At 48.1% G+C, this 57,671-nt stretch carries 50 protein-coding genes (2 of these 50 only partly in view); 20 read left to right on the top strand and 30 right to left on the bottom strand.

Annotated features, from left to right (window positions below):
- Together B4E62_RS03775 and B4E62_RS03780 are read right to left on the bottom strand one after the other, a co-directional pair.
- A protein-coding gene (locus tag B4E62_RS03775; RefSeq protein ID WP_331351124.1) for a TonB-dependent receptor crosses the window boundary here: on the bottom strand, positions 1 to 1,957 show its 5' portion. 941 nt of this gene lie to the left of the window's left edge; the window shows 1,957 of its 2,898 coding nt (coding positions 1–1,957); it begins with the start codon at positions 1,955 to 1,957; its stop codon lies beyond the left edge, outside the window.
- A 335-nt stretch (positions 1,958 to 2,292) separates the two neighbouring features.
- Positions 2,293 to 3,327 (bottom strand): LacI family DNA-binding transcriptional regulator, encoded by a 1,035-nt coding sequence (locus B4E62_RS03780; protein WP_331351125.1) that lies wholly within the window; start codon positions 3,325 to 3,327, stop codon positions 2,293 to 2,295.
- Positions 3,328 to 3,569: 242 nt separating this feature from the next.
- Here B4E62_RS03780 and B4E62_RS03785 point away from each other — a divergent pair, with 242 nt between their 5' ends.
- From B4E62_RS03785 to B4E62_RS03805, 5 genes are all read left to right on the top strand, one after another.
- Positions 3,570 to 5,573 carry a glycoside hydrolase family 97 protein gene (locus B4E62_RS03785; RefSeq protein ID WP_331351344.1) on the top strand — a complete coding sequence of 668 codons (2,004 nt, stop codon included), beginning with the start codon at positions 3,570 to 3,572 and terminating at the stop codon, positions 5,571 to 5,573.
- Positions 5,574 to 5,859: 286 nt separating this feature from the next.
- Complete coding sequence (locus B4E62_RS03790; RefSeq protein WP_310072768.1) at positions 5,860 to 6,465, top strand: gluconate 2-dehydrogenase subunit 3 family protein; 606 nt, start codon at positions 5,860 to 5,862, stop codon at positions 6,463 to 6,465.
- A gap of 63 nt (positions 6,466 to 6,528) precedes the next feature.
- Complete coding sequence (locus B4E62_RS03795) at positions 6,529 to 8,262, top strand: GMC family oxidoreductase (RefSeq protein WP_310072770.1); 1,734 nt, start codon at positions 6,529 to 6,531, stop codon at positions 8,260 to 8,262.
- Between the two features lie 180 nt (positions 8,263 to 8,442).
- Positions 8,443 to 9,321, top strand: a complete 879-nt coding sequence (locus B4E62_RS03800; RefSeq protein WP_310072772.1) for a sugar phosphate isomerase/epimerase — start codon at positions 8,443 to 8,445, stop codon at positions 9,319 to 9,321.
- A 79-nt stretch (positions 9,322 to 9,400) separates the two neighbouring features.
- Positions 9,401 to 10,471: an SGNH/GDSL hydrolase family protein gene (locus B4E62_RS03805; RefSeq protein ID WP_331351126.1), complete on the top strand. Its 1,071-nt coding sequence runs from the start codon at positions 9,401 to 9,403 to the stop codon at positions 10,469 to 10,471.
- A 72-nt stretch (positions 10,472 to 10,543) separates the two neighbouring features.
- Here B4E62_RS03805 and B4E62_RS03810 read toward each other — a convergent pair whose 3' ends face one another.
- The 4 genes from B4E62_RS03810 to B4E62_RS03825 form a co-directional block, all read right to left on the bottom strand.
- Entirely contained in the window at positions 10,544 to 12,757 is a 2,214-nt protein-coding gene (locus B4E62_RS03810) for a xanthine dehydrogenase family protein molybdopterin-binding subunit (protein ID WP_331351127.1), read from the bottom strand.
- Positions 12,757 to 13,221, bottom strand: a complete 465-nt coding sequence (locus B4E62_RS03815) for a (2Fe-2S)-binding protein (protein ID WP_331351128.1) — start codon at positions 13,219 to 13,221, stop codon at positions 12,757 to 12,759. The genes B4E62_RS03810 and B4E62_RS03815 overlap by 1 nt, the downstream gene beginning before the upstream one ends.
- A gap of 131 nt (positions 13,222 to 13,352) precedes the next feature.
- Positions 13,353 to 13,979: a nucleotidyltransferase family protein gene (locus tag B4E62_RS03820; protein WP_310072777.1), complete on the bottom strand. Its 627-nt coding sequence runs from the start codon at positions 13,977 to 13,979 to the stop codon at positions 13,353 to 13,355.
- Positions 13,976 to 15,082, bottom strand: a complete 1,107-nt coding sequence (locus tag B4E62_RS03825) for an XdhC family protein (RefSeq protein ID WP_331351129.1) — start codon at positions 15,080 to 15,082, stop codon at positions 13,976 to 13,978. The genes B4E62_RS03820 and B4E62_RS03825 overlap by 4 nt, the downstream gene beginning before the upstream one ends.
- A gap of 200 nt (positions 15,083 to 15,282) precedes the next feature.
- On the opposite strand from B4E62_RS03825, the gene nudK reads away from it, so the two are divergent.
- Positions 15,283 to 15,864: a GDP-mannose pyrophosphatase NudK gene (gene nudK / locus B4E62_RS03830; protein ID WP_331351130.1), complete on the top strand. Its 582-nt coding sequence runs from the start codon at positions 15,283 to 15,285 to the stop codon at positions 15,862 to 15,864.
- Between the two features lie 158 nt (positions 15,865 to 16,022).
- Here the strand turns inward: nudK and B4E62_RS03835 are convergent, their stop codons facing one another.
- Positions 16,023 to 16,901, bottom strand: a complete 879-nt coding sequence (locus tag B4E62_RS03835) for a hypothetical protein (RefSeq protein WP_331351131.1) — start codon at positions 16,899 to 16,901, stop codon at positions 16,023 to 16,025.
- Between the two features lie 207 nt (positions 16,902 to 17,108).
- On the opposite strand from B4E62_RS03835, the gene B4E62_RS03840 reads away from it, so the two are divergent.
- The 3 genes from B4E62_RS03840 (at position 17,109) to B4E62_RS03850 (ending at position 19,365) form a co-directional block, all read left to right on the top strand.
- The gene (locus tag B4E62_RS03840) at positions 17,109 to 18,257 is read left to right on the top strand and encodes a GGDEF domain-containing protein (protein ID WP_331351132.1); all 1,149 of its coding nucleotides are present in this window, start codon (positions 17,109 to 17,111) and stop codon (positions 18,255 to 18,257) included.
- A gap of 176 nt (positions 18,258 to 18,433) precedes the next feature.
- A complete protein-coding gene (locus B4E62_RS03845) occupies positions 18,434 to 18,700 on the top strand; it encodes a hypothetical protein (RefSeq protein ID WP_331351133.1) in 267 nt (88 codons plus the stop codon).
- A 350-nt stretch (positions 18,701 to 19,050) separates the two neighbouring features.
- Complete coding sequence (locus B4E62_RS03850; protein ID WP_310072786.1) at positions 19,051 to 19,365, top strand: hypothetical protein; 315 nt, start codon at positions 19,051 to 19,053, stop codon at positions 19,363 to 19,365.
- A 105-nt stretch (positions 19,366 to 19,470) separates the two neighbouring features.
- Here B4E62_RS03850 and orn read toward each other — a convergent pair whose 3' ends face one another.
- Entirely contained in the window at positions 19,471 to 20,016 is a 546-nt protein-coding gene (orn, locus tag B4E62_RS03855) for an oligoribonuclease (protein WP_151054276.1), read from the bottom strand.
- A 120-nt stretch (positions 20,017 to 20,136) separates the two neighbouring features.
- Between orn and rsgA the strand changes: the two genes are divergently transcribed.
- Positions 20,137 to 21,156, top strand: a complete 1,020-nt coding sequence (gene rsgA / locus B4E62_RS03860; RefSeq protein ID WP_331351134.1) for a small ribosomal subunit biogenesis GTPase RsgA — start codon at positions 20,137 to 20,139, stop codon at positions 21,154 to 21,156.
- A 59-nt stretch (positions 21,157 to 21,215) separates the two neighbouring features.
- Entirely contained in the window at positions 21,216 to 22,025 is an 810-nt protein-coding gene (locus B4E62_RS03865; protein WP_310072790.1) for a sulfurtransferase, read from the top strand.
- Positions 22,026 to 22,141: 116 nt separating this feature from the next.
- Here B4E62_RS03865 and pepN read toward each other — a convergent pair whose 3' ends face one another.
- From pepN to B4E62_RS03910, 9 genes are all read right to left on the bottom strand, one after another.
- Positions 22,142 to 24,817 (bottom strand): aminopeptidase N, encoded by a 2,676-nt coding sequence (gene pepN, locus B4E62_RS03870; protein ID WP_331351135.1) that lies wholly within the window; start codon positions 24,815 to 24,817, stop codon positions 22,142 to 22,144.
- 166 nt (positions 24,818 to 24,983) lie between these two features.
- Positions 24,984 to 25,844, bottom strand: coding sequence for a PEP-CTERM sorting domain-containing protein (locus tag B4E62_RS03875; RefSeq protein WP_331351136.1), 861 nt, complete (start codon positions 25,842 to 25,844; stop codon positions 24,984 to 24,986).
- Between the two features lie 306 nt (positions 25,845 to 26,150).
- Positions 26,151 to 27,140 carry a hypothetical protein gene (locus B4E62_RS03880; protein ID WP_331351137.1) on the bottom strand — a complete coding sequence of 330 codons (990 nt, stop codon included), beginning with the start codon at positions 27,138 to 27,140 and terminating at the stop codon, positions 26,151 to 26,153.
- 4 nt (positions 27,141 to 27,144) lie between these two features.
- On the bottom strand, positions 27,145 to 29,400 hold the full coding sequence (locus tag B4E62_RS03885) for a hypothetical protein (protein ID WP_331351138.1): 2,256 nt from the start codon (positions 29,398 to 29,400) through the stop codon (positions 27,145 to 27,147).
- Between the two features lie 230 nt (positions 29,401 to 29,630).
- The gene (locus B4E62_RS03890) at positions 29,631 to 30,899 is read right to left on the bottom strand and encodes an ATP-binding protein (RefSeq protein ID WP_331351139.1); all 1,269 of its coding nucleotides are present in this window, start codon (positions 30,897 to 30,899) and stop codon (positions 29,631 to 29,633) included.
- Positions 30,900 to 30,901: 2 nt separating this feature from the next.
- Positions 30,902 to 31,618 carry a response regulator gene (locus tag B4E62_RS03895; protein WP_331351140.1) on the bottom strand — a complete coding sequence of 239 codons (717 nt, stop codon included), beginning with the start codon at positions 31,616 to 31,618 and terminating at the stop codon, positions 30,902 to 30,904.
- A 2-nt stretch (positions 31,619 to 31,620) separates the two neighbouring features.
- Positions 31,621 to 32,058, bottom strand: a complete 438-nt coding sequence (locus B4E62_RS03900; protein ID WP_310072801.1) for a DUF3019 domain-containing protein — start codon at positions 32,056 to 32,058, stop codon at positions 31,621 to 31,623.
- A gap of 14 nt (positions 32,059 to 32,072) precedes the next feature.
- A complete protein-coding gene (locus B4E62_RS03905; protein WP_331351141.1) occupies positions 32,073 to 32,930 on the bottom strand; it encodes a MipA/OmpV family protein in 858 nt (285 codons plus the stop codon).
- Positions 32,931 to 32,998: 68 nt separating this feature from the next.
- Positions 32,999 to 35,044 carry a TonB-dependent receptor plug domain-containing protein gene (locus B4E62_RS03910; RefSeq protein ID WP_331351142.1) on the bottom strand — a complete coding sequence of 682 codons (2,046 nt, stop codon included), beginning with the start codon at positions 35,042 to 35,044 and terminating at the stop codon, positions 32,999 to 33,001.
- A gap of 255 nt (positions 35,045 to 35,299) precedes the next feature.
- Between B4E62_RS03910 and B4E62_RS03915 the strand changes: the two genes are divergently transcribed.
- A complete protein-coding gene (locus B4E62_RS03915) occupies positions 35,300 to 36,838 on the top strand; it encodes a DUF3369 domain-containing protein (RefSeq protein WP_331351143.1) in 1,539 nt (512 codons plus the stop codon).
- A gap of 14 nt (positions 36,839 to 36,852) precedes the next feature.
- Positions 36,853 to 38,217: a GAF domain-containing sensor histidine kinase gene (locus B4E62_RS03920; protein WP_331351144.1), complete on the top strand. Its 1,365-nt coding sequence runs from the start codon at positions 36,853 to 36,855 to the stop codon at positions 38,215 to 38,217.
- Positions 38,218 to 38,299: 82 nt separating this feature from the next.
- Here B4E62_RS03920 and B4E62_RS03925 read toward each other — a convergent pair whose 3' ends face one another.
- Positions 38,300 to 39,094 (bottom strand): hypothetical protein, encoded by a 795-nt coding sequence (locus B4E62_RS03925; protein WP_310072812.1) that lies wholly within the window; start codon positions 39,092 to 39,094, stop codon positions 38,300 to 38,302.
- 52 nt (positions 39,095 to 39,146) lie between these two features.
- Positions 39,147 to 39,755 (bottom strand): hypothetical protein, encoded by a 609-nt coding sequence (locus B4E62_RS03930; RefSeq protein ID WP_331351145.1) that lies wholly within the window; start codon positions 39,753 to 39,755, stop codon positions 39,147 to 39,149.
- 321 nt (positions 39,756 to 40,076) lie between these two features.
- Here B4E62_RS03930 and B4E62_RS03935 point away from each other — a divergent pair, with 321 nt between their 5' ends.
- The 7 genes from B4E62_RS03935 (at position 40,077) to B4E62_RS03965 (ending at position 48,518) form a co-directional block, all read left to right on the top strand.
- Complete coding sequence (locus tag B4E62_RS03935) at positions 40,077 to 41,249, top strand: DnaT-like ssDNA-binding domain-containing protein (RefSeq protein ID WP_310072816.1); 1,173 nt, start codon at positions 40,077 to 40,079, stop codon at positions 41,247 to 41,249.
- The gene (locus tag B4E62_RS03940) at positions 41,161 to 41,847 is read left to right on the top strand and encodes a replication protein P (RefSeq protein ID WP_310072818.1); all 687 of its coding nucleotides are present in this window, start codon (positions 41,161 to 41,163) and stop codon (positions 41,845 to 41,847) included. The genes B4E62_RS03935 and B4E62_RS03940 overlap by 89 nt, the downstream gene beginning before the upstream one ends.
- 42 nt (positions 41,848 to 41,889) lie before the next feature.
- Entirely contained in the window at positions 41,890 to 42,684 is a 795-nt protein-coding gene (locus B4E62_RS03945; RefSeq protein ID WP_310072819.1) for a glucosaminidase domain-containing protein, read from the top strand.
- Positions 42,685 to 42,737: 53 nt separating this feature from the next.
- Positions 42,738 to 43,298, top strand: coding sequence for a hypothetical protein (locus tag B4E62_RS03950; protein ID WP_310072820.1), 561 nt, complete (start codon positions 42,738 to 42,740; stop codon positions 43,296 to 43,298).
- The gene (locus B4E62_RS03955) at positions 43,288 to 44,595 is read left to right on the top strand and encodes a hypothetical protein (RefSeq protein ID WP_331351146.1); all 1,308 of its coding nucleotides are present in this window, start codon (positions 43,288 to 43,290) and stop codon (positions 44,593 to 44,595) included. The genes B4E62_RS03950 and B4E62_RS03955 overlap by 11 nt, the downstream gene beginning before the upstream one ends.
- 414 nt (positions 44,596 to 45,009) lie before the next feature.
- A complete protein-coding gene (locus B4E62_RS03960) occupies positions 45,010 to 47,244 on the top strand; it encodes a DUF1592 domain-containing protein (RefSeq protein ID WP_331351147.1) in 2,235 nt (744 codons plus the stop codon).
- 41 nt (positions 47,245 to 47,285) lie between these two features.
- On the top strand, positions 47,286 to 48,518 hold the full coding sequence (locus B4E62_RS03965) for a DUF1552 domain-containing protein (RefSeq protein ID WP_331351148.1): 1,233 nt from the start codon (positions 47,286 to 47,288) through the stop codon (positions 48,516 to 48,518).
- Positions 48,519 to 48,611: 93 nt separating this feature from the next.
- On the opposite strand, the gene B4E62_RS03970 is transcribed toward B4E62_RS03965, so the two are convergent.
- The 11 genes from B4E62_RS03970 to B4E62_RS04020 all read right to left on the bottom strand — a co-directional run.
- Entirely contained in the window at positions 48,612 to 49,682 is a 1,071-nt protein-coding gene (locus tag B4E62_RS03970) for a polysaccharide deacetylase family protein (protein ID WP_331351149.1), read from the bottom strand.
- Positions 49,683 to 49,749: 67 nt separating this feature from the next.
- Positions 49,750 to 50,448 (bottom strand): hypothetical protein, encoded by a 699-nt coding sequence (locus B4E62_RS03975; protein WP_310072831.1) that lies wholly within the window; start codon positions 50,446 to 50,448, stop codon positions 49,750 to 49,752.
- Entirely contained in the window at positions 50,441 to 51,262 is an 822-nt protein-coding gene (locus tag B4E62_RS03980; protein ID WP_331351150.1) for an FTR1 family protein, read from the bottom strand. Before B4E62_RS03980 ends, B4E62_RS03975 begins: the two co-directional genes overlap by 8 nt.
- Before the next feature lies 1 nt (position 51,263).
- Entirely contained in the window at positions 51,264 to 51,566 is a 303-nt protein-coding gene (locus B4E62_RS03985; protein ID WP_310072835.1) for a cupredoxin domain-containing protein, read from the bottom strand.
- A gap of 13 nt (positions 51,567 to 51,579) precedes the next feature.
- Positions 51,580 to 53,007, bottom strand: a complete 1,428-nt coding sequence (locus tag B4E62_RS03990; RefSeq protein WP_331351151.1) for a sensor histidine kinase — start codon at positions 53,005 to 53,007, stop codon at positions 51,580 to 51,582.
- Entirely contained in the window at positions 53,004 to 53,663 is a 660-nt protein-coding gene (locus tag B4E62_RS03995; protein WP_310072838.1) for a response regulator, read from the bottom strand. The genes B4E62_RS03990 and B4E62_RS03995 overlap by 4 nt, the downstream gene beginning before the upstream one ends.
- Before the next feature lie 15 nt (positions 53,664 to 53,678).
- Positions 53,679 to 54,365, bottom strand: a complete 687-nt coding sequence (locus tag B4E62_RS04000) for a tetratricopeptide repeat protein (protein ID WP_310072840.1) — start codon at positions 54,363 to 54,365, stop codon at positions 53,679 to 53,681.
- Positions 54,366 to 54,375: 10 nt separating this feature from the next.
- Complete coding sequence (locus B4E62_RS04005; protein ID WP_310072841.1) at positions 54,376 to 55,221, bottom strand: SDR family oxidoreductase; 846 nt, start codon at positions 55,219 to 55,221, stop codon at positions 54,376 to 54,378.
- 31 nt (positions 55,222 to 55,252) lie between these two features.
- Positions 55,253 to 55,924 (bottom strand): iron-containing redox enzyme family protein, encoded by a 672-nt coding sequence (locus B4E62_RS04010; RefSeq protein ID WP_310072843.1) that lies wholly within the window; start codon positions 55,922 to 55,924, stop codon positions 55,253 to 55,255.
- The gene (locus tag B4E62_RS04015; protein ID WP_331351152.1) at positions 55,911 to 57,452 is read right to left on the bottom strand and encodes an AMP-binding protein; all 1,542 of its coding nucleotides are present in this window, start codon (positions 57,450 to 57,452) and stop codon (positions 55,911 to 55,913) included. Before B4E62_RS04015 ends, B4E62_RS04010 begins: the two co-directional genes overlap by 14 nt.
- Positions 57,442 to 57,671, bottom strand: partial view of a thermostable hemolysin gene (locus B4E62_RS04020; RefSeq protein ID WP_331351153.1) — the 3' end only. 526 nt of this gene lie beyond the right edge of the window; the window shows 230 of its 756 coding nt (coding positions 527–756); its start codon lies beyond the right edge, outside the window; its stop codon occupies positions 57,442 to 57,444. The genes B4E62_RS04015 and B4E62_RS04020 overlap by 11 nt, the downstream gene beginning before the upstream one ends.

Here is a 57,671-nt window from a genome sequence, read left to right on the forward strand (position 1 = left end):
CAGCCACTTCCGCACTCAGGTTCAAGCTGGGCAGCACTTTGGTGTAGCTCGCCCCACCCTCGGCGGTACGTGTTGGATCCACACTGAAGGTTTCATCCACCAGGCCGGTGTAGCCAGTAGAAGCCTGGTCGGTATCCACTACCTGCACCCCGGCATTACCAACCAGATTGATTCCGCTCACTTCGGTATTGATATCCGCTTGCAGGTAGAAGGTAGTCACCTCTTCTGTGACCACATAGGTGTCACCCAAGCGATCCGGCTCGAGTTCGGCCGCCGAGGTTTGGTAGTAATAACCGTCTTTGTAAGGGGCATAACCATCATAGGCAACCACTTTACCCAAGCCCGCCCAGCTCAGATCCGCAAGGCCGAAGCGATATTTCTCGGGAATAACTTCATCCACTTTTCCGGTGCCATTTCCGTAGGGATATGTGGGTGAAGTGGCGAAGAAGCCATCGTTAATTTTGGATTTTTCACGATCACTGAAATAGGCACCAAAAGTCACACCGCTAAGGAAACTCGTATCCAATTCAACGGCAAGCTCGACCTTCACGGTAGTCAGGTCTTCACTGAAACGCCCTGCATTAAGGAAGCCGTCCTGCGCGTTTTCGTAGGTATAAACACCGCCACCGGCTGCCTTTTGCACGTTCGAGGCAAAGACATCAGCCTCGGCGGCCAAGGAGCCACCCCACCCTTGCGGGCCGGTCAGCTTGATACTGTTAAAGTCGCTGAAATCCATGCCCGAAATGCCGGTGAAGTAGACACCGCCCTGACTCATTTCAAAGTTGCGCGAGCCTAATTGCGCATTGGTCAGGGAGCCGGAGCGGCCCAGACCGGCATAGCTTTCGCCACGGGTATCGGTTTTGCTGGATTCACTGTCGGCAGCATCCAAATGGAATGACCAGATTTCGTTGAATTTGTACTTGAGGTTTACGCCCACCGTTTGCAAATCACCGAGGATTTCTTTGGGGTCGGTACGCAATACAGGGTTGGCATTGACCTGAACCCCGGTCGCATCAAATTCGCCCGAACCCGCTGTAATACTGCCGACCGAGAAGGGTTCGATAAATCCGCGAATCACACCGTAATCGCTGTAATCGATGTCCAGGGCATCAATTACTATGTCCAGATCTTCATTGGGGCGGTACTGGAAAATCGCGGAAACGGTATCGCGCTCCAGCACCGATGAAATCGCCATAATGTCGAGGCCCGAGGGCACATAGCGGTCGCTGGCAGCATTTTTGTCATAGCCCCAAACGCCATACTTGCGCTGGTTGGTAGGCGATTCAGTAGAGGCATAGGCCATCGCCAAACCTATAGTGTCATCGGCAAACTTTTGCGAAAAACCTATGGCGTAGCGATTGCCGTTGTCATCAAACTCGGGGTTATCCGAGCCCTGGGAATTCACTTCGTAAGACCCGTTCAGGGTAACCGTGGGCGCAGAGTCCAATGGGCGCGCCGTACGCAAATCCACGGTTCCGCCAATTCCGGTAGTGGTCAATTTGGCTTCGGAAGATTTGTAGATGACTGCACCAGACATAATTTCAGAGGGGTATAAATCGTATTCAGCACCGCGGTTATCGCCAATACCGAGCAGTTCGCGACCATTCAGGGTGGTGCCAACAAAATCCTCTTTAAAGCCGCGCACGGAGATACCGCTCACGCGCCCTCCTTTACGCTCACCCGCCAAACCGGGCAAACGTGCCAAAGATTCTGCGATCGATGAGTCTGGCAGCTTACCAATGTCCTCAGCCGCCAATGCCTCTGATATGGAGGCGTTTTCCATCTTCATTGACTGTGCACGCATCAAGCTTGCGCGGATACCGGTCACCATCACCTCTTCAACGTCCGAGGTGGTTTCATTGTCGGAATTTTGTGCATGGACCAGACCAGTGCTTCCGGCAGCCGTCGCCACGGCTAAAGACAAAATCGCGGGCTTGAATATGGGGTTGTGTTTCATGTCTCTCTCCAGTTGAGCTTTTTAGGCTGTAAGAAAATCTTTGCAACCGGTTGTAATTTAGAACACTCACGGACGAAAGCCAAAAAAAGTTCCATTTTTTTTGCGCTCGCTACCAAAGGTTACATTTTAATCAAATACAGCCACTCAAAATCTGCTACCGACAGAAACAACCGGTTGCAAAACACGCCACTAAATAACATTGGTTACATTAGTTGTCATTTGAGAATAAATCGCATAGCAACTTAAGGCAGGTGTTGCACATGGAAAAAGAGGGGAAAGCAACGAAAAACGGCGCAGTAAAAACTGCGCCGTTTAGTATCTAGGAAGGGGGAAATCTAGCTCAGGGTACTATTGCGAACGATGATATCGGTGGGTAGGAATCCGGAATCCACCCGTTCACCATCAATCATGGCGAGCAACTTTTCCACCATTAACCGGCCACCCTGCTCCCGATCCTGACGGATGGTGGTAATCGAAGGGGTGTAAAAGCGGGCCAGGGAAATATCGTCATAACCAACTACCGCGACATCGGTCGGTACGCGGAGGCCATGCTCGGTAAGCGAGTTAATTGCCGCCATGGCTATGGCATCGCTCAAGCAAAACAATCCATCAAATTTGTGCCCGCTGGCGATGAGACGCTGCGCCGCCTCCCGGTGGCTGTCGCGACCAACCCCTAATGCCACTTCCAGCACCGGGTTGGGGGCCAGACCAGTATTCATCAAGGTTTGGTGGTACCCCTCATAACGCAACCGGCCTTCGGGGGTCGACCAATCGCCGATAATGGCAATTTGCTGGCGGCCTATCTCGAGTAGATGACGAGTGGCCAACGCCCCGCCCAAGTGGTTATCGCCGCCCACAGTGCAGTAGCGCTGATCCGGCAACTTGGCTCCCCAGACCACTACCGGTGTATTGCCATCTGCAATGCGGTTTAGGTCCTCATGGCAATCCGCCTGACCGGCCACAATCAGGCCGTCGCAGTTGATCCGGCGCAAACCATCGTGGCCGCTGGCTACCGCATGCAAGCTCAAGCCAGACAGGAGCATTTCGTGCCCTTGCTCAATCAGGCTAAAAGAGATGGAACCCAATAATTCCAGGAAAAATGGATCGGTAATTTGCCAGCGGGCTTCATCCGCCGAGGGAATAACAACGCCGATAGTGAGGGATTCTTTGAGCCGAAAATTGCGCGCCTGGGTATTCAGGCGATAGTTATGCTCCTTGGCCAGCGCCTGAATTTTCTCGCGGGTCTCCAAATTGACCAGCTCACTGTTTTGCAATGCACGCGAAACAGTTGACTTGGAGACCCCCGCCATTTTCGCCAGATCCACCATTTTCAACGCGGTTTTTTTTATCGTTGTAGTTTCTTTTTTCATCGCCAGCCACTCGTTGAGCAATTCAGCGGAAACCTGCCGCTACACCAAATTGGCATCATAGTTTGTTTTCCGGGCAATCACCATACAACCGGTTGTAAATCGAACCAAAATCCAATCTCAAGCACTTGCCCCAATTTAATAACACTGGTTTAATTAGTTGCTAAAAAACGCTCGTTTTACTTTCCGGCAACTGCGATGCAGTGCAAGGGGCTCCGATGAAACACCTGTATTCCAACCTTGTTATGGGGCTGGCCCTGATCCTTTTGATCTTGCCTGGCAAGGCGGACACTACACAAAGCTACCAGTTGCGGTCACCCGATAACTCCCTTGATGTGCAGCTAGAGGTGCGCCCGGAGGGGGTGTTCTACAGCCTAAACTACCAACACAGATCGGTAGTAAAGCCCTCTCGCTTGGGACTCAATATTAAAGGGCAAGAACCTCTGGCCAGCGCATTTGAGGTCTATAAACACAGCGAGCGCGAGGTGAACCAGCAATGGCAGCAACCTTGGGGAGAACAACAGACCATCAGCGAGCACTATCGTGAGCTTCGTCTGGAACTTAGCGAAACCAGCGCCAAGCCCCGGCGATTACATCTGGTGATACGCGCGTTTAACGATGGTATTGGCCTGCGCTACGAGCTACCTGATCAGCCGCACCTGAAGAATTTCGTGATCGAGGACGAGCTGACTGAATTTGTATTGGCCGAAAATAGCCACACCTGGTGGCTCCCCGCCTATCGCAACTGGGGCCCGGAATATCAATACCTCAAATCCGCACTCAGTTCAGTCGATGTGGCCTTCACCCCAATGACTCTGGAGGCGCGCCACTACGCGCTGGCGATTCACGAGGCGGCGCTGGTCAACTACGCGAGCATGACCCTGCGCCTGCAGGGGGATAACAGCAAAACCCTGAAAGTGGACTTGGTGCCCTGGCCGAACGGCGACAAGGTGCGCACATCTACCCCCATGAAGTCCTCCTGGCGCAGCATTCAAATCGCACCAAAAGCCATAGATCTGTTGAACTCTCACCTGACCTTGAACCTGAATGAAGCACCCACGCCCGAGGCGCTCGCTAATGCCGATCGCTACCTGAAACCCGGGAAGTACATGGGAATCTGGTGGGAAATGCATATCGGCGAAAAGGATTGGAGCCCCGGCCCCAAACAGGGCGCCACCACGGCGCGCGCCAAACAATATATCGACTTCGCCGCGCAACACGACATTAGTGGCCTGCTCATCGAAGGCTGGAATAAAGGATGGGAGGGTGAATGGTGGCAGCGCCCGCCGACATTTATCTTTGATCAACCGGTGGACGGGCTGAATTTGGAAGAGGTGGTGCGCTACGGCAGAGAAAAAGGCGTGGCTGTTATCGGTCACCACGAAACCGCGGCGGGCGTTACCTATTACGAGCAGCAAATGGAGTCAGCCTTTGGTTACTACCAAAAGCTTGGCATTCACAGCGTAAAAATGGGCTACGTGGGTAAGCGTATCGACGGTGACCAGTGGCACCACGGCCAATACATGGTGAACCATTTCCAGCGACTGGTGGATACCGCCGCGCGCCATCAGGTGATGGTTAACGCCCATGAAACCGTCACCGATACTGGCCTGCGCCGTACCTATCCCAACTTGATGACCCGGGAGTGCGTGCGCGGTATGGAGTACAACGGCGGTAGCCCTGACAGCGGCAACCTGCCCGATCACACCACCATCATTCCCTTTACTCGCGGCCTCTCCGGCCCCATTGATTTCACCCCCGGAATCTTCAATTTCGACTACCAAAAATATCGCCCCAATAACCGGGTTCCGTCGACGCTCGCCAACCAGCTGGCGCTCTACGTGGTGATCTACAGCCCATTGCAAATGGTGGCAGACTTGCCGGAAAACTATGCAGGACATCCCGCCTTTCAATTTATCGACGATGTGCCCACTGACTGGCGCGAGAGCCGGGCCTTGCAGGGCGAGATAGGTGAATATCTGGTGGTCGCCCGACAAGATAAAAACAGCGCCGACTGGTACCTGGGCGCTATCACTAACCAAAAAGCGCGCGCGCTCAGCGTAAAACTCGATTTTCTCCAGCCCGATGCTGACTATGAGGCACAGATCTATCGCGACGGCAAAGATGCAGATTGGGAAACCAATCCTGAGTCCTACGAGATTGTCCGCCTGCGCGTGAATGTGAAGACTCAACTCCAACTGGATTTAAAGCCAGGCGGAGGTACCGCTATACGGCTAAAAAAACGCTAGTCGATTAGCGGACAGAATTACTTTCTTTATGCCTAATTTTTCGGGTTAGATTGCACTTGTGAGCAAAGCCTTCTAACCCGTGCAAATAAGCAGAAAATTCGCGTAAAAAGCATCTGCAATCGATTACATATTTACAAATATTGACCCCTCTTAACCGGATCAGCAACTAGACTTCAAAGCACATCTCCCAGCAGGGAAAGCCATACACCCACCCAGGAGAGAACGGGTGAAGCAACCGCCAAGGCCGCGCACAACCCCAAAACAATACAATAAGCACGAGGCTTACATGACCCTACCCGCTCTACCGAATGGCGCAACCGGTGTTTCGCGCCGCGACGCCATTAAACAACTTGCACTCGCCTGTGGCCTGGTACTCTCGGCTAATTCACTCTCAGCGCTGGCCGCTTTTACACCACCAACGGATTTAACGCGCAGCAAAAAGACCCTGCTTAACACCGACCAATTAGCACTGGTGCGCGAACTGGGTGAAATCATTATCCCCACTACTGACACTCCCGGCGCCATCGCCGCTGGCGTACACGATTTTATCAATCACTTTGCCGTTTATTGCGCGAGCAAAGAAGAACAGCAAGGGCTGCTAGCGGGATTGAAACGCATCGATGATTCCGCACAAACGCGCTTCAGCAAACCGTTTATCAGCGCGAACAAAACACAGCAAATCGAACTACTCACCAACATGGAAAAGGCAGCCGATGGTTTCACGGCCGATGACCGCACCTTCTTCAAACAATTAAAAGCGCTGGTGACCTTCGGTTACTACACCTCGGAAATTGGGGCAACGCAAGAATTGGCTTACCTCGCCATCCCCGGCGGCTATAAGGGTAATGTTAAATTCAAAGAAACGGGCAAAGCCTGGGCGCTCCCGTATTAACAGGAATTGCCCCTGATCACCTTTAACCTCGTTGCCCCGTTAATTTCTTAAGAAGTCATCTCCATGGATAAAAATATTTACATCATCAAAAGCACCGAAATTTTTGATGCAATAGTTGTCGGCTCTGGTATTTCCGGTGGCTGGGCCGCTAAAGAACTCACTGAAAAAGGGCTGAAAACATTAATGGTCGAACGCGGCCGCCCGGTAGAACACCGCAAAGATTATGTCGGCGAAGGTGTTAAAGCCTGGCAAATGCCTTTTCGCGGCAAAGTCGAAAAAGCGATTGTCGATGAACAGCATTACGTGCAACAAAAATGCTACGCCTTTAACGATGCCACCAAACATTTTTTTGGCAACGACAAAGACTATCCCTACAGCACGCCCAAAGATAAACCCTTCGATTGGATTCGCGGCAATCAATTAGGTGGAAAATCTCTCTTGTGGCATCGTCAATCCTATCGCTGGAGTGAACATGACTTTACTGCCAACGCGCGCGATGGCCACGGCGTAGACTGGCCGATTCGCTACAAGGATATTGAGAAGTGGTATGACCACGTAGAAATCCATGCGGGCATTAGCGGTTCAGCCGAAAATCTGGAGATATTGCCCGACAGTAAATTTTTACCGCCGTTTGAAATGAACGCGGTCGAAAAAGAAATGAAAGCGCGCATCGAAAAGAAATGGAAAACGCGCAAACTCATTATGGGTCGCACTGCACATTTATCAGTGCCAGCCCCACACCACACCGCACAGGGGCGCATCCAATGCCAGACGCGCAATGAATGCCAAAAAGGCTGTTCCTTCGGCGCCTATTTTTCTACCCAAAGTTCAACCTTGCCATCGGCATTGGCCACCAATAATTTAACTATCGCGACTAACAGTGTTGTGCACAGTGTTATTTACGACCCCAAAACCAATCGCGCAACCGGCGTGCGGGTGATTGATGCAGACACGCTGGAGACGCGCGAATATTTTGCCAAAGTGATTTTCCTGTGCGCATCTACCCTCGGCACAACACAAATCATGCTGAACTCAAAAAGCGAAAGTTTCCCTACCGGTATCGCCAATTCATCCGGCGCACTTGGCCATTATTTGATGGACCATTTGTACGGCGCGGGTGCATCCGGACGCGTGGAAGGTTTTGAAGAAGAATATTATTCCGGCCGTCGCCCCACCGGTTTGGTGATGCCGCGTTTTACCAACTACAGCGAAATGAATCCCAAGTTCCTGCGCGGCTACCAGATCACCGGCAGTGCTATGCGTCAAGGCTGGGACACATTTAGTCAGCAAGACGGTTTTGGTGCAGACTACAAAAAAGCAATCCGCAGTGCAGGCAGTTGGATATTCAATCTGGGCGGCTCAGGCGAAATGCTACCGCGCTATGAAAATCAGGTTTCCCTGCATCCGACGTTGAAAGATAAATGGGGCATTCCACAATTACATATTGAGTGCGACCTGTCAGAAAACGATTGGAAAATGTTTGAAGATATCGCCGACACCTGTGCTGAAATTCTGGAAGGCATTGGAGTGAAAGATATAACGAAAAAAATCGATGCGAAAAAAGATTGGCACCCCGGCCTTGCCATTCATGAAATGGGTACAGCGCGTATGGGTAAAGATCCCAAAACCTCGGTACTCAACGGCTGGAATCAGGCACATGATGTACCTAACTTATTTGTCACCGATGGTTCTTCCATGGCATCCTGCGCTTCGCAAAATCCATCACTGACTTATATGGCGCTCACTGCGCGCGCCGCTGATTATGCAGTGCAGCAATTGAAGCTCGGAAAGATTTAGGAAAATCCTGAAAAATATACTTTCGTCATACCCGCGAACGCGGGTATCCATAAAATCAACATTCTGGATTCCAGCTTTCGCAGGAATGACGAGTTCCTAGTAAAAAAGCACCACCACAAGTACGACGACTACAGCACTATAAAACACATAACCCGTTCGTTATAAAAAAAGGAAACCACTATGAAGCTATCCAAAACAATAATGGCCAACGCAATAAAAGCCATCACTATGGCCGCGATTGCGAGTATCAGTGTAGCGACTTTCGCCGCCGATATTGCGCCCACCTCACCACAGTTGAGCGTGCAGCTCTGGTCAATTAAAGATGATGTCGCCAAAGATTTTGAAGGCACATTGAAAAAACTCAAAGCCATGGGCTTTAACGGTGTGGAATTCGCTGGCAACTTCGGCGCTTATGAAAAAGATCCAAAAGGCTTGAAAGCCTTTTTGGAAAAAACCGGATTGAAAGCCTCAGGCGCACACGTACATTTTGATAAATTGTCGCCCGAAAATTTTGATGCAACGGTTGCCTTCTACAAAGCGATCGATTGCAAATATTTAATTATCCCAATGGACAAACGCGCATTTACCCCAGAAGGTGCCAAAGAAGTTGCCGCCGAACTGGAAGTGATCCAGAAAAAATTAGCGCCCCATGGCATGCACACCGGCTACCACAATCACAAACCAGAAATGCTCGGCGACATGGGTAAAACACCTTGGGATGTGATCGGCAAAGGCACATCGCACGGCGTAATTCTGCAGCAAGATGTGGGTTGGACAGAAGTGGCGGGCAAAAATCCAGTGGATTTTGTTAAGGCTTACCCTGGTCGCACTATTACCACTCACTACAAAGCAGCCGCGCCAGATGAAGGCAATAAAGAAAACCCGATCCTCGGTAAAGACACCACTGACTGGAAGGCATTGCTTGAAGCCAATAAAACCGTCGGTGGCACACTCTGGTTGGTGGTGGAGCAAGAAGTCTATCCAGAAGGTATGACGCCAATGCAAAGCGTAGAAGCGTCACTGAAAGGCTTGCAAAAAATTATCGCCGATACCAAATAATTTTGCCTTTTATTTTATTAAAACGCCGCCATGCGGCGTTTTCTATTTTAGAAACCACAATAAAAAAAGTGGAGCAAACATGAACCTGACACGTTTTTCTATCGCATTAGTTAGCCTTTCTTGGATTAGCCTGAGCGCACACAGCGCCGAACTGCAGCAATTGCCCACCCATACCAGCAGCCGCGTATTGGTGACCAGTGACGAGGCAGGAAATAAAGCCTATGAATATTCATGGCCTGCCATCTATTTTGAAACTGCTTTTAACGGCGATTCACTAACGATAAAATTTGATGATGACCAAAACAATTTTCACCTGATTATTGATAGCCAAACACCGATCGCAATCAAAAAGCCCGGCAAACAGGATTATGTTGTACCTAACTTAACCCCCGGCAAACATCAAGTAAGGCTGGAAAAAATCAGCGAGACGCAATCATCCACTGGTCGCTTCCTCGGCTTCTACAGCGACGACAAAGCCGCAAAACTTCCAGAGCGCAAACGCCAAATTGAATTTATCGGCGATTCATTTACTGTGGGTTACGGCAATACATCCAGCAGCCGTGAATGTACCAATGAAGAACTGTTCAATACCACCAACTCGCAACTCGCTTTCGGCCCACTGACCGCAAAACATTTTAATGCGGACTATCAAATAAATGCCTCGTCGGGCTTTGGCATAGTGCGCAACTACAATGGCCACTCACCCGATAAAAACCTGATTGGTTTCTATCCATTTACATTGCACAACAACAGTTATATCTATGCTGGCAATTGGAAGCCGCAAGTGATCGTTATAGGTTTGGGCACTAACGATTTCTCTACCAAACTCAATGACGGTGAACGCTGGAAAACGCGTGCAGAATTGCAGCAGGATTATGTGAAAAAATACACGCAGTTTGTCAAAACACTGCACACGAAGAATCCGAAAGCGCATTTTATTTTGATGGCATCAGACAAGATGGAAGGAGAATTGGCTGCGCAGGTGGGCAATGTAGTCGCCACGCTTAAAGCCGATGGTTTAAAGAAAGTGGATTCAATTATTTTCAGTGGATTGGATTATCAAGGCTGCCACTGGCACCCCTCGGCAAAAGACGACAAGCTACTCTCTGATTTGTTGATTGATTACTTGAGCAAAAACAAAGCTTGGTAGTTGTGTAAGCAAAAAAATAAAAAACGCCGCGAGCAAAACCAGCGGCGTTTTTTATTTACCCGGTTAAAAGAATTACACTTTATTTCCCAACGGTAATTTCGTCAGCGGCTTCCCTGTGGCGGCAAACAATGCATTCGCCACCGCACCAGCAATTGGTGGTAACCCAGGCTCACCGACGCCCGATGGCATTTCAGCTGAAGGAACTATGTGTACTTCCACTTTCGGCATTGCATCAATACGCAGCAGCGGATAATTATGAAAGTTGGATTGCTCCACTACACCTTTTTTGAGGGTAATGGCTTCGCCCAGTGCTGCGCTTAAGCCCATGCCGATACCGCCCTCCATTTGCGCGCGGATCACATCGGGGTTTACGGCAACACCGCAATCCACTGCGCAGACAACACGCTCGACTTTAAAACTACCATCGTCTTTCACACGCACTTCGGCAACTTGCGCAACCCAAGTACCAAAGGATTTGTGCACCGCAATACCACGCGCTACACCTTCGGGTAATGAATTTCCCCAAGCACTTTTTTCCGCCGCGAGATTTAATACACCCAATGCGCGCGGTGTATCGGCGAGTAACTTTCGGCGAAAAACAACCGGGTCCTTATTTGCTGCCTTAGCGAGCTGATCAATAAAAGTCTCAACAACAAACGCATTGCCCGAGTGCCCCACAGAACGCCACCAGAGCGTGGAAACTTTAATGGGAATCTCGGTGGCCTGCACTTGCAGATTGGGAATTGTGTAATGCATGTCCTCAATACCTTCTGCAACTGTGCCGTCCACCTCACCCTGGATAAATCCTTCAAAGGGTGTGCCGCGCAAAATTGCTTGCGCAACAGCATGATGCTGCCAGGCAACAACCTTACCCCGGGACGAAACTGCCCCGCGGATATGATGAACCGCCATCGGTCTGTAGCGCGCGTTGAGGATTTCATCTTCGCGCGTCCACAGCATTTTTACGGCGCGCCCCGGAATTTGTTTTGCGATATTTGCCGCATCCACCACATAATCACTCGGGCAGGCGCGACGACCAAAACTACCACCAGCATAGAGGGTATTAATTTTTACATGCTCGGGTTTAATGCCCGTAGCCGCCGCCACTTGCTGTTGATCTATCGTGGGCATTTGGCAGGCGAACCAGAGTTCACAGCTATTCTTTTCCACTTTAACAACACAGTTAATCGGTTCTATCGCCGCGTGAGTAACATAGGGCAATTCGTATTTTGCCTCTATGACCTGTTTTGCTTTGGCCAAGGCTGCAATGGCATCCCCCGCATTTTTTACACTGATACCCGTTTTACTCGCTGCATCATGACAGGCTTTAAATAATTCATCGCTGCTACGGGTTTCACAGGCCGATAAATCCCATTCAATTTTTAACAACTCACGCGCTTTTTTTGCCGCCCAAAAATTCTCGGCCACCACCGCAACACCACGCGGAAACTCCACTACGGCAACCACTCCGGGCGATGCTTTGGCTTTTGCTGCATTGACTTTTTTAACCTTGCCAAACACTTGCGGTGGATAAGCAACTAATGCAGTCAGCATACCGGGCAGTTGGATATCCTGTGTATAGATTGCTTTACCGCTGGTTTTTTCATTGCTGTCTTTGCGCGGAATGGTTTTGCCAATTAATTGAAAATCTTTTGGATCTTTAACTGCAGGTTTTTGTGGTACAGGCAAGAGTGATGCTTTCGCAGCGAAAGCGCCGAAGTTACTGCTGCGCGTGCCGTGGGAAATGATTCCATTACTCACACGAATTTCTTCCGCAGGTACTTTCCACTCTGCGGCGGCGGCGGCAACTAACATGGCACGCGCGGCCGCGCCCGCCTCACGCAATTGCATCCAGGAGTTGGCGATTGATGATGAACCGCCAGTACCCTGTGTTGGCCCCCAAAATAAATTGTTGTAGCGGTGATTATCTGCAGGTGCAAATTCCCACTGCATTTGCTCCCAACTTGCATCCAACTCTTCTGCAACCAATGAGGTTAAACCCGTACTCACGCCCTGCCCCATATCCAGATGTTTTACTATCATGGTGACTTTGCTGTCGGGGGTAATTTTTAAAAAGGCGTTAAATACCGGAGCATCCGCTGCTGTTGTCGATGCAGCCGCTATTGATTTATCTGCCGCTGCAACTGATGCACTGCCAATAAGAAAACCGCTGCCAAGTAATAATCCACCACCGGCACTTACCGCTTGTAAAAAAGTGCGGCGCGATAGAGCTGAAGATCTGGAATTTTGTTGCGCTTGGATAGTTTGCCGTTTGAGGAAGTTCATCAGGCTTTACCTCCCAATTTGTCAGCGGCTTGATGGATCGCACCGCGGATTCGGTGATAGGTTGCGCAGCGGCAAAGATTACCACTCATAGCAGTATCGATATCTGCATCGGTGGGGTTTTTATTGGTCTGCAATAGCGCAGTAGCCGACATGATTTGTCCTGACTGGCAATAACCGCATTGCACCACATCCAGCTCGCGCCATGCTTGCTGCACCGCTTGAAACGCGGGTGAATTTATGCCCTCGATGGTTTCAATTTTTGCACCCTCTGCAGCGGAAATGGGCAAGCTGCAGGAGCGTACCGGGCTGCCATTCATGTGCACTGTGCAAGCTCCACAAAGCGCCATGCCGCACCCCAGTTTGGTGCCGGTCATGTGCAATTTGTCGCGCAGCACCCAGAGCAGAGGGGTATTAGGATCCATATCCAATTTGCGTTTTTTACCATTAATCGTAAGCGAAATCATGGGTAACTCCTTTGCAATAAATTCAGTCGGCAAGCAACGGTTACATTTAGCTGCGCTGATCGGCGGCTCCTGCTTTCGCTGGAATGACGATCAATTCAAAAACATCTTGAATAATTACTAAATGGTTTTCGTTAAATCGCTTTTTTCAAATAGGTAGTGAGATCGGCTGGTGTATCTATATCAAACTCAGCAGAGGGCATAGCAACAGGAACAATTTGCTTGGTACAACCCAACAGCAAATTTTTTGCACCGCGATCGCCACGACACTCATACAACCGCGCTTTAAAGCGCGCCGGAAAAATCGCGGGCACGCCCAAGGTATTGGCAAAACTCGCGCAAGCTATCTTGTCCGGGTTTTTACACCAGGTGCGATATAAGTTGCGCAAATCCTGCGCGCTGATTAACGGCTGGTCGCTCAACAATACCAATACCGGATTACTGTTTTGCAAATGTTTAATGCCAAATGCGAGCGAATTTCCCACGCCCAATTTCCACGCGGGAAATTCCAGCAATTCGATCGGGCGATCGGTAAATCTTTTTGATTTTGCCTCCAGCTCTGGCTGCGCTTGTAATAGCTGGGGATAAAAGGCTCCACCTACAACAAAGATACGCTCGGGTTCAAGCGTGCGTGCAGTGGCGATACTGGTGGCCAGCAACGGTCGCCCCTGCCAATCCGCCAACTGTTTGCATCCGCCAAAACGGCTCGCGCTACCGGCCGCTAATATCAGGCAATCGATTGTTATCTTGTCAGCCATCATAAGGATGCCCTCATGTTCGATAAAATAAAGGGCGCATCTGCTTCGCGGGAAACAATAGAATGCATCTGCATTTCGTCTTGAGCCATTTCACTTAAAGGCAACGCATTGCTACCAAAGACTTTTGCATGGCATTCAGCCAATACCGATAGCGCAATACTCTCAGGTAAATCTCCTCCCAGCGCCAAACCCATAGGCCCTGCGATAGCGTAACGCAATTGTGCTTCGTTCAGTCCTGCTGTCGCCAATACTTCTGCCTTACGTTTGGCAGGGCCGAGCAAACCTATGTACGGATTTACCAGCTCGCGCGTTTGTAGCGCCGCAACTGCCGCTGCATCCAATCGCAAATTGTGATGGGCAATCACGACGCCATCGATTTGGTGCAATAAATCGCTTGATAATTCCGCCACCGATTCATTCAGCGCAGTAATGCCTGCTGGAAAATTTTCGCGCTTACTGGAATTTAAACGCTGGTCGGCCAAAGTCACCCGCCACCCCATCACCAGCGCCAAATGGCACAGGGGAATAACATCCACACCACTGCCAAGGATTAATAAATGCGGCAGTGGATTAATTAAGGTGACAAGATTTTTTTCTTCACTGCCAGCGCTATCAAGCACTACTGGAGGGGATTGCAAACTACCGTGTTGACGCTGTGAAAATTTTCGCTGGCACGGCGTAAAACCGGCGTACGCCTGATCAAGTTGCAATGCATAATTGCACGCCTGATGCTGTTGCAAACAAGCGAGCACCGCAGGTAATTGGAGAAAATCATTGCGCGCATGGCAGGGGTGCAACAAAATTTCCGCTGCGCCACCGCAACCTATACCAAGGCGCCAGGCAATATTGCTGTCATCCGCCGCGTCGTAAACCACACGGCGCGACTTACCCAAAGCTACCACCTTGCGCGCTTGCAATAGCAAATCTGATTCTATACAGCCGCCGCTTAATAACCCTAGCTGATGCCCCGCATCGCTGAGCAACATGAGCGCACCGGTTTTGCGATACACCGAACCGCGCGTATGAATCACTGCGCCCAAAACCCAATTGGCCTCATCTTTCAGCGGCAACCAGGAAGCGAGCAGATGGTAAAAATGATTGGACATAAACAGGCATCCGTATTGTTACAGTTATCGGACTACTGAGCCGACAGATAATCCCACCAGCGCGGTGATAATGAAAGCGGGATTAACAAAACTAAACAGCACTATGACAATTGGCATCCACAGAAGTTAACTTTGGGCATAATGGGTGGCTGCCATAAAACCATAATGCCACCTACAACAATCATCCCCGGAAGTCCCCTATGACCGACAAAATCAGAAATATCAGCAAAACCCTTCTTTCAAATAATTGGTACACCTTGAACAAATATTCATTTGAATATCAAAAACCCAATGGCGATTGGGAACAGCAACATCGGGAAGCCTATGACCGGGGCAATGGCTCAACCATACTGCTTTACAACTCCTCCAAAGGCACTGTCATACTGACCCGCCAATTTCGGCTGCCCACCTATGTCAATGGCAATAGAGATGGCATGCTGATTGAAACCTGTGCCGGCTTATTGGATAAGGACAATGCAGAGGACTGCATCAGAAAAGAAGCCGAAGAAGAAACCGGGTACAAAATTAATCAGGTGAAAAAAATATTCCAAGCCTATATGTCGCCCGGTTCGGTGACAGAGATCCTATATTTTTTTATTGCCGAATACAGCGATGATATGAAAGTATCTGATGGGGGAGGATTGGAGCATGAACAAGAAAATATCCAGGTGCTGGAACTCGAGTTTAATGCCGCTTACCGCATGATTGAGTCAGGCGAAATCATGGATGGAAAAACAATTATGCTGCTGCAATATGCAAAATTACATAATCTGTGCTCATAAAATTCGCCAGCTAATGGCGCTCCCATGGATTAGATACAGTAGGATAGATAAATAATCAAAACCTTCATCAAGGTGAAGCCGGAGATTGATTCTACAGAGACAGAAAAAATATTTAGGCTGTAATGATTAGTGGTCACCGCACTATTTTGTAGACAAAATCAGAATTCGCGCAAAAGTGCGTGGTTGGGCGTTCCTAAACTACCGTCGTCATCGGGATTGGATAATTCAATCAGCGTTCGTTCGGATAAACGCAAGCGATGCAACCGCGCACCGAAATGCTCTTTGAAAATCGTATCCATTTTTCCACTTTCTTTTATATAGGTTAAACCCACCGTAAGCCGCTCTGCCAGTGCAGGATATTCCGGGCTAACATAAAAATAAACCGGCAAGGGCATATAGATCAGCAACGTTTGCTCGGGTACCAGATTCTCTACCCGTGCACCTTCAATTTCATAATGGTCATCAATTTCAATCACACTCAGTGGCACAAAAAAATAGCGTTTTCCTGCAAGCATTTTTAACAGCGATGTCATAGTGAGAGGCTCGGCCACTGAAAATCCATTGTGTTTGTACACATGCCCCTCCCAGCCCTTACCAAACCCCATGGGTAATTGGGCTAACTCGGAGAGGGTTTTAATACTGCGAAAGCGCGACTGGTCTTCTTTGCGGATCAATAAAACACGGTAACCCATAAAACCATTGAGCACTGGCACTGGCACACGAATCAAACCCACGCGCGCGCCTTTTTGGGTAGGAAAACCAACCAGCCGATCCACATTCATTTTTTCGCCCGCCACCAATAATTCGTGTTTACGTTCGGAGCTTAGCGGCTCTTGGGTAAACACCAGTTGATAGGCGCCATGACTTGATTCAGTGGCATTAAGTGCAGCCGTAATCAGTGCGAGGTAATAATCCTCACTCACCAGATCAACATTATTGCCCAGGTATTTGACCTGCATGGGCTCCTCGGCCAATGCAGGGCGCATCAGCCAACAAAGAGCGTAAGTTAGCAAAAATACCGCTGTACGGACGTTCATAACGTCCTCCCCCTTTGTGGGTGTAGTTATTAATACTCACTATAAACAATGCTAGCAGTTGCTTATTACGGCGCCACAGTTTTTGTGGGCACTTGCTTTTTTTGTCTTAAAAGAAAAGATTTCATGGCAGGAGGATATAAAACAACAAATGTCAGGCACATTATACTGACCACCTGAGTAGCGCTACCGTCTACACCTGGATTGAACATGTCACTCTTTGAAACAGTCAACATTATCGGCTACACGCTCTACTTCGGTTTTGCCGTGCTGCTGTTATGGCTTAGCCGTATTCCGCGCACCAATGCCGGGGCCGGTTGCTGGGGAGTTGCCATTTTTTTGGGATTTTGCGCGCGCCTGGCGCTGTCTTTTTCCGGCTCGCTCTTTACCATTAATGCCGCCGAACATCTCTATGCGTTTTTTATTAGCCTGGAAAAATGTTTTTTGTTGTTGGGCGCATTCCGCTTTTTTAGTTTGCCACACTACACCCGGCCTTATTTGATCCTTGTTGCGCTGATAATGCTATGGCTTACCAGCAGCTGGCTTGCCGAATTCAGCCGTCTGCTATTTTCTGTGGGGGTTGGACTATTCAATGCAGCAGCGCTGCTATTTTTTGCTGTTATCGCCTACCGTGAGCGCAACACCATTCCGCACAAAGTCATGCTTTGGGTCGCTATTATTTGCGCCTGTTTTGCACTGCACTGGCTTACTTATCCAGTATTGCGCTTTACCGATACTTGGCTCGTGCCCGGTTTCTTACTGGGCACAACCATGGCGGTACTGCTGTATTTAAGTTTAATTTCGGCGGTGTTATTGCAATTTCAGAAACGTTTGCAAGATGCCGAAATTTACGCGCTCGATCTCGCTTATCACGACCCACTCACCGGGCTCAATAACAAACGTTACATGACCACACTGTTTGATCAGGCACTGATACTCGCCACCCGCCCACACCAAATGCTCGCCGTTATTTATATCGATCTGGATAATTTCAAACCCATCAACGATACCGCTGGCCATACAGTGGGCGATGAAGTGTTAAAAATTATTGCCAAGCGCTTGGTCGATAACACACGCAGTACCGATATTTGCGCGCGCATCGGCGGCGATGAGTTTGTTGTTATCGCAACACAATTGGAAAACGCTGAACACGCCAATCAAATTGCCAGTAAAATTTTGCAGCAATGCTGCAGCCCGGTCGAGATAGGACACAGCAATTACCAACTGGGCGCCAGTATCGGTGTAAGTATTTATCCTACCCACAGCAACGACCTACACCAACTACTACAACTAGCCGACACAGCCATGTACGAAGTGAAGAAAAATGGCAAGAGCGGATTTCAGGTGCTGGGGAATTAAACAATTCAACTCTGCAGTGCCCAGACTTTTCCAGCCAGTTGAGGGATAGGTAATGTCGCGTAATTCACCCCACTGCAAGATTTAGTGATAATCTAGGACCGCTCAAACATTGACCGTAGGGCGCACCAAGCGCAGTTACCCGCCGCCTCAGCAGTAGGTGGCAAGGAGTAGTATCAATGCGTAGACCTATCCTGTTATTGATCATCATGGCAATCGCCTATTCACAAAGCGAACTCATGTCGCAAGACATCGTCAAGGGCGTGATGTTTCCCCTGTTATTTTCTGCCGCTTTATTGATATTGCTGATCTGGCTTGTGCGTCGATTCCACAGTACTCGCAGAGGCGATGGTGGCTCGGGGGATTCAGGCGATGTTTTTCACTCCAGTGGAAAAAGCAGTGACAGGGATTTGGGAGATGGTGGTGGGGACGGCGGCGGAGAATAATGGCTCTAGAATAATAAATTTTTCAAAAAAAAATCGTCTAACGAATCAGCCTATTACAAAAAATTACGGTGATAGAACGAGTGATGCATTTAAGAAAATGCAGTTCTAAAGACAGTAACTCCACATTGACCTCTTAATTTTACTTAATACTTATTGCCCAACCAATTTTGGTCTCATCACTCGCCCAAGACACCTCAATCTACATAAAAATATAATTGTTAGCAATTTAAAATCCTTTGAGACAATTGTCATCCAAATTAGCCGACTAATGTGCGGTAACCGGCACTCATCGCGCAAAATTGAATGGTATTCTCCTTTTACAAATAAATTCTGAATGTGAAGGAGGCAACATGAAAATGGGGATAAGTGCATCTGTGGGAAGATGTGGAGTAAATAATCAGGAAGATGTTTTGTTCGTGCAATCAGCGTTAAATGCCTACGCAAAGAAACATGCGAGCAACACTTTTTTATTAAAAATCGATGGGATTTGTGGCGAAAAAACTACACAGGCGATATTTAATTTTCAGAAAAATCATGTGGGCATTGCTATTCCGAGTGCCAGAATCGACCCACAAGGGAGAACTTTGCATTATTTGACAGCGCATCAACCGCACCTTAATGCCTCGCGGTATCAAACGCAGATTAAAAAATCAGAAGCGCGATAATTGCATGATTAATCTCTGACATTAGCGAACATGTCAATACAGTAAAAAATTACGCAAATAAAAAAAGGCGACTAAAAAGTCGCCTGCGTTTTACAAAATTTCTGCTTACTCCATCTTAAAAAACGTAGCCCGATAATGCTGCAGTTCCGCAATCGAATCCTTAATATCATCCAACGCTAAATGTGCGCCGGATTTTTTCACGCCGGCGATTACATCCGGTCTCCAGCGGCGGGCTAATTCTTTTACGGTGCTTACGTCTAAATTGCGGTAGTGGAAATAATCTTCCAATTTGGGCATGCCGCGCACTAAAAAGCGGCGATCCTGGCAGATGGAGTTGCCGCTGATGGGCGATTTGCCTTTGGGTACCCATTGCTCCAGGAATTTAATCGTTTCTGCCTCCGCTTGTTCAATGCTGATTTTGCTCTCGCGCACGCGCTGGGTGAGGCCGGATTTACCGTGTTGGTTGGTGTTCCATTCATCCATATTTAACATGATGCTGTCAGGCTGATGGATAGCGAATACAGGGCCTTCGGCGAGGATGTTGAGGTCGGCATCGGTGACTATGGTGGCGATTTCGATAATCACGTCGGTATCCGGATTGAGGCCAGTCATTTCCAGATCGATCCAGATCAGGTTGTTTTCATTCAGCATAAGTAATTCCTCGACAACATGGGTTTTTACTCCGTAAATAGGGCACAATTGCGCGCAGCTTAAAGTAATTAAACAGTCTAGCCAAACATCACCCACCTCACAGGGCAAGTTCATCAACGCATGACCAAACGCAAATTGACCCGCCGCCAGCAATGGCGCATCGACAAAATTCAGGACGAACGCACCGCCCGCGTGGCGAAACGCGACAAAGTCACCGATGAACAAATGCATGAGAGCGATTTGGGGCCTGAGCAGCTGGGGTTGATCATCACCCACTACGGCACCCAAGTGGTGGTTGAGGCGACTGAAGGTGAGCAAGCGGGGCAACACCAGCGCTGCCATTTCCGCAGCAACCTCGGCTCATTAGTGACGGGCGATAGAGTGGTCTGGCGCACGGGTAACCCGATGGGTGTGGTAGTTGCGGTCATGCCGCGCGACTCTGCCCTGCAACGCCCCGATCCACACGGCGATATGAAAACCGTGGCCGCTAACATTGACCGCATTATGATTGTGGTCGCGCCCTACCCCGAACCCCATGCGAATTTGATTGACCGCTATCTGGTCGCCGCCAATGCCATCGATATCGAACCGGTATTGGTGATCAATAAAATCGACCGTATTGATGACACCACGCGCGAAAAAGTCACTTATCTGGAAACCACTTATCGCAAGCTGGGTTACACGGTATTGATGGTATCCACCAAAACCGAAACCGGGCTGGACGAATTGCGCGAGTACCTTGCCGACTACACCAGCGTATTTGTGGGGCAATCGGGTGTAGGCAAATCCTCACTGGTAAATGCGCTCTTGCCTGAATCGAACTTGCGCGTGGGCGATTTGTCCGAACGACAACAGGGCACTCACACCACCACCAGCGCCACGCTTTTGCACTTCCCAGGCGGTGGCCATTTGATCGATTCGCCCGGAATCCGCGAATTTGGTCTGTGGCATATGGAAGAAGGCGATGTGCTGGAAGGGTTTATCGAATTCAAACCCTTTATCGGCCACTGTAAATTCCGCGACTGCTCCCATCGCCACGAACCTGGCTGCGCCATTTTAAAAGCGCTAGAAGATGGCACAATCAGTGCAACACGTATGGATTCGTACCGTTATATTTTGCGAACGCTCAACGAGACTTAATTAGTAACAAGCAGCATCGGTCTTGATTTTATTTTTAATACTTATAAAGGAGTAACTCCATGGCACTTCCCTTTGTGATTGAGCCCACGCAACTTGCTGCACTTTTAGCACAACCGACGAGCAAGTTATTAATTATTGATATGTGCGCCGAACAAACTTATTTGCAGGGCCATATCGATGGTGCAATTCATGTACCGCCGCATAAAATCCTCAGCGGCCAACCGCCGGTGCCAGGCAAGATCGCTCCGATTGAAACACTCAATCGGGTATTTTCCTTTTTGGGTTTAACACCCGACACTCACGTTGTTGTGTACGACGATGAAGGCGGCGGCTGGGCGGGCAGAATGATCTGGACACTCGACGCCATAGGTCACAAACACTACTCTTATTTGAATGGCGGTTTGCATGCGTGGCTTGCATCCGGCCAATCACTCACCAAAGAAATTCCCGTGCTCACGCCCACAAAAGTTGATTTAAAAATTGACCCGATTGTGGTGATTGAAATTACCGACATTCTCGGCGAATTGGATCGCGCGGATTTTGTCGTATGGGATGCACGAAGTCCGGCAGAATTTACCGGCGAACGCATTACGGCGCAAAAGAATGGCCACATTCCCGGTGCGATTAATTGCGAGTGGACAAATTTAATGGATCGCAATAATGCCTTGCGTATCCGCACTGATGCACGCGAGTATTTGGCATCGCTGGGTTTAACCGCCGACAAAAGAATTGTCACCCACTGCCAAAGCCACCATCGCTCGGGCTTTACTTATTTAGTGGGCAAAGCAGTGGGATTAAATATTCGCGGTTACCACGGCTCCTGGGCTGAGTGGGGCAACCACCCGACCACGCCGGTATCGCAAGCGTAACGCAAAAAAAATTGCTTTTTGATGTGCAAAAAAGCCGCTGATAATAGCGGCTTTTTTTATGCATTCCCCAGCTGGAGCTTGGGAACGAGAAAATTAATCTAATTACAATAAATGCGTTACAACAATTTTTTCATCTCCACGCAACGCTCATCCTCCTGCACTTCCACACGCAGCATACGATAGGTCAGCGGATGTAATTGCAGTGACTGGTCGCGCGTTTGTGTTAGCAGAGCAACCGATGCATCGCTACAACCGCGTAAAAAGATTCCACGGAAAAAACCTGCCATAAAACGCTCATAGCGATTTTTACTCATCTCAGGCAAGGCCGCTAATAATTTAGGCACATAAACACTGCGCAGTTGCGCCTGTGAAAATGGCAAATAATTGGCCATCACCAACCGCATAGTGGCCAGTTTATATTCTTGCTCAGGAGCGATAATGTTGTTCAACCATCGTTCTTTAATACCTGCCTGCGGGCGCACCGCTTCACTCGCCAGTGCCATTTGTACCCCCATGTCCGAACCGTCTTTTTTCTGTTCAGCAGCAGTCAGCGCGAGATAATCCTGGTATTCGTATTGATTCAAGCGTACCAACAGTGCCCAACGACGGTCTTGATCCAATACCAAACCGGGGAGTTTTTTATGTTTATCACCGATTAATTGCACGCGCATCCAAGCCAAAGCGTCGTTACTGGATGCAGAATACACATAGCTATCGAACCACAACTTTTGCACATCGGAACCTGCAGCTGCGGCATTCATATTGGCGAAAACAAATTGCTCCAATTGCTGCTGTGCGCTGGCTAGATTTTTTTCTGGTGTATTCATTAACTGCAGGTAATCGCGCACTAATTTTAATTTGGCGGTGATTGCTGCCACCACTTCCACCTGAGTTTCCTGCACACTGTGCCGCTTCGCTAGTGACAAAAAATCAATCAGTGAAATGCGCGAATCAATCACTTCATCCCACAAATTTTGCCAGAGCATAATGCGCAGGCTCGCGTCAAATAAATGAATTTTTTCACGTACCACTTGCAGGGATTTTTGATCCAGCTCCACCCGCACATAACCCCAATCATCCAGATTAGCAAAAACCAGATCCGGGCATGCGAGGCCTTTTGCTGCATCAACACTAGTCGCTGCACCACTGTAAGTGACTGGCAAGCGCTTCACTAACTGCGCCTTGCCCGCATCGATTTTGTAAAAACCCAACTGCACCCGCTGCTCGCGCAATACGGGCAAATCAACTGGTGAAGATTGTTGGAGCTTCAGCGAAGTAATAGAAGTATTGGTAGAATCGCACTGATATTGCACCTGGATTTTATTTAATCCCGCCTGCGCTAACCAGGTGTAGCTCCAACTGGATAAATCCCTTCCCGATGCACGCGCAATCTCATTGATAAAATCATCTTGCTGCGTATTTTGATACGCGTATTTTTTTAAATAACTGGCGACACCTTGGCGGAAATTTTCTTCACCCACCAACTGTGCCAGTTGTTTTAATACTGATGCACCCTTGCCGTAGGTGATAGCATCAAAATTGGTAAACGCCTCTGCTGTATTCAGCACAGGTAACTCAATCGGATGAGTAATAACTTGTTGGTCCATGGTGTAGGCCAACTGCTTGTAGTTGGAATAAAAAATATCCCACACACTTGCGCCAAATTCACTCGCTTTGGCTTGCTGCAAATAGGCCATATAAGTCGCGAAACTTTCGTTCAACCACAAACCATTCCACCACTCCATAGTGACCAAATTACCAAACCACATATGCGCCATTTCGTGGGCGATCACATTGCCATGGCGCATGCGCTCCACCCGGGTTTTTACACCGCGGCTAATAAAGAATTCATTAAAAGTCACTGCGCCCAGATTTTCCATGGCACTGCTATTAAAATCCGGTACTACCAATTGGTCGTATTTCACAAAGGGATAGGGCTGTTCAAAATATTGATTGAAAAATCCAAAACTTTGTTGCGTAAATAAAAACCATTCCTGCGGATTGACGTACTGTGCCAATTCCTGGCGGGCAAACAAGCGCAGGGGCACGCTGCCGGAATTATCTTCCCACACGCGATAGGGGCCAGCGTGAAGCGGAAAAATGTAGGAGGGAATGCGTGCAGTTTGCGGAAACTCCCATAATTGCTGCGCGCCGTTGCGGGTAATTTTTTGCTCGCGCAAAGCCGAGATAACTTGCCAATCTGCCGGGACATTGACTAGTAATTTATAAGTCGCTTTCATATCCGGCTGATCAAAGTGCGGATACATTTTGTTGGCGTTGTAGGGCTCACAATTACTGTAAAGGTAAACCCTCCCTGTCGCTGGATCTTTAAAGCGATGCAAGCCATCACCCGCTGTCGCGTAGGGGCGCTGGTATTCAATTTCCAATGTATTTTTTCCGGCGCGAAACAGTTCCGGCACAAATTCGATAAACCATTGCTCGTAGCGCCATTCAATAGCTTCGCCATTCAAGCGCACTGATTTAATAGTGCCGCTATTAAAATCGACAGTGACGGGGGCTTTATTGTTATCAACCAACTCAAAATGAATAATCGATTTACCACTGAAGAAGGCATTGGTTTCATCCAGCGTAAATGCCAGCTCGTAGTCGACATGAGTGATTTGTTGTGCGCGCTGCGCGGCATAAGCTTGTTCAAGCGATGCCTGGGGTGCGCGGGCAATAGGCTGCAAAGCTACTGGCGCTAATTGACGCGTTTGGTTACACGCTGCCAATAGCAGGGGGCACAATAGCAGAATTACCGCGCAAGATTTTTTGATACTAGCAGGGTTCATATTATTCAAACGCTCCGTCGCTATACAGCTGGGGGAAGGGAAAACAAAAACAAGCAATGAACCGAATGGATAATAGCGGATTTTATGGCGCCCATAAAAAAACCCGGAAGCCAGTTCCGGGTTTTTAGCACTGAAGTCTCACATTTTGAGCGTTCACACAATCGTTTTACTGACGACTGCGCTTCACTCCCAAACCGATTAAAGCAATACCCAACAATAACAGTGCCGATGGCTCGGGAACGCTGACTGGAGGTGGAGTTAAGCCTCGCACAGCTTGTAAATTACCGGAAATGCCGGCACCCAAAAAGCGCACGCCATCCAGATTCAAACCATCACCCAATTGCATATAGGCATCAGGAGAAATGTAAGTACCTTGCATGGTGCCTGCCGCTACGTTTACGTGGCCGTTATTCAATGCGCCGTGCATATTGAACAATACGTTTTCAGCGCTCAGGCCATCGAGAATAATCGCGGCGCCACCACCCAACATAAAACCAAAATAATCCACGTTGATAATAAACACATCGTCGGCGTCGCCCTTCAAGGTCAGACTATGGCCCGCGCTTAAATTCAAGCCGGTGATACTGAATACCGATAGATCGCCCTGCGAATGAAAAGTTTGGGTGGAGTTAATGTAGCCCGCATGTGCACCGCCAAGAGCTTTGGCAGCCATAGAGGCACTTTTCAGGTTGGTGTACAGGGAATCCCAAAATGCGGAGCCTTGCTGCGTGGCATCACCTTCAATGGAAGAACCCGGGTTTTGGTAGAGGCCGCCAAAATCCGCATCGCCATAAATCACCGCTCCGTGCGCCATATTCAACGTATTGCGCGAACCCACGTTGCCGTGGATATAGGCCTCTGAACCTAACTCCAGATTGCCGTACATGGGGATGCCGTGGTGCACATTGGTGCCGGTAGCCAGAAGGGTGTAGTTGCCTGCATTACCCAAATCCACCGGCAGTGCAAACACAGCGCTGGACGTTAATGCACACGCCATCACCGCTGTTGTAAAAAGTTGTTTAATCACATGATTACCTTTAGTTGATTGTTAGGTCTCATGCCGTATTTATAATATTTGTATGTAAGAGATTTTGTTTTAATAAGTAGCGGCCATTACGGCGACGCTTAAATCAGCAATTTTTGCACCATTTTGGGAAGCTTTAGTAAAAACAGTGATTTAGGTCACATTCGTTGTCGCCAAAATTTGAAGCGTGTAAATAGTATCGACACTGCCTTTGGCAAACAGATACGGGGCAATCGGACACAGGGCAGCCAATTCAGGATGGCTGCCCGGAAGAGCGCGCTAGCGGAGCGTCTTTTATTGCAGAGCCTTTTATTGCAAAGCTTTGGAAACACCGTAAACCATAACGGCGGGGTACCCCAGGGTAACGAGCCAGGTGATAACAATATCGATTTTTTGTGCGAGCGCCTCCATTCCCTTTTTCATCAGCACCACCAGCATCACACTGCTCAGCAGGCCAACGCCAACAATGACAAAGGAGGCCACCTGTATCAGGTCCGACAGGGTAAAGACATCATTGGAGGGCAGTAATAAATCCACCGTGTATTTGTTACCCACACAGGCAAACAAGGCGGTCATGATCAAGCCCACCCGACTTTCAATCAGCTCGCCGCTAAAGAAATACAAAATGCAGATAATGATGTAAGAAACAAAGAAACCTAAAAAGTAGGTCCAGAAAATCCGGTGACCGTAGCGCTCGATCGGAACCACAAACGACATGCGCGGATAGATACCCTTTGCACCGCTTTGGATTCCAAAGGTGGTGGGGTATTTGTAATCAAAGGCGCGGATTTCAATAGGTAATATATTCCAACCGGTTAAGGTCAATTCATCGCCCACCATACTGTTGGTAGTATCCGGCACAAATTCGATTTGTTTTGAATCCAGCTCAATACTTTCTATATGAATCGCGACTTCTTGTTTATCGAACGGAAAGTATTTTACATCCCAGTCCTGATTAATTTCGGCGGTAAACTTGGTCATGGTATGCACGGTGCCATCACTGTTTTTGATCGAGAAATTTTCGTTCTCGATAATCGACCAGGTACGTGCATTGGTGATTTCAATTTTGTTGTAGAACTTGTAATCCTCAGGCATCAAGGCCGGGTCATAGGTTGACCAGATCCAGGCTGAGACGGTAAATTTTTTGGCTGGGATATCCAAGTCATACAAGGAGGTGATGTAAATCCCTACCGGAATTTCAATGCGCTTATCATTCGCATAGGTAACCTCTTCCGCCCTTGTACTGAGCGCAAGAAAAAACATCACAACAAGAATAAATAATCGGCCAATTTGCTGCATGGTGTTATACCAGAATCATTTTTTTATTAATTTCGAGCGCCATGGCTTCCTGCTGCAGCTCATCTTTGAGTAATTTTATAAATTCAATCACTTCATTGGCAAACCGGTTGAGGTCATCTTCTGTGGTGTAAGACACCACCAGATGGACAACCTCGTTGACAATGCCGGAGTCATCGCTGTTCCATACGCCACGCGCTTGCGAAGATGTAGCACCGCCAAATTTTTCCCCCAGAAACACCATGGTTCTATTGACGTAAATGGATGAATCAAACGGCTGGTCAATATTAATCGTGGTGGGAATAAATATACAAATTTGATGCACGCGCTCAATGCGCTCAACAATTTCATTGATGGCTTTTGCCGCAGGTTCAGGGATGCTAAACGCTGCACTGGTAACAGGTGACAAGTCAGCAATATAGGGAATGTCGAAATTTACTTTTACATCAAGTTCAAGATTTTCATTTACGCGATTCAAAATAGTGTAGAGCGTAGTTTGATCCTGACGCACATGGCGCTGGATACTCTTCACCACTGCCGCCGTTTTTTCGCCCGTATTATCGGTATTGGGCACCATCACCACTATGGCTTTGGTATAACGAAATAAGGGCTCTAGATACATATCAATAAAGCGATCAATATCGCCTTTCACCGTTGCATGCATAACGATATTGGCATACTGGTTTAATATCTTGGTCATTAACAATGAAGACTCGGCTTCTTCCGGCACTTCGCCTAGATCAAAGTCATTCCAAATATCAAAACCATTTATATGCTTGTGCACCCGCTCACTTTCATCATAGCCAAATGCTGCACTCATGTGCGAGTTGGCCGGATACTCCATATACACGGTTTTTTTGTCGATGCTGTTTTTCGCCAGGCTGCTGGCAAAATAACTCCCTATATTGGTAGCGCCACAGCCTTCATCCAAACTTACCAAAAGAATAAATTTGGGCATATAGCGCTCAAGGGCGATGTTGAGGTCGGTCAGCTCAGTATTTTTTTGTTTAATTTCATTAATCAGGTTTCTGTTCTGCTGGAAGGTTTCACTGATTTTTGCAAACCACGGCAACCAGGCAGCAGGCACGCGCCGATTAGGTGCCTTGTCGCCTACACCTTGTTTAGAAATATGCCGGACCAAAGACGCCGCAGGGTAGATAAATTCGCGGAAAGTAATTTTTTTAATGAAATAGAGCAAAATGCCTAAGGAGGTTAACAACACCACAAACACAGTCCCGATTGACGAAAATATACGGCTTAAAAAAGACTGGTTTTTTTCAATATACAGAAGCTTCCAGGGCGCATTTTTTAGTTGGATGCAAACCATTTGGTAGCCCTGGTTAAGCTGTACTAATTGCAGATCAGCGCAGGTTGGTGCGACCGCATCGAGATTAACCCCGGCGGGTATTGCGTCTTTAAAAACCGACGTTTCAGTCAGTGGTAGCCTGGTATGGGCGAGTAATTGCCCTCCGGCATTGATAATAGATAACTCACCCAACTCAGGACGAAAAGCTTTGACATAATTACCCAGCTCTTCCAGGGTGAAATCAATCGCGACAGTCCCCAGAAATTCATCGCGGTTATAAACAGGCTTGGCCGCAGTTACCATAACCCCCTTGCCCGCCTCATCCAAATACACGGAAGTCCAAAAAATAGTTTTATCCGGGTTCGCTGCAGGAATACCGAGTGTATAGAATTCTTTTTTATAGAGTTTATCGGTGAATTTAAATTCAGCAGATGGTATCCAAGGGTAGATATTGATAAATCTATTTTTTGAGGTGTAATACACCCAGGCGGCATTGGGCACACTTTTCAAGGTGGATTTGAAATCGCTATTCAGATTGAACGCCATTTCAATTTCGTTTTTTATCGCCGGTGATAATGCAGCCAGGTCACCTTCACCGGTCAAGTTACCTGCATCCACTACTGAATAAGGTGCTGGAATATTGTCCAGCCCATATTCGTTCGTCCCTACATCGGCAAGTCCATTAAAATAAATGCTCGCTGTGGTGCGGGGATTGAGAAAAAAATCTTCCGCATTATTTTGCATTAAGTCCAGTAGAACCGTAACACGCACGATCAGATTATCAATCGCAATCGCTTCGGTTTTGAATTGTTCAATCAACTGCGTATTTTTATTTTTTGCTTCACTGATTGCCTGGATGCTAATGAGCAAGGCTGAAACCAGTAATACTGCCAGAAAGGTGTAAAGCATGATTTTGTTGTAACGGGCCGTAAATTGACGCGCCTCGAACTTTTCCATATTCATCTAACCTATTATTGTATTGAGCTTGTATTGATATTGTATGGGGGCTGCGTCCGCACTGCAGGCGTAATTCTTTATCTATGGGGGGCTGTTTGTGCGGTGCAATTTAGCATGAATCCTTATTACTCGCGATTACACGCGCGGAATTTTTAAAGGCAGTAATAAGGTAGCGGAGACGGCACCATATTGGTGCTAATGATGAAAATAGTTACGTAGATCCGAAAAGTTTATTGTTCACCGGCGAAAATGACACTGACATTCAAGCCACCCAATTCTGCCGATTCGGTCAAGGACAACTCTGCCCCATGCCACTGGGCAATGCGCTCCACAATCGCCAAACCCAAACCGTGACCGCGCCCCTGGTGATGGCTGCCCTCGCTGCGATAAAAAGGCTTGAGCACTTTTTCGCGCTCGGCAGGGGGAATGCCGGAGCCGTTGTCTGCGACTTGCAATTGCAACAGGCCATCCACCAGCAGCACACTGAGCTGCACGCGCCCACGGCCATAGCGCAGCGCATTTTGCACCAGGTTGTGCACCAACATGGCGAGATATTCAGGCTCACCTCGTATATATGCACTCTGCGCTGATACGGCGATAAATAACTCCACCTGCGCGCGATAAAAATCCTCGCACAATTGCGTCACAAATTGTGCGAGCAGGATTGGCTGCGCGGTAAAGCTAATAGTCGCCTGCTCCAGACGCGCATAATTCAGCAATGCTTCCACCAAGGACTCCATCGCTACCAGATCGCGATTTAAATGCGCGAGATTTTTTTGCTGTTCAAGCGTTAACTCGGCCTCCTCCAACACATCAAGACCAAAACGCAAACGCGCAAGGGGTGTGCGCAAATCATGCGACAGGCCGCGCGACAATAATTTATTGTCAGCGACCAACTGCTCAATGCGCTGCGCCATACGATTAAAATCTTGCTCGATAGTTTGGATATAAGAATGTTTGTCGGCGGCGATGCGCACCTGCAAATCGCCCGCACCAAAGGCCTGCGCCGATTTGCGCAAGAGCGCCAGACGGCGTAATAAGGGGTACAACCAGATCAACACCATTGCAATAACACCGCCGTAAAACAGCAGCGTCAACAACCAGCGCAGTGCATTGTTGTTTTCCTGATGCAATTCATCCGGCAGTGCGAACGACAAAACCTGCTGTTGATTATTGAGATAAAAATGCAACGTAAGCTGATCGCCCGTTTCCAGCAGCAGCGGCTCGCCAGTTTCAAATTGTTTTTTTACATCGTCCGGCAGGGGAAAATCGCTGTACGCAGTAAGCTGCGGCTGCAAATGCGAAGCGGTCAACCATTGATTAGTCTGCACACCGGTATCAATCAGCTGCGCTAATTCGCGCCCCAGATTTTTGTAGGCACTGAGTTCGGGATCTTCCACGTCCGCAAATTGCGCGCTGTACCAGCGATCAATACCCCAGCCGAGGCCGACCACCGCGGTGAGCACCACTAACAACAACGACAGGGTTAAACGCTGCACAATTATTCCCAAGCCTCGGGCGAAAATAAATATCCCTTCGCCCAAATGGTTTTGATACGAAAGGGTTGCTCGGTGTTATCGAATAATTTTTTGCGCAGGCGCGAAACGCGGATGTCGATCGAGCGATCAAAACCATCGTATTCAATGCCGCGCAATTGGGTCACCAGAGCCTCGCGACGAATCACTTGCCCAGCCTGGCTCGCCAACAACCAGAGCACATCAAATTCATTGGCAGTGACCGGAATCAATTCGTTGCGATAAAAAACACTTTTGGCATCGCGCAGGATTTTTAATTGCCCAAACTGTAACAGACCTTCCTGTGCCAAAGCGTCTACCGGTTCGACAGCTTCGCGCCGCAGCAACGCTTTAATACGTGCGAGCAAAACGCGCGGGCGCACCGGCTTGGTTAAATAATCATTAGCGCCCAATTCCAAACCGAGAATTTCATCCGTTTCTTCACCGCACGCAGTGAGCATTAAAATAGGCCCGGAATAAAACGCGCGCAATTCGCGGCAGAGATCAAAACCATTTTTGTAGGGCAGCATCACATCCAGAATGATTAATTCCGGCGGCTGTTGTTTAACACTGGCGAGCACCTGGTCACCGCGGTCAATATGTTGTAACTGGTAATTATGGCCACGCAAATACTGCAGTATCCATTCAGCTAACGAGGCGTCATCTTCCACTAATAAAATGCTGGCTTGGGCTTCTGTATTCATAATTAAAAAAGTCGCCAATGGGTTTTGCGGCGGGTATTGGCTTTGTAAACCCAAGCCACCTCCACCAGTGTTTCTGCCACCAAGGTCTTAGTTTGCGCGTTGACTAGCTGCAGTTTAACTGAAGTGTCGCTGGCAAATGCGTAGCTATATTGCCCCGAGGATACGGATTGCCAGCAATGGAGTGGCTGTTCTGCGTGTTGTTGATAGAGGCAGTATTCACTCGCTTGATCAACCTGCCAAGACAACACTACATCCTGATAGCAAACCTGCCCCTGGTGCAAGGCGACGCAGCGGTTGGGTTTGGATTGCAGTTGCGCTTTTTGCGCAGGCGCAGGGTCAGCAGCCCATAGTCGGTTAGACAGCAATAACAAAATCATCAGGCACACACGAAAACAAAAACGCAGTGCAGGTGGGCGTGGGCGAATTGCACAATTATCCATTTGCAACTCCGTCACTAAAACACGTAGCTGATCGCAGTGGCGATCATTTCACTACGATCATCCAGAATCAGCGGACTGTCATTGGCATTTCTGTCCAGATCAATGCGCCGGATAAAACCGCGAAACACCCACTTTTCGCTGAGCGGATAAGTTGCGCCCAATTCGGTCACATATGACATGCCCGCGGGCGCATTGTATTCAGGATATTTTTCCGATGCCTCGCTCGCATCGATGGAATAATAATAATCAGCAATTTCGCGCGAGCGATAGGTCGCGCCGACAATGCCGTGAAAATTCCAGTTGCGATACTGCCAGTGACGCGCAAGCTTTAACGAGTACAGCTCGCCGTAATGGGTGCGGCTAATATCAGTAAGCGCATGCAACTGCACAATATAATTATCGAGATAAGCCGTCGCGCGTGGGCCTGACATAAAATCACCGCGCCGGGTTTTTAAGCCGCGATAATCGTTACTTTCATCCGCGCTCATTTCATCGTGTTCAGCGAGCGCGACCCAATCCAGCGCCCAATTGCCTTCATTATTATAGGCGTTGCTACCATTGAAAAAATTGTAGCCCATAGTGAATTGTTCGAGGCTTTGCGAAAACAATTCCATAAACCAACCGTTGTATTGGTAGCGCGCATTGATATCTAAAAAAATCTCGGTGTGCACTTCACCTTTTTTATTGCCTTCCGGCAACCCCACTATGGGGCTGGTATAAGTGTTAAGGCCAGCCCCCACCTCAACATAACCACCGTTGCCAGAGTCAGGACCAGATGCACCTTTGCGCACATCGCTGGAGAGATCGCCCGCAACACAAGTAATCGCATGGCTTGCAATCACCGCCACACTGCCGATAACAAATCTGCGCAACCTGATCCACATAACTATTTAACAACCTGTACTCAAAAAGATTAAAAACAGAATTTAAAACATAGAATCTAAAACGTAAGCGACATGCCCACTGCCGGAATAATCCCCATGCCCACTTCATCTTCCAACTTAACGTCCTGTGGCGACTGGGTGCGTTTGTAATCCAGGTTGCGGCCAGTGACATTGCGGCGATTAAGGGCGTTGAGGATATCAATATTGTAAGTACCTGAGTAACCCCAAAGTGTCATTTCGCGCTTAAAACGCAGATCCAGACGCGCATAAACCGGTAAGTTTTCTGAATAGGGTTCGCCGTATACCGGCAGTATGCGATTCTCAAACCAGGGATTGGGCTGAATGCCAATGATAGGGGTAATCGCACGGCCAGATTGCGCGGTCAAACGTGTGCCGACTGTCCATAATTCGTTCATTTGGTAATTCATTACCCAGTTCACCACCAATGGTGTATCCAGATAATAGTCGCGTTCGATTCCGGTGAGTTTATTAGTGCGCGTACTGCGCGAGGCGCTAATTGCCAGCCAACCGTACCAGCGATCGGTTAAACCTTTGTTGATAAATAAATCCACGCCGTAAGCTTCACCCTCAATATTGTTGGTGTAAAACGGCTGGGTGTTATCGTTGGTATCGCTGGCAAGCGGTAACTCATCCATGGTTTTGTAATAGGTTGTCACCGACCAACTCCACTCATTGGCCAACTCCTGTTTAATGCCGAGCGTATAGTGATTGGATGTTGGCGACTGCAATTGAGTATTGCCAATTTGCGGAAATGTTTTATCAATGTCCGGCAGGCGATTGTAACTGCCCGCCGATGAGCTGAGCGTCCAGTTGTCGATAAATTCCCATGCAATTGCCATGCGGGGATGGGTAAATGTCTCTTCAGTAAAATCGTTGTAGTGAGTTTGCAGGCCCAGATCCAACGCCAAGGCGTCGGTAATAGCCCAGTGGTCATTGATATAGGCAGAATGCTCTTTAATCGTTACCGCGTCTTCAGCAACAATTAATTCGCCACGGCGTAATTCACAATCAGGATCAAACTCGGTACACACATAATTGATAAAACGGGCATCATAACTGTATTGCGTATTATGGGTTTCTACCCCGAGCGAAATGCTGTGGGTTTTCCCCACCACAACGCTGTAATTAGCCAACGCATAAGTATCTTCCGCAGTGAAATCAAAAAAATATTTTTCCCCACCCCAAAAGGTATCGTCATTTTTTTGGTAGTGACCAATTTGTACACCCAACTCACTGCTGGCACTGGCCGCAAACTGCCAGCGCAGACTTTGGTTGTTAAAGGTGTTTTTGATTTTGGCATCGCCGGCAAAATCCGGCTCTTCCAATACCTCGGTCGAAAATTCGGTGAATTCGGCGGCAGCCAGGTCACTCGCACCATTCGCACTTAGCGTCAACTTGTGATCGTCACCTAAACGGTATTGGTATTTGAATTGATAGTCGGTGTCTTCGGGTGCGTCCTGCACCTTAATACCTTCCTCTTCTTCCAACTCATCGCCATCAAAAAAATACTGCAGCAAACTGCTGCGGCCCGACAAATAAAACGCCGAGTTTTCACTCAGTTCACCTTCAACAAACACACCTGCACGCAACAGGGAAAGATCAACCTTGGTGTACATATCCTGGGCTTTTGGATCGCGCAATTTGATATCAAAAATTCCACCAATCGCATTGCTGTAGCGCGGACCAAATCCGGCCGAAAACAACTCAAAATCCTGAATGATATTTTCATTGAAGATAGACGTAGAAAACGCATGGAAGACATAGGCAGCAGGTGCGCCATCCACCAGATAGCGGTTGTCGCTCGGCGATGAACCGCGCACGGCCGGCGCACCGCCCCCATCACCCTCACTGATCACCCCCGGCAAACTGAATACCGCCATCAGCGGGTCGCCGAGGGAGCCGGGCACATCGATAATTTTTTGTGCATTTTCGGTAATCACCGAGTAATCGCTTTTGCGTCCCTGCACGATCATTTCTTCAACATCAGTGTCAGCGCGCGCGGGCGCAGTATCACTTGCTGCAACAGGCAGGGCGACAAGGGAACAGATCAAGACATAGAGGGTGTTGGGCGAGAAGCGCATGACAGTTTCCTTTTTAACGTATAGCAGCGGCTATTATTGATGGAGAATGAGCGCGCATAGCCTAACGCCGGGTGACAAGCTTGGGTGTAACAGAGCGCATGCGTCTGTATCAGTCTGTAACAAGAACTAAAACGCATATGGAGTTATTGCAAAAGCGCCATTGGTTGTGAAAACGAATTATCAAAACGATCTAAAGAAGCGGCCACTCGAATTCAGGTAGCACCTATACTCTGTAAATAATAGGGAAGGACAACAATGAAATTTCTAAAGCCAGCAAGCCCTTTGGCACCCCATAAAAGCGTACAGATCAAACCCTGGAAAGTCGCGATTATCGATGACGAGCAACAGGTGCATGCAGTGACGCAAATGGTGCTGAAAAATACCCCGGTTGATGAGCAACCGCTAGAGTTCCTCAATGCCTATAGTGCAGAGGAAGGTCTACGCCTGTTTCAGGATCACCCCGATATTGCGCTGGCTTTTATCGATGTAATTATGGAAACCGATAACGCCGGGCTGGAATTAATCCATCAAATTCGTAACGACCTGCAGAACCATGCCACGCGTATTGTGTTGCGCACTGGCCAGCCGGGCACGGCACCTGAAGAGACGGTGATCCGCACCTACGACATCAACGATTACAAAAGCAAAACCGAATTAACCGATACCAAATTAAAAACCTGTGTCTATTCCTCCATTCGCTCCTACCGCGACATAGTGACTATTGAAGCCAGTAAACGCGGCATGCAAAAGGTGATCGCCGCATCGGATTCTGTATTGCGCAGCCAAACGCTGTATCAATTTGGTAACGCCATTCTCAGCCACACAGTGCAACTGCTCGGCATCAAAACTGCAGAAATGTATTTGGTCAGCCAGCACGTGGATTTATTTGGTGATGCCGAATTAATTTTACTTGCTGCTACTGGCGATGAAGTCAAACTCAACACCCAATGGGATACCGATATACTACCCGCCGATGTTAAACAGGCCATTATCGATACGCTAGAGAGCCAGCAACCAACAGTGACAGAAGACGTATTTATTGGTTACTACCACACCGATGAAAATACCCGCAGCGTGCTCTACACCCGCTTTCGCGAAGAACACAATGCCGTGCAAGATGAAATACTGAAACTATTTGCCGCCAATATCACCCTGATTTTCCAAAACCTGCACAGCCGCGAACACATCCAGGAAACCCAAAAAGAATTGCTGCTGGTACTGGGTGATGCCATTGAACAGCGTTCAAAGGAAACCGGCTCCCATGTGCGGCGCGTTGCACTCATGTGTGAACTCATGGCGTTGAAACTGGGGCAAAGCAGTGAATATGCGGAGATGCTGCGCCATGCATCGCCACTGCACGACATTGGTAAAATTGGCATACCCGAAACTATTTTGCACAAACCGGGTAAATTGAATGACACTGAGTGGGAGGTGATGAAAACCCACGCGCAAATTGGTTACGAATTACTAAAAGATTCCACTCGCACTATCGCCAAAATGGGAGCGCGTATTGCGTTGAGCCACCACGAACACTGGGATGGCAATGGCTATCCCTCCGGGTTAAAAGGTGCAGACATTCCATTGGAGGGGCGTATAGTCGCCATTATCGATGTGATTGATGCACTTGGATCGGAGCGTGCTTATAAAAAGCCCTGGCAAGAAAATGCCATCATCCAATATGTGAGCGAACGCAGCGGCAAACAATTTGATCCGGCACTGGTTGAAGCTGCGCTATCACTGTTTGACAACTTCCGCGATATTCGCCACCACTTTCCCGATCACCCCCAGCATTGATACAGCCGTTCACTATGGAAAATACGCTCTACGATATTTTGCTCGATGTATCCAAATCATCAATGATTGACGAAGGCGATTTGCAAACTGCAGGCCTATTGATCCTTTCGGCTGCAACACAGGGTTTGCAAATCAGCCGCGCAGGCATCTGGTTGCTCTCGGAAGACAAACAAGCTATTTGCGGCAAAATGTTGATTGATGGCGACGACTGTAAACTGGATACGGATTTATGCCTCGCCCGCAAGGATTTCCCACACTACTTCAATAGTCTGGACAGTGAGCGCGCCGTGGTTGCCCACGACGCCCAGCACGATGAAAACACCAATGAATTTCGCACGAGTTATTTAATCCCATTCGGGATTACCTCCATGCTCGATGCGCCGATTCGCCACAGAGGTGAAATGCTCGGCATTATCTGCTGCGAACATCAAGGTGAAATGCGTACGTGGAGCAATGAAGAGATCGCCTTCGCCAGTGCCTTGGCCGACACCTATGGCCGCGCAATTAGCGCCGCCCAGCGCAATGATTACGAGCGGCAATTAAAAGAGATTAACGAACAGCTCGAACAAAAAATTAACGACCGCACCAATGTCCTGCAAGATGCACTGCGCAATTTAAACCACACCCAGGCAAAACTGATCGAGAGCGAAAAACTCGCCTCGCTCGGCCGTTTGGTCTCTGGCCTCGCCCATGAAATTAACACTCCGCTCGGTATTGCTGTCACTTCATCGAGCCATTGCGCCAGTGAATTAAAACGCGTGCAAAAACTTTACAAAGATGAAGCGCTCAATGAAGGAGAATTCGCCCAATTTTTAGCAGGGTTAGAAGATGGGTTAGGCTTAATTAATACCAACCTCACCCGCGCCGCAACGCTAGTGCAGAATTTTAAATTATCTGGCTCCATCCACACCGCCAACGAAGAAGAACAATTTGAACTGCGCAGCTGTATCGACCTCACCTTAAAAAGCCTGCAACCCCTACTGAAAAAAAACCACATCAATTGCGTACTCTTGCCAGGCGCAGATATAACGCTCAACAGCTACCCCGGCGCCATTGCCCAAATTGTCACCAACCTGATCACCAACTCCATCCACCACGCCTTCCATCACACCGCCGACAAACAAATTCGCATTGAACTTAACCAAACACCTGAACAGATCACAATTCAATACCGCGACAATGGCTGCGGCATCGCCGATGATATTCGCCCCAAAATTTTCGAGCCCTTTTTTACCACCGCGCGCCGCACTGGCGGCTCGGGCTTGGGCTTGTCGATTGTTTATAATTTAGTGACGCAGAAATTGGGTGGGGACATTGTGATAGATGCGGACCAAAGCCAAGGGGCGGGGTTTAGTATTGGGATTCCCTGCCGCGCCTGATGGCCGCACTTGTGAATCAGTATTAGATTTCCAATAAAAAGGCAGGAAAAAAGCCCGGCAAATTTAGATATCAAAGGAATTTTTATAGAGGCCGGATCATTTCTTCATAAAATTTGATAACCGATTCAGGAACACTGTTATCAAATTCGCCGAGTCCTAATTCATTTCTTTCACGCTGAATGTCAGCATATATTTTTTTTGCATTAGATTGAATTATACTTTTATCATGCTGGGTTAAGTCATGGGAATATCGCGTTAAAAGACTTTGACCTCGCACAATATTGCCCCACCAATCACCTCTCAATTGAGCAGCATCGTAATAAGATAGGGCATCAATAATCATCTGCTTTCTACTTTCAGCACTCATGCTATCCAAATCATCAGCTTCACTAATTGCCCCCATTCGGATGAGAGCTTCTGTGGAACCCCAAACCGACGCTTTATATAACGTGCTTTTAAAATCTTTAATATTTTTCGATCTATCAGCAAGCGTGTGCAATGCCCTTAAATCACCTGCATCACCGAGCTGATTTAAAGTAGCATCATCATATGTTGCATAGTCATTTAATTTTTCATCCCCCATGAAACTAAAGTTACCACGTTGCGCAAACCAGTTTTTAATTTCTGCTGCATCTGCTGCAGATCCCATTGGGTTCCATTTCTCCTGCTCGTTACGCTTAAACGAATTTACATTTTGCACTTCGCTCGATCGAGCCTGATCCGACGACGACCCACTAGGAATAGGCATTTTTTTTACGTCATGGCCTTCGTCGCCCTTAAAGAAAGACTTATAACTATTTACAAATAGTGCCGCAAAAAAAACAACCGGGATGAGCACCATAACAATAGGAATTTTTTTCAGAATCACCTTGCTCATGTTTCATACTCTCATCAAAAGGAGGCGCAATAAAAAATTGTACTTTGAAAATTTAATTCACATCTTGGCAATTTTTAGCGAGCGCATGCCGATATTCATTACCGCTTAACTTACAACTACTACGTGCATACATCATCGCACCCTCAGCGGTTGCCCGGCAATCTGATGGCGACACCCCCATAGATACTGAAACAGTCGCTCGATCTTTTATATTAAAGCTAAAATCATATACACCTGAGGAACACGCAGTTGATAACACCATACTGTATCTGCCAATAGCAGCATTTTCACATCGTTCTACAGCCAACGTAATTTCAGCAGGAAACTCCTTACAAAACTTCACATGCGCCTCTCGCTCAATTTCTTCTACAGTTTTGATTGGTGGGGCTGGTGGTGCTGGCACGGGTGGAGCTGGTGGCGGTGGCGGTGGCGGTGGCGTCGCATCAGGCACCCAATTACATTGCTGTGTTGGTTTACACACTCGCTCCCAATAGTATGTCCTATCAATCATGGCGCAAGATTCACCCATCTTACAAACCCAAGCAGCATTGACAGGCATCACCGTGAGAACAATTGATAAGGGGAGCAAGCACAAAGCGCCTCTTATTAGAAAAAAGACATACTGTCTGTACTTTGGATAAGGCCTAAATTTAACTTCCATTTTCACACTCCATTTGTGTATGTAATCGTTTACCTAACCTAGGCGCAGGCATCCTACCCCCCCCCATTCCATATGGTCAACATGCCTATTTGCTTAATTTATCCTGCTTTTGAAATGCATCACCGAATGGTAATTCAGCGCCGATGTCCTACATAAAAATGGCCACTTGCCACTAGACAGATCAGATACTTGCCCAGTGATGAGCTATGTGGATATAGCACAATAGGGTTGATCGATACGCTAGTTTCACTGGAACACTGCCCCCTATCCGCCTACAATTCCCACCTTTGCCGTTACTTGGTCAACTGCGACCTGAGAGCCATGAGTTCATCGCTGATTCCCGAACGCCCGCTGCTGATTTCCCCTTCCCTCGCCGCCACTATCGGGCTGGAGGAGGCGTGTATGTTGTCGATTTTGGGCGATATGGCGACCTATTTACCGCTTGTAGCGTCCAACGGGCGCGAGTGGCTGGATTTGGATGAAACCTGGGTCAGCCGCGCTATGCCGTTTTGGACGGATTACGATGTGCAGCGAATCAGCCGCAACCTCAAGGATAAGGGCATCATTGTGCTGGCGTCCGCACCCTATGTAGAAAGCCGCCGCCTGACGCTGGCGTTTGATGAAGTAGGCCGAGGCAGCAGCGATGCAGTGGTTGCGACACCCGCGATCAATACCGGTGCTAATTTGATCGCACCCTACTGGCAGCCGGATCAGGAATTGCTGCGGCAGATCGCCCAGCACAATATCCCGGCGGAATTTGTCCGTCAGCAGGTGCCGGAGTTTGTGACTTACTGGCGCGAGCGCGGCGAGACCAGTCACTCATGGGGTGCAAAGTTTTTAAAAGATGTGCTGCACAAATGGCGCAGCCATGAAACACAAATCGCCCGCCAAAAGCGCGAAGAGAGCGAGCGACAAGTGCGCGAACGCGATACGGAATTTTTAAATCGCGATTTGGAAACAGCAATGCACAGCCAGTGGCGGCCGAGCAAAGACGCGCTTGAAGTACTGGTGAAACACGCCAACATCAGCCTCGCGTTTGTGGAGGATTCCATCCCGGAATTTGTGGTCTATTGGCAAGAGCGCGGCGACGTTGGCCGCACCTGGAACAGCAAATTTATCCAGCACGTTAAACGCCAGTGGATGCGCTACAACTCGGCACTGGAGCACGACACCGAACCCAAACGCATTCCCGACAATTGGCAGCCGGGCAAAGATGTTTACGATGTACTCAAGCTCGCCAATATCGATTTAAAATTTGCGCAACAGCAAGTGACCGAATTCGTTTTATTCTGGCGCGATAGCAACCAGGTTTATGCAAGCTGGAATACCAAATTTTTGCAGCATGTGAAATATCACTGGGCCAAACAACACGCATTAACAACCGTCAATTCGCAGCAGGTTAATCATGCAGGACAGCAACTCCCTCATTCAACAGGTCGCACAAGAGATAGCAGCCTCGCAGAACAACTCAACGACCGCAGCTGGGCAAGCTGATTCAACGCAATCACAACGCGAGCAGCCTGCGCCGGGCGAAGGCCATATCGATGCGATCAATCAGGTGTTTGCGTTGTTTCGCATCAACTATCACAACCAGTATTACGCGGCATTTAAAGATAATGAACTGCTCAATCAGGCGCGCCGCCTCTGGTTGAATTCACTCGCGCAATTTGCGCCGGAAACAATTTTGCGCGGTGCGCGCAAAGTGATTGAAGAGTCAGAGTATTTACCCACGTTGCACCGTATGATTCGCGCCTGCCAAGGCGAACCAGGCAAATTCGGTTTGGTCGATGCACATCAAGCTTATGTAGAAGCCTGCCGCGCACCCAGCCCTAAAGCGGCCTATGCATGGAGCCACCCGGCGGTGTATCACGCTGGCTGTGCGAGTGATTGGTATTTTTTAACCACCAACGCCGAAAAAGTCGCCTTCCCGATTTTTGAGCGACACTATTTAAAACTGTGTGAGCAGGTAATGAATGGCGCTACCTTGCCAGCACCGAATGTACCAGCACTGCCTGAGACAATTGAAAGACCGCTCAGCAAAGAAGAAAACGCAAAACGTATGGAAGAGTTGCGCAAACAACTCGATTTGTAACTCACCCGATATTTTATTGTTAATTTTTGGATAACCCGTTTTATGAACAAGAACGCTTCGCAGTGGCTACTGGGCTTTTTACTGGTCGCCTTTCCACTCGCCACTTTGGTCTTGGTACTCGCGCTGGCGAGCATCCCTGCACAACAGCTTTTTATGGATCAGGATGAACTCACCAGCAGCACCCTGCTACCCGACTTCGCCGCGATCGAACAAACACCCGAGCGCAAAGCGCAATTCCTGGACATGCTGCGCCCGATGATCGCGGAAAAAAATGCAAAATTATTAAAATCCCGTGAACGTTTATTAAAAATAAAAGCCGAATGGGATGCGTCGCAAACTATCTCCGGGGTGAATAAACGCAACCTCGAAAAACTGCGTGAGAAATTTCACGTGACTTATGAAACCTACCCGGATGACGCCAAAGCCGTGGAGATTTTATTGCTGCGTGTGGATGTCATTCCACCGGCAATGGTGATGGCGCAGGCGGCGGTAGAATCCGGCTGGGGCACCTCACGCTTTGCTGAAGAGGCGCACAATTTGTTTGGCCACTGGTGCTACAAGCCCGGCTGCGGCATAGTCCCCAGCAAGCGCCCCGCTGGCGCCAAACACGAAGTTAAGAAATTTAACAATGTGGAAGAGTCGATTACGGCATACTTCAACAATATCAACACCCATAACGCCTATCGCCCCTGGCGGCAGCTGCGCGCGCAGTTACGCGATGCACCGCAACAATTTACCGGCAGTGCGATGGTGGCCGAATTGGGTAAGTACTCCGGGCGCGGCAGTGCCTATATTCATGAATTGCGCACCGTTATTCGCAGTAACAATCTGGAATAATGTGCAGCCAAACCGCTAATAATCACTACAACATCACACAGCAAGGAATACTTATGTGTAAACGATTGGCACTAGTTATCAGCGCAATAAGCGGCCTCGCCAGCTTGGGCGCGCAGGCCGATGTCCCAGTGGCATTTCACCTGTCGGGGCAAGGGGTTTATACCCAAGTCAAAGCATCGAGCGAAAAACTTTCGCCCTCATTGTTCCAGCTTAAAGCGGATGTCGAATTTACCGATGGATTGCTGGATGGTATCGGCTTACAAGGCATGGTCGCGGCACCCATGAGTGATGACAAAGCCAATGAGTTAACGCTGGAAATCGCTCAGCAGAGCGGGATCTATCTAACGCTGACCAACCCTGATACACAGCCAGAAGATTTGAAAGTGAGTATTTTGCTCGGTTATGCATCGACCGAGATCGAAACTTACTTGCCGGCTTTAGGGGAAAGCGGGCGTAACAAAGATACCTTTTCTGACTTCAGTTATGGCATCTCCTTGCAGGATCAGGTCATAGAAGGCAAACCTTTCTACTGGACGCTCGATTACCTGCGCTACTACAACGATGACAATTTACGTGTTGATGGCCTCGGCCTGGGAGTTACCTATGCGTTCTAAAGGAATACATTTATCACTCGCCCTGTTAGTAAGCATGGGCGCATTCAGCTTAAGCGGTTGCGGCGGCGGTGATGGCGACAGCGCACGTGTTGCGCAAACGGTTGATGCGAGTAAAAACGGCGTAACTGAAATAAAAATCACCGAAAACCTCGGCTATGTTCATTTCAAAAGTTTTTATCAATTCGAACTAATTGGTGTGGATAAAGATGGGAAAGAAATCAATCTAACCAAAAAAGCCACCTGGAAAATAACGGATTCCGACGTAGAAAATATCGGCAAGATTAAAGACGGCTATTTTACTGCCGCCGGAGTTAAAGGTAATTTCACATTAGTTGCCGAGTATGCAGGCCTGAAAGCTACACCTAAAGACATTACCGTATCCGATGCAAATCTTACAAGTGTAGCCATAGAGACCACGTCCAATGTAGTTAATGAATGCCAGAATCTTACGCTTGTAGCAAAGGCAACGTTTGACGAAACATTGGTTCTGCCCTATGCAATTACTTGGAAAGTTGTCAGCGGTGCCAATCTAGGGAGTTTCAAAGACGCCACCAAAGGAATACTAAGCACTATTAACAGCGGCACAATTACATTGGTTGCCACTGGCATTGACAACAACAACAAAGAAATACCATCACCCCAGTTCAACGTTACTGTCGACGACGGATTAGCGACAATCGTAGTCGCAACGACTCCTGCAGTGACTGAACTCCGCGATGGGGAAACTGCAACCGTTAAGGTCAGTGGTATTTACACAGATCCGGCAAACCCAATAGATATCACTGATAACTCCACGATTACTGCATCTCCTAGCGATCTACTGCTAATCGAGGGCACCAAAATTACTGCGCGAAATGGCATCGCCAACGGTAAAATTGTTACGCTTAAAGGTACTTGCGGAGGTGAAGAGGGCACAAAGAATTTGACCATTTCGGAACGCAGACTTAAATCTGTTGAAATTGAAAATGAAAATGGTGGCACTTCAAATTTATCTTTGTCGGAAGGTAGCAAATTGAATCTGAATCTTACTGCTACTTATATTGATAACTCCACCAAAGATGATTACACGAATAACGTTGTATGGAAGATTGATGACCGCAACAACAACATTACTGACGATAGTAAAGTTACTATATCTTCGTCAGGTGAACTCAGTGTAAACACCGACCTTAACCTTACTACTGCCGCAATTATTTATGTAATTGCCGAAGTGCGCGATGGAAGCGGCAATGTCATTCTCAACCCTAGTGGCGAGAGGGTCGAAGACGAAATTAACATCACTATTAATCCCAACTAAAAAATAAGGGCGACTTTAAAGTCGCCCTTATTTTTTCCTCAAACTTACCGCTCTACCCACTGTTGACAACTCCTGCACCGCCCTCTATAAACACTCAACAAATCATCAATACGGTATTCTTCGCAAAAAATGTTGAATTCGGCGATTAATTTAAGCACCTATAAAACAACAATTTCATGTGCAAAATTTAATTGCAAAAATTGAATGCGAGGGGAAAAAATAATCTCCTAAACTCACACCAACAATAATAAATAGAAATATTTTTTCAGTTTTAAAACCTGCATCACACTTATAACAAGATCGGCCCATCAACCAACATTTAGCTATTTTTTTCGATCACATGCCAATTCTGGTAGGGATTCGTCGTGCCAAAAAAATGGCTTACTTTATTGCAGTTCAACAAGGAGCTTAATTGTGAATTTAAAAAGTTTATCGCTCTTATCAGCAGCGGGAATATTGATGACATACACCGTCAATGTAAACGCGCAGTGCGAAGTCAAATACTCTATCAACTCTAATTGGGGCAATGGTGCAACACTCAGCGTAGATATCGTCAATTACGGCGCCCCAAAAACCACCTGGGAACTGGCGTGGAACTTTTCCAATGTAGAGAAAATTTCCCAACTATGGAATGGCGCCTACACCCAGACTGGGCAATCGGTGCGCGTTAAAAATGCAGCATGGAATGGCAACATTAACACCAATCAATCGATTAACTTTGGTTTTAATCTATCCTTTCCCGGCGGCACTACTCTAACCAAACCGACTGAGTTTTTGCTGAATGGTGTTAAATGCCTTGGAAAAACCAGTTCTAGCGCATCCAGCAATAAAAGCGCTAGCAGTATGAGCTCATCCAGTAGTATGAAATCATCAAGCTCAGTCATTTCCTCCAGCAGCCTGAAATCGTCCAGCTCAGTAATCTCCTCCAGCAGTATAAAATCTTCAAGCTCTGTTATTTTTTCTAGCAGCCGGAAGTCTTCCAGTTCTATATTGTCATCCAGTAGCAGTGTGCGATCTTCCAGTAGTATTTCTTCCAGCTCGTCATCCATTCCGCCGCTGGCAAATTGCACGAACGAAATTACCTACGGGCCGCGTCTGCTGCGCGTGTTAACCCGCGCTGAGTACAGCAATAGTGTGCGCGACCTCACCGGTGTAAACATCGCAACCGATTTACCTGGCAGTCTGGATTTTTTGTTGGCCAACACTTACGTCAACGGATTTGAAAACAACACACAGGAAATCATCAGTAAAGCTGTGCAACGAAATTTTGTGAGCCTGGCCAATCGAATTTCCAGCCGGGCCGCGGCGACCAACTTTTCGGGATTCCTGAATTGCTCCGGATTAACGGCGCAACAATGTGCTGACATATTCACACAAGAAAAGCTTACGAACATTTTCCGTCGCCCTGCTACCACGATAGAAATTCAGGAATACCGCTCCCTGTTTTCTGATGCCACTACCACTGAGCAGATTACTCAGGCTTTGCAATTGGCTTTAAGTACCGCGTTGTCCTCACCGCAATTTTTGTATCGTCAAGAAACCGGGATAGCGGTGAGCGATATTCGTGCTGGCAATACCGGCGCAACCTTACCCACGCAAACAATTGACAACGATAGTTATGTGCTGACGCCCTACGAATTGGCCTCGTTCCTCGCATTTACATTTACTGGGAGTACACCCGATGCAGAGTTACTCAGCGCAGCAAAAAATAGCGGATTGACAACAGATGCGGCGATTGAAACAGAAGTTAATCGTTTACTCAGCAAAACCAGCGCGCGCGCGCACTTTGGCAGGTTCGCGAGCCAGTGGCTGGAGGCGGGCGCAACCAATAACAACCTGTTCCCGGTGACGGTTAGCGGTTTCAATCCCAAAGTTGATGAATCCATGCGTATGGAAATGCAGGAATATTTCAATCATATTGCGTTAGATGGAGCGGGACCATTTAGTAAATTATTGGCGAATAATTACGGCATAGTTAACGAAACCCTGGTGAATTTTTATGGCTTGGGTAGCGTCATCGTTAATCAGGACAAGTTCGTCAAAACCAATTTTCCCAGCCATATTCGCCAAGGGGGCTTGTTGACCAGCGGGGCTTTTGTGGCCAGCAAAAGCTCAATGACTGAACCGTCGTCACCGGCTTTTGCACTGGCAATCCGCAACCGCCTGCTGTGCCAGAATGCCTACAGCTACAACTTACAGGACACGCCAGAGTGGCGAGACAACCCGTTCCTGCAAGTGGGATATGCCTATCAAAATCTGGACGCCGGTAGCCGCCGACGCACCCACAACTTGGATGACATTCCCATTAATTCCGCAGGCGTCTTTACCGGAATTACCAGCCCTACCGATGGAGCCAGTATTGCGTTTGCGAATGCCGAAGACCTTGCACAAAAAATCTCTACTCTGGATGCAGTTCGCTACTGCTTTGTCGAACACAATTTCCGCGCTGCGTTCGGCACGGGGACACAATATTTTGATCCAACCAAAGCAGGGGCAACAAGGTTATCAACTGCCGAACAATCTGATTATGCCTGTGAAAAAGATCGTCTGGACTACGCGCTAACCAGCAACGGCAATAACGTTCGCGCGCTGCTGAAACGTTTAGGCAGCTTGCACGCCGTGCGCTATCGCAAAGATCGCAGCCAATAATTTTCACACATTCACTTTGTGACTTAAGGAAGGTTTGAATCATGAAAACCCAAGAAAAAAATTTTCACAACAAACGTCGCCAGCTGTTAAAAATGATGGCTTCTGCATCACTTATCAATACCGGCTTGCTCACCGCAGGTGCTGGTTTTGCTAATGCAGCACGAGCAGCGACATCGGTTAAAAATGTTATTTTTGTCTTTATACCCGGTGGTGCTCCACGCGGTGCTGCGAGCATCTCACCCGATGCAGCATTCAATTTAAAACCCGCTTCAGCACCGCTCGAACCGGTAAAAAATGAGTGCGTGTTTTTCGGTGCGGATATGAACGGTCATGGCCACGGCCTTGCTCAAACGGCACTTGGCGGTTTAACCAGAGCGCCAAAAACGATCGACCTGGCATTAGGGGATGTACTCGGTGGCAGCACCCCCTTTAAATCCATTCAATTAGGCGTGCTATCGCGCGATACCTCTGTGTCCGCCATCAACAGCTGGACACGAACACCTGTAATTACCGATCCAGTGCGCGCATTTGAAATCTTGCGCACCGGGTCGTCGCTTTACGGTACCGGGTTTGATCAGCAACAGAAACAACTCAGTATTAACTTGAAGGCAGTGCAACAGCTACAACAGCAGTTAAGTAATTTTGCAAGCACGCGCTTGCAGGCAAATCAGGATGCAATAGCAGAATTGCAGGCAGAACTTTCGCCCGGCGGTTTTGGGCCTGACTGCGACTTGCAACAGCAAAGTTGGCCAACAGGAAGTATAAATCCTAACGACGGTCAGCAATTCACCCGCCTGTGGGAGTTACAAACAAACAACGCTGTTACGGCGATAAAATGTGGATTGACGCACGTAGTTACTATGTTGATGGGTAATGATGAGGAAGACTTTGTTGCTACCGGCTTTAATTATTCTTACGCGCAGGCGGCAAATGGCTTTCCGGGTTCGGCTGAATACACGGCTTATCGCGCCTATTTAAGCCAAAGACTCACCCATTTAATCCAACAACTACAAACCAACACGGATATCAACGGAGCCCCCTTATTAGACTCCACATTGGTAGTGCAAGTGACCAATATGGCCGACACCAGTGATAACACCGGCATCAACGCGCCGTTTATGTTCGCCGGTGGTGGCAGTTCTATTCGTAAGGGGCAAGTCCTGAGAGCAGCTGAACATACGCAAATTATGGACACGGTTGCGCTCGCTGTAGGGGCTTATGGAATTATTGCGCCCTATAGCTCCCAAGGTCCAATTCCCGGGGTTGTGGTCTGATTGACAGTGGGATGATAAAAAACGGAACCTGATGGGTTCCGTTTTTTTTGCAGACAAACGATTTTAAACAGATAGAGAGATGCACAATATTAATTAATCGCTGTAGCTCCACTCGCCATTTTTATCGGTTGCCAACCATTGCTGGGTATACCAAAAAAATCGCCCTTTTTCGCCCGCATAGGCAGTGCAGTTGTAGCGAGTGCGCCCGGATTTGAGCGGCTGCTTCGCTTGCACCCAGAGTTTATTGTCAATAATTTCAGTGGTGATTGCTCCCTGTCCGGTGGCGAAGCAATTTATTTTTTTCAGCAAGCCAGAATCTTCTAACTCCAACACCAACCAGGGTTTAGCACCCGCTTTTACAATCAGATTTTCTTGCGGTGTTTTTTTATCGCTATAAAAATTCACTGTTTTTGTCGGCATCGAACGCGTGTTGACTTTCATAATGAAATCATCGAGCTCGGTAAAACTGCCGCCAAAAGGAAAACGTGGTACAGATTGTAAATCCCCTTTTTCATAGAGCGCACCCGACTGTTGTCCAAAAGCGATATAACCCAGCTCTTTGGCAATCTGTTGTACATCTACATCATATTCACCAAAAGGATAAGCTAGTATGTTAGGAGCCCTACCAATTTCCTGTTCAATTTTCTGTTGCGCGCTGGAAATTTCCTCAGCGATACGTGTACGCCATTGCTTTAGCGTTTCATTTTTTTCGCGGCGCGGCAAATGACTGTGCCGGGTGGTGTGATTAGCAATAGTGACGCCGTGTTTTGACATCTCACGCAGCTGATCCCAAGTGACAAATACTTTACCGGTACCAACCGAATCGGTATTCACAAAAAAAGTGAATGGCCAGCCACGTTTTTTTAAGCGGGGGAACGCAGAGTCATACACTGACACATAAGAATCATCAAAACTGATCGCGACAGTTTTATCGGGAAGGCTTTCACCCTTGCGCAATTTTTCAGTGAGTTCCAGCAGCGGCACAATCTTGAAATCATTTTTTTCCAGATAATCCATCTGCGCCTCAAAATGTGCGGGGCTGATACTGGTTGATTTGGGTGTAGTATCGCTGACGTGGTGGTACAAAATCACGACTGCAGCCTGACTACTATGTGCAAGCAGCAATGCAGGCAATAACAGGATTAAATAAAATATAGTCTTCATGAAAGAAAAATAACCCCGTGTACGTAACTTGCGATAAAGTTGAAATAATTATAATGCAAAGCCATAGTTAAAATTCAAATTCAATTCCACCACGCAAACTGGTTTCCGGTGTGTCTGCATCCAGGCCAAACAGCAACCCCAACTCCCAGCGCATTTGTTTACGACCAGAAAATTTTACTGTGCCCAGCAAGGCGGGGCCTGCGGCCCAATCCTGATCATCCAGATAAAACTCCAGCGCGGGTTCAAACGCAATGCTGTAGCGGTAGCGCAGCTGGCCACGCAGGGCAGTTTCAAACTCATCTTCAATATCGCTGCCATATTCGTATTCGGCTATCGCGTTGGCGGTTGCCACCCAACGGCTTGCCAATTCTTTTTCCCACAAAATTCCTGCTGCAAATTCATGGCTGTTGATATCCCTGGCGGTACCGGCTTCCAATAATAAGCCCCAGTCTGCCCAGTACTCGCCCTGTTCGGTGATTTGCCATTTCACTTCTGCTTCATAGCCGCGAATTTGTTCTCCTTCATGGGTGAGGGATTCGGTCAACAAATACACCTCCGTAAATAGCTTATCGTTCCACGCATAGCCCATTCCTGCGCGATTTAATAAAACCTCGTCACCGCCAAGGTCGCGCAAGACAAAACCATATTCCAATTCGCGTTCATTCTGCTCTACATAGGGGTGATATACACGGTTCATCTCCGCATGAACCTGAGTCGCTCCAAATGCGGTTAATAAGAGAGCACTACTGATAACATATTTATTCATGTGCATTGCCCCGCAAACGCCATGCATGCCAAATAGAAGCAAATAAAATAGGTGTGATTGTTAACAGATAAAAAATTCCCTGAATCGGTGTAGGGCGGGAATCGTAACCCACCAATGCATAAAGTAACTCGCCCAACCAAGAGTGTTCATTGACTAAAAATGAGCTGTCCCACAGTGGAGCATCAGAGTCGAGTAAGCCAATTTGCATCAATTGTTTTGCAACTTGCATTGACAAACCACCTGCCAGCAAAGTGATCACAGTGATAAAAATAGGTAAAAAATAGTTCCTGCTTAAAAAGGCAAATACATAGTAGATAATAGCGCCCAAACTCATACCTATGCCTGCACCTACTGCAGCTCCGATAAGTGCAGACGACATTGCCTCGGCTTTATGATCAAAAGCAGAAAGGTAAATCCAAATCTCGGCGCCTTCGCGCATCAGCGAAAAGCTAAAGATGATAATAAACAACAGGTAGAGCAATCTGTGCTGATTGGGAGCGACATTACGGGCGGGCGAGATGTTTTTCGCCGGAGCAAATGCAAGCGGTAAAATCAGCATACCAAGCAAGATCACACTAATTATTACAGCGCAATAAAGCGCAGCATTTAATAGTTCTTGCCCGGCACCATCTATCGCGTCGGCAATGTCATAGGCGTAATGCGCGAGCAGCCATGAGCCTGCAACACCGACAAGTAACGCAAAAAAGCTCCAGCGGTAACTCAGTTGCAATTTATTGCTGAGCGCTAAAAGCAAACTGAGAATCAGCGCCGCCTCAAGCACCTCGCGCAATATCAGCAAAACGGCATCGAGCATATTAGTTCTCCACCCGAATAATGCCCTGAGCTGTTTTTGGATTAAATTCCCCAAAAAAAGGATAGTCGCCCGGCACTAATGGGCCAACAAAGATAATGGCTTTGGCACCGCCCATAATGACCTTTTCGCGGTTGAGTTCATAACTTTCAAATTCTTCCGGCGTGGCATCGCGATTAATGACAATCAATTTCACTTTGGTATTCGCCGGAATAATCAGCTGGGATGGAAAAAATAAATGGTCGCGTATTTCAATCGTAAAGGTCGGCACTTCTGCGCGAACAATAGCGCAGAAAATTAGACACATGAATGCTATGCAGTTAATTATTGGTTTCATTGGTCGCGGCCTTGTGATCAAGTGATTTATTATGATTCGCTTTTTTTGCATCGGCATCTGTTACAGCGCTGGCAACAAAGGTTACCATCACCAGCAAACCTTGACCGTAGCGCGACTGCGTTAAGGCAATATGGGCAGCATGTAGATCGACAACCTGGCGCACAATGGATAAGCCTAACCCACAGCCCGGCGTTTTTGAATTGTGGCGATCACCACCCAGACGATAAAAGCGATCAAACACCCGCTCGCGTTCGCCATCGGGAATGCCCGGTCCATTATCCATTACCTCCAGCACTACATCCCGACCACGCAACCAGGTATTGATAGCAATTCGTCCCCCATCGGGGGTATATTTAATCGCATTGCCCAATAAATTATTTAGCAAGCTGGTCAATGCAGCCCGGTCACCGGAAACCCAACATTCATCACCATTGAATTCAATGCGATGGTGTTTTAATTCCAGCGCGTCACTCTGGTCAACAATCGCTTGTTTTGCTAATCGGGTTAAATTGACGGGTTCAAAGGTCCCCATAAAATGATCGGGAGCGGTACGGTTGAGCAATAAAATTTGCTCTACCAAATAGCTCATTCGTTCGATTCCCTGTTTTAATTTCAGGACCGATGCGGGTGCAGGTTGCAATTCCTGCATTAAATTGTCACAGTGAATTTTTAATGCTGCAATCGGTGTACGCAATTCGTGGGCGGCATCACCCGAGAAGCGTTTTTCACGCGCGAAAGAGGCATCGAGACGGCGCAATAAATCATTGGCGGATTGTGTCAGTTGCACAAGCTCTGCAGGCATGTCCTGCTGGTTGAGTGAATGCAAATCGGTTGCTTCGCGCTGGCGTAATTCGTGCGCTAGATTCGTTACAGGCTTTAAACCAACACCCAAGACCCACCAGATAATCAGGCCGATCACAGGAATGGCCAACACCATCGGGTACACAGCTTGTAAAATCATCGACTCTGCCAATCGGTAACGCTGGTCGGCGCGCTCCGCGACAATAAACCAACTTTTTTGATCTGCGCTGGGTGCTACCAATACATGCCAGCGATAGTGATGAAAATTAACAAAACGAAAACCTTCCACCAAAGGCACTACTACTTGCTCAGGCATGGCGGCTGATCGCGCCAACAATTTTCCATCCTGAGTGACCCATTGAAATTCCAATGAAGCTTCTGCGTCTGAGGTGCGTGCAGGAAAGAGTAAAACATCCGCACGCGCGCTAGTTTGTTCGCGCCATTGCGGTAAGGTGTAATTTAATAAATCCACTTGCTGCAGCATTCGTTGGTTAAACAAACGTTCAGCTTCATCCATACTGCCTAAATAACCGCGCAACGCCGCTGCAAAATTAGCGAGTGTGACTATCGCTAATAACACTATGACTAAAAATCCACGAATGGATTTCATTGGCGCGGCACCATATAGCCAATACCGCGTAGGGTACGAATAAAATTAGGGGGTAATTTTTTGCGCAAATTGTGGATGTGAACTTCAATTGCATTGCTGGCAACTTCATCGCCCCAGGAATACAACTTTGCCTCCAGTCCTTCGCGGGTTTGGATAACTCCGGCATGTTCAACCAGCGCTTTTAACAACATATATTCGCGTCGTGATAGCACGAGCGCAGCGCCATCTAACAAGACTTCATGATGTGCCGTATTTAAACTCAGCGGGCCAATATTAATTAGTGATGATGACGAGTTACCCAGACGGCGCTCCAAAACACGCAAGCGTGCAAGTAATTCATCCAGTTCAAAAGGTTTGGTGAGATAGTCATCGGCACCGGAATCCAGACCAATGACTTTGGCGTTTGTGCTATCGCGCGCGGTGAGGATGAGCACTTGTGTGGGCAATTTTTTTTGCCGCACGACTTTTAAAACTTCGATGCCATCTATATCGGGCAAACCGAGGTCGAGCAACATAATATCCGGCGGCTCTGCCACCACCTGCGTACAGGCTGCTTTGCCGGTGGACAACCAATTCACTGCAAAACCTGCTCGCGATAAAGCACTGACTATACCTTCCGCGAGCAGTTCATCATCTTCGACTAACAATATTTGCATTGATTTATTAATCCATCATAAATGTTTTTTCGCTTTGGCCATGGCTGCGGCAATTTCACCTTTGCGCCCCGCATCAGCAGATTCACGCCCCGGGCGAGGTGCGGCCTTAAGTGCTTTTTCAAACGCGGCAATTGCCTTCTTATAATCTTTCTGTTCCAACAGATAATCGCCGTAAAAGTAATTGGAGTCTATGCCATCAGGATTATAGCTCAAGCCTTTTAACAATAATTCTTTGGCTTTTTTATGGTCGCCAAAACCCACTGGCCAACCCGGAACTTGATAATAGAGCGAGCCGAGGCTGGTATAGGCCGAGCCATTCATCGCCGCAGGGTCCATTTTAATTGCTTGCTCCAGTAATTTTTTTGCTTGCTTAACCTGATCTAACGCACCCAAACCACCTTTAGCGCCAGCATAAGTCGAGCGGATAATCGCCTCCCAGATCAAATAGGGCGCACGGGTATTGGCAGCGCGCAACTGTTCCGCTTCCACAACCAGACTGGCAAATGCTTTTTCCTGCTCGGCTTCCGGGGTTTGATATTTAATTTCCGCCCAGCGCGTTTGCAATTTCTGGATATCGGCAGCCTCTTCGGCATAACCAGTTAATGCGAGACAAGAGAGTGCCGCGAGTGCAATGAATTTCAGTGTGGTGACTTTCAGTAAAGTGATTGTTTTAAAGAAAGTTCTCATCGTTGAATTTTTCATGGTGGTACCTTCAGGATAAATGAATGGAAATGTTATTGTCTGCGGTTGCAGAAGCCGATACAGGTTGTGCATGGCGGCGGATAATGGGTAATTGGCTGCGCAAGGCGTTATCGATAACGCGCGGAAATAGACTATTAATGCGCAAAAAAAGTCGCTCGGGCCAACCGATGTTGCGGTCATGCATGCGTTTGGCCGACAACATGAATTCCACCTGCGCAGCGACTACTTCCGGCTCATCCATTGCTGTTCCCAATTCGCGATTCATTGCATAAACCGCATCGCTATTGAGATTGGTGTTTGTGGCGCGTGGTGCCAGATGTGCAACTTGAATTTGACTGTCGCTTAATTCGCGCCGCAGTGCTTCGCTAAAGCCGCGCAGTGCAAATTTACTTGCGCAGTAAGCGCTAAACCCGGGGTAACCCAAACCGCCGAAACTGGAACCAATATTAACGATGCGCCCGGAATCTTTATTTAAAAAAGGCAGCGCCAACTGGGTTAACAAAATAGTTGCGGTAACGTTGGTATTGATTAACTGTTCAATGGCTTCCGGATCGTTATCTTCCAGCAGACCAAATAAATTGACTCCTGCACAATTAATTAACGCATCCAAGGGTTCTTGAAGCGCGAGCAACGCGGTGCGGATGGTGTCGCGCCCGCTGCGGCTGGTAATATCGGCTTGCAGTACAAAGCCTTCATTTACCAGTACATGTAATTCACGCGCAAGTGCATTCAGCTGCTGTGTTGATCGGCCTACCAAAATCAGGCGCGCGCCCTGAGCTGCCAGTCGCCGTGCAATTGCTTGCCCTATGCCGCCGCTGGCACCAGTCAATAAAATGAGCTTACCTTTGAGTTTCATTGTGTGCTCCTCTGTACGAGTGGCGTTTTCATCATGCTGCTTGTGCAATGGTTTGCTGCTCAATCGACCGGAAAATATTGCCGTAGAGAGTGAAAAACATTTTTGCAGCATGAACTATATCCTCCTGATCTTTTTGCTCAGTCAGGCCGTTCATTAATTTCTCAAAAAACACCATGTGCTCCAAATCCAGGCTGCCGTGTGAACGCAAATAGGAGAAAGCTTTGTTCGGCAAACCTAAATGCTTCTGGATAATATCGGCTGCCTGACTTGCCAAATTAATGCTGGTACCTTCAAGCACAAACACCATGCCAAAAAAGGCCATAGGGTTGTTGCGCATTACGGTGTCGTAAGCGTAAGCGACCATCAATTCCGTCGCTGCATTGGGGCGGCCATTGCGCACGGCTTCTTTGTCGGCATCACAGGCAGCGATATCATTTAAGATCCACTCCTGATGACCCAACTCTTCTTCAATATATTCCGCAATGGCTTCGCGATAATGTTCTTTTTCTGATGGCAAACGGCTACCTACTGCCATCAATAACGGAACTGTATGTTTTACATGGTGATAAGCCTGGGTTAGAAATTCGCGGTATTCATCCAGGCTAAATTGGCCAAGGCCAATGCAACGTTGAATAATCGGAGCGCTTAACAAATAATTGCGCTCAGCTTGTGTTTCGTTTTGCAAGCGTTCAAAAAATGTCATAAACAACTCCTGAGGGTTGTTGTGAAGAGGATGGCTGAGTAGTGGTGTCGGAATAAATTGCCGCAATCGCATTCAGGTACTGGCCAAGAATGGCTGCACGGCGCAAACGGCCATTGTCGGTAAGCAATTGGTTGGCTGGTGTAAAGGGGTCAGCGGCGACAATAAATTTTTGCACGCGCGCGTAATCCGGCAAGTGTTGATTAATGCGGCGGATATCTTGCGCAATTTGCTCAGCAATAATTTCTACGGAGGCGGGCACGATTATCGCGCTGCAAAAAGGTTGTGAATCACCAATCACCATTACCTGTGCGATTGACCTGCACAGCGACAATTCCGCTTCGATCCATTCGGGAGAGATATTGCGCCCGAAACTGCTGATCAACAGATTTTTTTGGCGTCCGGTGATAAAAACAAATCCTTCGCCATCGATGTAACCCAAGTCCCCTGTGTCCAGCCATTCGTCTTGCGTCTGCGCAGCTTGACCGAGATAGCCGTTAAACACATTGCCACGCACTTTAATTACACCATTATCAATTTTTATATCGACATGATTCAGCGCTTTACCCACGCTGCCAATCTTGTCTGCAACGGGCGAATTCAAACTCACCACCGACGCGCATTCTGACAAACCATAACCTTCATACACAGGGATTTTCACTGCGCGCGCTTGTTCAATTAGTACTGCCGGTGTGCGCGCACCGCCTACTGCAATAAACCACAGCGATGCAGGTAAACCAAAACCCTGTGCACTCGCGGCAACAAAACCCTGCAAAATTTGCGGCAACACAATCAGACTATTTGGCTGGTATTGATGCAGCGTTTGTAAAAGAGTTGGCAAGGATAATTGCGAGCTGCCGGTCAAACCCAGTGCAGCACCGGGCAAGACGACAACGCGTTTGCCGAGATAAAGTGGAACATAAACGCCTGCGACATTTTCCAGCAATGTACTTAAGGGTAATAAATTTAGATGGGTGTTTAGGTCGCCGGTGTTTATTCCGGAGTAGATTCTTTCAGCCAGAGCCAGCGTGACGTTTTCCAGTGCGGAGGTGGATAAACACACACCCTTGGGCGTTCCCGTTGTGCCTGAAGTAAAAGTGATTTTGGCAACCGACGTAATTGCCGCCGTGGTATCAGTTACATTTAGTTGATCGAGATAAATTGACGCAAGCGGTGAATTTTTTCGTTCGCTGATGTCGGTTATTTGCTCTATATCGCCACACACTAACAGGCAAGGTAATTGCGCTTGTGCAATCACATGTTGCAATTGTGTGCGAGAAAAAAAGCGTGGCAGCGGCACTAAGGTTATGCCGGCTTTCCAAGCAGCGAGGTCGGCAACAACCCACTCGATGGAATTCTCGCCCCATAAACCGGAGCGACCAATATTCTGTGTGCTCAACCAGGTTGCCAACTCATCAATCTGCGCAGCGAGTTGTGCATAAGTGAGCTGAGTTGTCTGGCCCGTTAGCGCAATTTTTTCTGGTGTGCTACTAGCGTGCTGGTAAATAGCGGCAAGAATTTTATTCATCATTCAGCTCCGTAGAATGTGCAGTGTCCAGCGCTGTTAATTGGTTGGCCGCACGCAGTTGCGCACAGATTTTTTCAATCGGACGGCTGATAGCGGCAACGGTTGCGCGATACATTGGGTTTTTGCGTGCGGCGGCCATCGCCGGGCGGTTATCACCAAACATGACTTGTGGATTATTGGTGTAATAGCTGCCCCAGCTGGCGCCACCATCGGGCAATCTCG

This window comes from Cellvibrio sp. UBA7671 (assembly GCA_002483145.1).
Taxonomy (GTDB): Bacteria; Pseudomonadota; Gammaproteobacteria; order Pseudomonadales; family Cellvibrionaceae; genus Cellvibrio; species Cellvibrio fibrivorans.

Bases quoted from the DNA above. Each gene is read 5' to 3' on its own strand.
- B4E62_RS03820 (WP_310072777.1), bottom strand. From the start codon at position 13,979: ATGATGGCTGACAAGATAACAATCGATTGCCTGATATTAGCGGCCGGT.
- B4E62_RS03940 (WP_310072818.1), top strand. From the start codon at position 41,161: ATGCAGGACAGCAACTCCCTCATTCAACAGGTCGCACAAGAGATAGCA.
- B4E62_RS03815 (WP_331351128.1), bottom strand. From the start codon at position 13,221: ATGATTTCGCTTACGATTAATGGTAAAAAACGCAAATTGGATATGGAT.
- B4E62_RS03780 (WP_331351125.1), bottom strand. From the start codon at position 3,327: ATGAAAAAAGAAACTACAACGATAAAAAAAACCGCGTTGAAAATGGTG.
- B4E62_RS04005 (WP_310072841.1), bottom strand. From the start codon at position 55,221: ATGAAACTCAAAGGTAAGCTCATTTTATTGACTGGTGCCAGCGGCGGC.
- B4E62_RS03795 (WP_310072770.1), top strand. From the start codon at position 6,529: ATGGATAAAAATATTTACATCATCAAAAGCACCGAAATTTTTGATGCA.
- B4E62_RS03885 (WP_331351138.1), bottom strand. From the start codon at position 29,400: ATGGAAAAGTTCGAGGCGCGTCAATTTACGGCCCGTTACAACAAAATC.
- B4E62_RS03915 (WP_331351143.1), top strand. From the start codon at position 35,300: ATGAAATTTCTAAAGCCAGCAAGCCCTTTGGCACCCCATAAAAGCGTA.
- B4E62_RS03805 (WP_331351126.1), top strand. From the start codon at position 9,401: ATGAACCTGACACGTTTTTCTATCGCATTAGTTAGCCTTTCTTGGATT.
- B4E62_RS03955 (WP_331351146.1), top strand. From the start codon at position 43,288: ATGCGTTCTAAAGGAATACATTTATCACTCGCCCTGTTAGTAAGCATG.
- B4E62_RS03895 (WP_331351140.1), bottom strand. From the start codon at position 31,618: ATGAATACAGAAGCCCAAGCCAGCATTTTATTAGTGGAAGATGACGCC.
- B4E62_RS03810 (WP_331351127.1), bottom strand. From the start codon at position 12,757: ATGAACTTCCTCAAACGGCAAACTATCCAAGCGCAACAAAATTCCAGA.
- B4E62_RS03970 (WP_331351149.1), bottom strand. From the start codon at position 49,682: ATGAAGACTATATTTTATTTAATCCTGTTATTGCCTGCATTGCTGCTT.
- B4E62_RS03900 (WP_310072801.1), bottom strand. From the start codon at position 32,058: ATGGATAATTGTGCAATTCGCCCACGCCCACCTGCACTGCGTTTTTGT.
- B4E62_RS04015 (WP_331351152.1), bottom strand. From the start codon at position 57,452: ATGATGAATAAAATTCTTGCCGCTATTTACCAGCACGCTAGTAGCACA.
- pepN (WP_331351135.1), bottom strand. From the start codon at position 24,817: ATGAACCCTGCTAGTATCAAAAAATCTTGCGCGGTAATTCTGCTATTG.
- B4E62_RS03950 (WP_310072820.1), top strand. From the start codon at position 42,738: ATGTGTAAACGATTGGCACTAGTTATCAGCGCAATAAGCGGCCTCGCC.
- B4E62_RS03845 (WP_331351133.1), top strand. From the start codon at position 18,434: ATGCGTAGACCTATCCTGTTATTGATCATCATGGCAATCGCCTATTCA.
- B4E62_RS03790 (WP_310072768.1), top strand. From the start codon at position 5,860: ATGACCCTACCCGCTCTACCGAATGGCGCAACCGGTGTTTCGCGCCGC.
- B4E62_RS03945 (WP_310072819.1), top strand. From the start codon at position 41,890: ATGAACAAGAACGCTTCGCAGTGGCTACTGGGCTTTTTACTGGTCGCC.
- B4E62_RS03935 (WP_310072816.1), top strand. From the start codon at position 40,077: ATGAGTTCATCGCTGATTCCCGAACGCCCGCTGCTGATTTCCCCTTCC.
- B4E62_RS03850 (WP_310072786.1), top strand. From the start codon at position 19,051: ATGAAAATGGGGATAAGTGCATCTGTGGGAAGATGTGGAGTAAATAAT.
- B4E62_RS03880 (WP_331351137.1), bottom strand. From the start codon at position 27,140: ATGCAGCAAATTGGCCGATTATTTATTCTTGTTGTGATGTTTTTTCTT.
- B4E62_RS03975 (WP_310072831.1), bottom strand. From the start codon at position 50,448: ATGAATAAATATGTTATCAGTAGTGCTCTCTTATTAACCGCATTTGGA.
- B4E62_RS03920 (WP_331351144.1), top strand. From the start codon at position 36,853: ATGGAAAATACGCTCTACGATATTTTGCTCGATGTATCCAAATCATCA.
- B4E62_RS03930 (WP_331351145.1), bottom strand. From the start codon at position 39,755: ATGGAAGTTAAATTTAGGCCTTATCCAAAGTACAGACAGTATGTCTTT.
- B4E62_RS04010 (WP_310072843.1), bottom strand. From the start codon at position 55,924: ATGACATTTTTTGAACGCTTGCAAAACGAAACACAAGCTGAGCGCAAT.
- nudK (WP_331351130.1), top strand. From the start codon at position 15,283: ATGACCGACAAAATCAGAAATATCAGCAAAACCCTTCTTTCAAATAAT.
- B4E62_RS03835 (WP_331351131.1), bottom strand. From the start codon at position 16,901: ATGAACGTCCGTACAGCGGTATTTTTGCTAACTTACGCTCTTTGTTGG.
- B4E62_RS03785 (WP_331351344.1), top strand. From the start codon at position 3,570: ATGGGGCTGGCCCTGATCCTTTTGATCTTGCCTGGCAAGGCGGACACT.
- B4E62_RS03990 (WP_331351151.1), bottom strand. From the start codon at position 53,007: ATGAAATCCATTCGTGGATTTTTAGTCATAGTGTTATTAGCGATAGTC.
- B4E62_RS03980 (WP_331351150.1), bottom strand. From the start codon at position 51,262: ATGCTCGATGCCGTTTTGCTGATATTGCGCGAGGTGCTTGAGGCGGCG.
- B4E62_RS03995 (WP_310072838.1), bottom strand. From the start codon at position 53,663: ATGCAAATATTGTTAGTCGAAGATGATGAACTGCTCGCGGAAGGTATA.
- B4E62_RS03865 (WP_310072790.1), top strand. From the start codon at position 21,216: ATGGCACTTCCCTTTGTGATTGAGCCCACGCAACTTGCTGCACTTTTA.
- B4E62_RS03840 (WP_331351132.1), top strand. From the start codon at position 17,109: ATGTCACTCTTTGAAACAGTCAACATTATCGGCTACACGCTCTACTTC.
- B4E62_RS03800 (WP_310072772.1), top strand. From the start codon at position 8,443: ATGAAGCTATCCAAAACAATAATGGCCAACGCAATAAAAGCCATCACT.
- B4E62_RS03910 (WP_331351142.1), bottom strand. From the start codon at position 35,044: ATGCGCTTCTCGCCCAACACCCTCTATGTCTTGATCTGTTCCCTTGTC.
- B4E62_RS03825 (WP_331351129.1), bottom strand. From the start codon at position 15,082: ATGTCCAATCATTTTTACCATCTGCTCGCTTCCTGGTTGCCGCTGAAA.
- rsgA (WP_331351134.1), top strand. From the start codon at position 20,137: ATGACCAAACGCAAATTGACCCGCCGCCAGCAATGGCGCATCGACAAA.
- orn (WP_151054276.1), bottom strand. From the start codon at position 20,016: ATGCTGAATGAAAACAACCTGATCTGGATCGATCTGGAAATGACTGGC.
- B4E62_RS03985 (WP_310072835.1), bottom strand. From the start codon at position 51,566: ATGTGTCTAATTTTCTGCGCTATTGTTCGCGCAGAAGTGCCGACCTTT.
- B4E62_RS03925 (WP_310072812.1), bottom strand. From the start codon at position 39,094: ATGAGCAAGGTGATTCTGAAAAAAATTCCTATTGTTATGGTGCTCATC.
- B4E62_RS03965 (WP_331351148.1), top strand. From the start codon at position 47,286: ATGAAAACCCAAGAAAAAAATTTTCACAACAAACGTCGCCAGCTGTTA.
- B4E62_RS04000 (WP_310072840.1), bottom strand. From the start codon at position 54,365: ATGAAAAATTCAACGATGAGAACTTTCTTTAAAACAATCACTTTACTG.